Source organism: Paenibacillus sp. J31TS4 (assembly GCF_018403265.1).
In the GTDB taxonomy this organism is placed as follows: Bacteria; Bacillota; Bacilli; order Paenibacillales; family NBRC-103111; genus J31TS4.
Genome location: NZ_BOSI01000001.1, coordinates 2112485 through 2168070 on the forward strand (window position 1 = coordinate 2112485; position 55586 = coordinate 2168070).

A 55586-nucleotide genomic window follows, 5' to 3' on the forward strand; every position below is an offset into this window, starting at 1 on the left:
GCGACGCCGACCAAGACCACTTTGGATTTTTGCTGCATGGTGTCTGTCCCTCCCTAGTACTCGACATCCGACGAGAAGAATTTGAATTGAACTACCGATACGATAATGATGAAGGCCGCCAGGACGAATGATTGCGCGGAGGCCAGACCGAAGTCGTAGAAAACGAACGCCGACTCGTAAATGAGATAGGCGATTGTAGTCGTAGCAAAGTTGGGACCGCCCTGGGTCATCATATAGACGCTGATGAACACCTGGAACGAGGTGATGACGCCGGTAACGAGAAGGTAGAGCGTCGTCGGCTTGAGCAGCGGCCATGTAATCTTGGTGAACTGCGTCCAGCCGCTCGCGTGGTCAATATCCGCCGCTTCGTAGAGAGACTTCGGAATGCCGCCCATCGCGGCCAGGTAGAGAATGATCCCGCTGCCGTGAGAGCCCAAGTAGCTCATCAGGATGAGCGAGAAGAGCGCGGTCTTGGACTGGCCGAGCCAGATGACCGGATCGATGCCGAACCAGCCGAGGAAGGTGTTCAAGAGGCCCGACGACGTCGGGTCGAACATGGCCAGCCAGACGAGCGAGATTGTGACGCCGGACGCGACGCTTGGCAGATACAGCGTCGCCTTGAAGAACGTCTGCCACCGCGATTTCATCTGGAAGATGAAGAAGGCCAGAATAAACGTAATGATAATGTTGATCGGCACGGTCGCTAGGGTGAAGATCACCGTGTTCTTGATCGATTTCCAGAAGATGTCGTCCTGGAACATATAGGTGTAGTTGTCGAAGCCGATCCACTTGGACTTCATGATGTTGTACTTCTGGAAGCTCATGATGAAGGCCGAGATGACAGGATAGAGCGTGAAGACCAAGAACAGCAGAACCGGGGCGAGTATGAACAGGTAGGCCCATCCGTAGTCTCGCAAGAAGCGGCGGTAAGCCGGTGGAGTCGGTTTCGGTTTAGCGGTCGCCAGCTGCATGACGATCCTCCTTTCAGGTGCATTGCTTGCTTATGCGGGTGCGGGTCAGAGGAAAAAAGAAAAATGGGAAGCGGGTGCTGCTCCCATTTTTTCTTTCGTGCCCTGACGGATCCGCGGGGTGGAACCGAAGGCGGTCCGCCTCCGGCTCTCCTCCTGCGGTTCTGCGCTTGGATTACCTTAAGATTTGAGCGCCTTTCGTCTTGAACTCCTCGGCAACCTGCTCGGCTGTTTTCTCGCCGGCGAGGAGCGCCTGGAAGTTCGGCTTCTCGACTTGGTCCTTGAACTGCTTCAGCTGAGCCGCTTTGTCGGTGCTGATCATCAGGTCGATCGGCTGGGAAGCATATTTGGCCATCGTTTCGGAAGCGGTCTTGTTGATCGGATTCGCGAGGCCTTTGCCTTCAAACGCTTTGGCCTGCGACTTGCGGACGAACGGCAGGCACAGCTCGTTGGAGGAGTTGCCGGCTTTCGCACCGCTCAGGAATTCCATCAGCAGGAACGCATTTTTGCGGTGCTGCTCGCCCTTGTCGTTCTTCTGGTTGAACATGACGTAGCCCTGCGCGCCCATGTAAGTGACCGGCTTGGCGTCGTCCTTGTGCGGTACCGGCAGCAGAACGAAGTCGATCTTCTCGCCCTTGATCTTGCCGGCGTCGATGTCCTTCGCGCGGTTCTGGAACATAACGTCGTAGTAAGGAATCGCTTTGGAGATGATGGCGGCTTTGCCGTCATAGAACATGTCCGTCCGCTTCTGAGCGGTCAGAGCGGCGGATTCCTTCGGCATAACGCCGGTTTTTACCAGGTTCTCGATGAACTTGAGGGAATCCAGGATGCGGGCGTCGTTCCAGATAAACTTGCCGTCCTTATCAACGACTTCCGGCAGGTTGTTGTTGCGGGTAACCAGATCCATGAAGTCGAGGCTCTGTCCGTCGGTCACGAGGCCGTACTGCTGGGAGCCGTCCGGAAGCTTCTTGGTCAGCTTCTTAGCCGCTTCGTTGAACTCAGTCCAGGTCCAGCCGTTCGCCTGGATCTTCTTCCAGTCGATGCCCGCTTCCTCGAGAATCCGCTTGTTGCCGCCCCAAGCCCATTGGAACTGATAGAGAGGCAGGCTGTACTGCTTGCCGCCGATCTTGCCGCCGTCAAGCGCACCGGCTACATAGTCGTCCTTGATTTCCTGCGTCATGTACGGATCGAGCGCTACGGCGAGACCGGTGTTGACGTAGTTGCCGCTCGCGCCGCCGAAGTACAGATCCGGCGGGTCTCCCGCGTTCAGCGCGACGTCGAACTTCTTGGGGCCTTCCGCCCAGGAGAGCATCTCGTAGTCGACCTTGATATTCGGGTGGAGCTTGTTGAATTCCTCGAGGAGAGGCTTCAGCTCTTCCTCATACTTGCCGTGCACGGGATAGGTCCACAGCTTGACCGTATCCGGCTTCGCGGCGTCCGCAGAGGATGCCGGCGAAGCGGAAGAACCAGACGAATTGTCGGTTTTGCCGCCGCAGGCAGCGGTTACAAGAAGCATGCTGGAAGCAAGCACTAACATCGATTTTTTAGCCATTTTCATACCACATTAACCCCCTAAACTATTCTTCCGAGTCTTAATTGGGAAGCGACTACATGTTGGTTTCAAGCTGATGAATCGCCTGCCGGCTCTTATCCAGGTATTGCACCGAGGATTCGTAATTCCGGCTCGCGACCGCCAAGTACAGAATATCGATCACGTTGAGCTGAGTAATCCGGGACGACATCGCGCCGCTGCGGATTTCGTTCTCCGTCGACGAGATCGCCAGCGGAATGTCCGAATACTGTGCCAGCTTGCTCGCTCCGTACTTGGTGATGCTCATCGTGACGGCTCCGTTCTCCTTCGCCGCCTTGAGCGAAGCGATGACTTGTCTCGTCTCTCCCGAGTAGGAGATGCCGATCGCCAGATCGTCCGGAGTGAGCGTCACGGCGGACGTGAGCTGCACGTGAGGATCGGCGAAGGTGAAGCTCGGCTTGTTGATGCGCAGAAACTTCTGCTGGGCATCCTGGGCGATCAGGTTGGATGCACCCAAACCGTAAAAAAAGATTCGCTTGGCGCCGTAGATGGCGTCCACCGCCCGGACGACCGCGTCGGGGTCCAGAATCTTGACCGTATCCCGGATGGACTGGATGTTGTTGTTGGATACGTGTTCAATAATGGTTCCGATCGAATCGTGAGGACGGATTTCCTGGTATCCGGAGCTAACCTTGTCTTTGCGCTGCTCCTGGACATCCCCCGCTACTCTAAGCTTCAAATCCTGAAAGCCCTTGACGCCCATCGACTTACACAGCCGGACGATGGCAGCCTGGCTGCTGCTGCATTCCTCCGCCAGCTGGGCGCCGGACAGCTGGATCATCCTCTCGGGATAGACGAGGATATAGTCCGCCACCTTCCTTTCCGAGGGATTTAACTGATCCAGTACTTCCCTTAATCTGACGAGTCCCCCGTTCACACCTTTCTACCCCCAACTTTTACGCTGGACTATGCTTCAGCGGATGTTTGTTGCATGAAAGCCATGCAATCGCTTCCATCCGCCCTTATTATATCTCGTGTGAAATAAAGTTTCAATAAATATTTTTCTCCGTAAAATTTTGTTTTACAAGGATAGACCCTTCCCTTATACTTTGTGGTAATCAATCCCTTGCGGGCACTGCTCCCGCGAGGCCTTACGCGATGCTGGATTCCTGTATTCTATCACGACGAAAAGAGGTGCGGCATGCCGGTATATATTGGAATAGACGGCGGCGGAACAAAAACGGAAGCGGTTGCACTCGGGGATCGGGAGGAGCGTCTCTGCTCGTTGACGGGGCCGTCGACCAACCCGCGTGCGCTCGGGTTTCCGGTCGCGCTTCGTCAGCTGGCGGAGCTGCTCGACGATACGCTCGCCCGTCCCGAGCTCGGAGGCGCTCCGTGCGGAGGCCTCTGTCTCGGACTGGCCGGGGTCGGGCTGCCGGAGGAGCGGCAGCAGGTGCTAACGATGCTGGAGCAATTCCAGCAGGAGCGCGGTCTCTCCTTCCCCGTCTGGATTACGAACGACGCCGAGATCGGCCTCATGGGCGCGCTCGGCAAGGAGGCCGGGATGATCGCCGTCTCGGGGACCGGCTCGATCCTGTACGGGCTGACCCCGGAGGGACAGAGCTGCCGCGTCGGAGGCTGGGGCCATCTACTCGGGGACGAAGGCAGCGGATACGCGATCGGCCTCGCCTCGATCAAGGCCGTGATGCGCAGCTACGACGGCGTGCTGCCGCCCACCCGCTTGACGGGGCTCATCTGTGAGGCGTACGGCTTCGAAGACATCACCGGACTGAAGGACTACATCTATAAGGAAGACATCAAGAAGAAGGACATCGCGGCGTTCGCCCGCCTGTGCATCGAAGCGGCGGAGGCCGGCGACGAGACCGCCAGCCAGATTCTTGAGACGGCGGCGCTCGAGCTGGCCGATCAGGCCATCACGCTCGTCAACAAGAATCTCTGGTTCGTGACGGCCGACCTGGTGATGACCGGATCGATTTTCGGGCACGCCGTGCCGTTCCGCGAGACCTTCATGCGGATCGTGGGCGGAGCGTTCCCCCATCTGCAGCTGCATCTGTCGCAGCAGTCGCCCGCCTATGGCGCCGCTCTGCTCGCCAGCCGGCGCGCGGCACGCAGCTGAGCGGGAGAGGCGGGCGGGCTGCGTTTCGCTTGCCGCACGCCCCGCCCTCCCCTCCCTCGGCCGCCCCTTCCCGACAAAAAGCCCAGCCTGCCGCGTTCGGCAAGCTGGGCTTTTTTGTCGTTACGGGGAAACGGGCGGCAGCCTTCGCAGCCACGGGGAGCCTACGGAAGAAAACGCTGGCTCTGCGCCGAGTGCTGTTACTATCGCTTGGCCGGCCAACGCCCGGCCTCTCTCCACGAGGCGATGGCGCGGCCGAGCCGCTCCACCGCCTCCTGCAGCCTGTCCTCCGGCTGGACGAGCGCGATGCGCACATAACCTTCGCCCTTCGTTCCGAACGCGTCGCCCGGAATGACAGCGACACCGGCCGCCTCCAGAATTTCCCGGGAAATTTGTCGAGATGTCCAGCCGTCCGGAATAGGCGCCCACAGGAACATTGTCGCCTTCGGTGTCGGAACGTCCCACCCTGCCTCACGCAATCCGTTCACGAGCAGATCTCTGCGCGCTTCATAGAGAGCCGAGACGTTATGATCGCTCTTGCGGTCCTCCTCCATCGCTGCGATGGCCGCCTGCTGGACCGCCTCGAACACGCCGTAGTCGATATTCGACTTCAACGTCCGCAAGGCACGGATCGCGTCGCGGTTTCCGACGGCGAGCGCGATCCGGCAGCCGGCCATGTTGAAGCTTTTCGACATGGAATGGAATTCGACGGCGACCTCCTTCGCCCCATCCACCTGCAGCACGCTCGGCGGCCGAAAGCCGTCGAACGCCATCTCGCTGTAAGCGGCGTCGTGGACGAGAAGCACGCCGTTGTCGCGCGCGAAGCGGACGAGCCGCTCGAACGTGTCGAGTCCGGCTGTCGCCGCAAGCGGATTGCTTGGATAGTTGCAGAGCAGGAAGGCCGCACGGCGCGCCACATCGGCGGGGATGCCATCCAGGTCGGGCAGAAAACCGTTCTCCGCGGTGAGCGGCAGCAGATAGGGCGTCACCCCGGCGAGCTCAAGCCCCGCCTGATAGATCGGGTAGCCCGGATCGGGCACGATCGCGACGTCGCCCGGATCGGTGACCGCCATCGCCAGATGGGCGAGCCCGTCCTGGGACCCCATCAAGGCGAGCACCTCACTCTCCGGGTCCAGCATCACGCCGAACCGGTGCGCATACCAGTCCGCCACGGCGCGGCGAAAAGCCGGGGAGCCCTCCGACGACGGATATCCATAGACACCCGGATCCCGAACGGCACGCGAGAGCGCCTCCCGCACCGCCTCGGACGGCGGCTGGTCCGGACTGCCGATGCCGAGGTCGATGACGTCCCATCCGGAGCGGGCCGCCTCGGCCTTCCATTCCGCCACCTCCGCAAAAATAGCCGAGCCCATCTTCTCCAGCCGGGCCGACGGTTTCCAATTCTTCATTGTCGTTCGACTCCTTTGCCCCGCCGATCAGACCGACAGGCGAACGCCATGGGCGTTCGCCTGTTGATGCGAGCGGCTTTCTTTTACCTCGTTGATCATTAAGGAAGCAAGTCAATAATCGGGTTTATCCTTTAGGTGGCAGCGTTTCGGTCAGCCGATTCAGCAGGAGCAGCATCCAGACCAGGAATGCCGCGAGGCCGGCATAAACGGCGCCGAAGGCAAGACGGCTGCGAAACGGAACGTCATAATACGCGTCATTCTCATACGGTTCATACTCGACCGTGCAGCGAAGCACGAGGAACCGGCCGTATTCCCGGCTGCGGTAATCCACGTGGGACAGCCGTGCCCGGCGGATCAATCCCTGCCGGGGCAGAGTCAGCCTTCCCCTCAGCCCCATCTTCTCCCAGATGACGATGACTCTCTGCTTGCCGTCCAGCTCGGAGAAGGTGCTGAAGTCCAGCGGCTGCCGATGCTGCAGGCCAGGCAGCTCCACCCCTTCGGCCTCCAGCTGCTTAATCGGAATTTCGTAGGACGCGCTTGTCGTGAACAGCTTGCCCTTGCCCCGCCGGATGCGCAGTTTGCGGTACAGCTCGTAGGCGAACAGCGCCCAGAGCAAGAGCAGCAAGAACGACCGCGTATAGAGAATGAGCCCGAGTCCCGCCAGCAGGCCGAGCCCCCACAGCCAGCGGCTGACCGCAATGACAATCCGGCCGCCGTCCAGCGGGCGGATCGGGAGCAGGTTGAACAGATTGAGCAGACACCCGATATAGGCCATCGCGATGAACAGCGGGCTCTTCCACTGCAAGCCGATCCACCAGGCGGCCGCCGCTCCCGCGGAGCCCACCAGCGGCCCGCCCATGGCGATATACGCCTCGGTGGCGGCGTCCCGCGGATGCCGCCTCATGTTAATGATCGCCCCGAGGAACGGAATAAACACAGGAGCGGTCGTCGGAAGCCCCTTGACCCGCGCGGCCCAGGCATGGCCGAGCTCGTGGATGAGCAGCAGGAGGACAAGGCCGACGGCCACCTCCAGGGGGGCGATCAGCGTATAGGTCCACACCGAGAAGGCCATCGTCACCACCGCGCCGCCCAGCGTTCCGACCTTGAACAGGGGGAGGAGCGCCTTCAGCTTCGCCAGAACGAAAGCGGTCGCGGCGCCGGCCATCCACCAAGGGCTCTTTCTGCTGCCAGACTGGTTCGGCGTCATGCAAGTCCTCCCCTCCCGAGCGAATGCGCTAGGACCAGACCCGGTCGTATTCCTCTTCCTTGTAACCTACCGTCACTCGCGTGCCGTCGGTCACGACGGGCCGCTTGAGGAGCCGGCCGTTCGAGGCCAGCAGCGCGAACTGCTCGTCCTCGCTCATCTCCGGCAGCTTGTCTTTGAGCTTCAGCTCCTTGTACACTTCGCCCGACGTATTGAAAAACTTGCGGAGCGTAAGGCCGCTCCGCGCGACCAGCTCGCGCAGCACCGCCTCGGACGGAGCCTCCTCGAACACATTATGATAAGCCAGCTCGTGGCCTTTGCTTTCCAGCCATTTTTGCGCGCTGCGGCAGGTGCCGCATTTGGGATAGCCGTAAAAGGTCAGCTTCATGTTGTCTTCGTTCCCTTCTGTATCCTGGTGTTCGCGTCCATCCATTCTACTGGGAATGCCCCTCTATTTCAAGGAGAACGGCTTCCAGATCGGGCGGAAGCGGCGCGGTAAACGTCATCCGTTCGCCCGTGCCCGGATGCACGAGTCCCAGCCGGTGGGCGTGCAGAGCGTGCCGGTCCAGCGGCAAGCCGGCGAGCGGAGTCGCCCCCTTCCTCGGCTTGTACAGCTTGTCCCCGATCAGCGGATGGCCGATCGCCTGCATGTGGACGCGGATCTGGTGCGTCCGCCCGGTCTCCAGGCGTACGGCGAGCAGCGCCGCGACGCCGAATCTCCGCTCGACGCGGTAATGGGTGACCGCCGGATAGCCGGAAGGCGTCACGATGCGCAGATGCGGCTGTTCGGGATCCCGGTCGATCGGCTCGTCGATCGTGCCCGCGTCCTGGGCGGGATTGCCGTAGACGATCGCCAGGTAGTCTTTGTCCACCGTTCCGGCTTTCATCTGCTCGGAAATATGCTGATGGACATACGGGTTCTTGGCGATGGCGAGCACCCCGGACGTCTCCTGGTCGAGGCGGTGGACAGGACGGAACCGTACCTTCTCCCCCCGCTCCAGCCAGTGGTGCACGACGCCGTTGGCCAGCGTGTGGACGTAATGGCCGTGGGTCGGATGCACGACCATCCCGGCGGGCTTGTCGACGATGAGCAGCTGCTCGTCCTCATAGAGAATGGACAGCTCCATCGGCTCGGGCAGAATGTCGTCGGACTGCTCCTCCTCCATCCGGACCTCCACCAGGTCGCCGGCGGCCACCTTGATGTCGATATACCGGCGGATTCCGTTCACGGTAATGCCCTGCTCCGTCAGCTTGAGCCGGGACAGCAGCTTGCGCGAGATGCCCATCCGGGAACGCAGTACCGTGCGCAGGTAGATTCCTTCGTCTTCCGGAGGCACCCGATAAGTCAGCGGCGGATAGTACGTCATTTGCGCCGGTTGCGGAACACTTCCGCACTGCGGGCATAGGAGACGTCCGGCTGGCCGAGCCGGTGATTCGCAAGCCGGGCGACGGTGAAGAAGAAGTCCGACAGCCGGTTCAAATAGCGCCGCACCTCCGGGTTCGTCTCCTCCGTCTTGGCAAGCGTCACGACCCGCCGTTCGGCCCGGCGGCAGACCGTCCGGCAGACGTGCAGCAGCGCAGAGCCTTCCTCCCCTCCCGGCAAAATGAACCGGGTAATGTCCGGCGTCTCGGCATCGTACTTGTCGATCCACTCCTCGAGCCGCTTCGTCATCTCTTCCGTCACCTGGTACGGCCGGTCCGCCTTCGGCAGCAGCGCCAGATCGTGCCCGCAGTCGAACAGCTCGTGCTGCACCTCGAGCAGATCCCCCAGCAGATCGGCGAACGATTCCCGATGCTTCGTCAGCACCGCCATCGCCTGGCCGACGAAGCTGTTCAGTTCGTCTACCGTGCCGTACGCCTCGACGCGCATGTCATCCTTGTCGACGCGTCCTCCAATGACACCCGTCTGTCCGGCGTCTCCCGTTCTCGTATAAATGTTCATCGGGTTCCCTCCCGTCTTGTAGTCGAATCCGGCATCCGTGCGGTCTCCCGCTGGTGCACGGGTGCCAGCCCCATCATCTCATAGATGCGGCCCACGTCCAAATGCTCGCGCACATGCAGGGCGAGCCGGTCGAAAGCCGCCTCCCGGCCCTCGCGGAAGCGGAGCGTTCCCTCAGCCGCCTGCCAGCCCTTGGCCGTCCGCAGCCGGTTGAGCCAGCAGCGCCGGAACGCGTCGTTGTGCAGAACGCCGTGCAGGTAGGTCCCCCACAGCCGGCCGTCCTCTCCCAGCACGCCCTCCGGATAAAAATCGTCGCTCCATTCTCCATCCTTGCGCCGTCTCAGCAGAAACGGATGCTCGACCGGAGACAGGAACCGGGTGACGCCCATATGGATCTCATAGCCCTCGATCGGAAACGCCTGCTCGGCACCCCAGCAGTCGGCGAAGCCGACCGCCGGCTCTGTCCGCTTGTCCAGCGTAAACACCGTTTCCGTCGGAAAAAGCCCCAGTCCGTCGATTCGCTCTACGTTCGATTCGACGAAATGAGTGTCGAGAAGACGCTGCCCCATCATCTGGTAGCCGCCGCACAGCCCGACGACCGAGCCGCCCCCGCGGGCGTAGGCGACGATCCAGTCCGCAAGGCCCGACTCCTTCAGCAGCTTCAGGTCGTCCACCGTGTTCTTGCTGCCCGGCAGAATGACCGCGTCGGGCATCCCGATCTCCTCGAGCTGCGAGACAAAGCGCACCTGCACATCATCCTCCTCAAGCAGCGGATCGATGTCCGTCACGTTGGACAGGCGGGCGAACCGGATGACGGCGATATCGAGCGCCTCGGCGCTTCGAGGCGCCCGCTGCTTCAGCTTGCCGTCGAGCGAGGCGGAATCCTCATCCTCGAGCCCGATCCGGGGCAGGAACGGGATGACGCCGAGCACGGGCTTGCCCGTTTTTTGCTCCAGCCACTCGAGACCGGGGGTGAGCAGAGAGACGTCGCCCCGAAATTTGTTGATGACGAAGCCGCAGACGCGCTCCCTCTCCTCCGGCGTCAAAATTTCCATCGTGCCGACGAGGGAAGCGAACACGCCGCCGCGGTCGATATCGCCCACGAGCAATACGGGCGCGTCCGCCCAGCTAGCCGCCCGCATATTGACGATATCGCGGTCCTTGAGGTTGACCTCGGCGGGACTGCCGGCCCCCTCCATCACCACGATGTCACAGCGGGCGCGCAGGCGGGCAAGCGCTTCTTTGACGATTCCTTCCGCCTGGGGCAGATACGTCTCCCGGTAGCTCCTCGCGTCGTAATCGCGCAGCGGCCTCCCGTGCACGACGACCTGGGACGTCATCTCCCCCTTGGGCTTGAGCAGAATCGGATTCATATCGGTCGTTGCCGGAATGCGGCAGGCGTCCGCCTGCACGCCCTGGGCGCGGCCGATCTCCCGTCCGTCGGGCGTCACATACGAATTGTTGGACATGTTCTGCGATTTGAACGGCGCGACGCGCCAGCCGTCCTGCACGAAGATGCGGCAGAGCGCCGCCGTCAGCACGCTTTTGCCCACGTCGGAGGCCGTTCCCTGCAGCATGATCGTCCGTCCGCGTGCGACGGGTCGTTTGGGTTCCATGAGCGTCTCCTTCTGCGGGCGCCATGAAGCGCCGCCTGTTCTATGTATGTAAGCACTGTGGGCCGGAAGCACCGCAGACCGCCGTCCGGCTATTCACCCTGCGGGTGCCCAGGTCCGTCCGGCTGGCCCAGCACCTGCCGAAGCCCCGCGAGCAGTGCCTCGTTCTCCCTTCTTAACCGGATCGCCAGACGGCAAAACGAGTCGTCCAGCCCCGGAAAGCGGGAGGCGTCGCGGATCAGCAGGCCGAGGCGGCCGAGCTGTGCCTGGAGGCTGCGGGCGTTGTGCCCGAGAGCCGCCGGCAGCCGGACGAGCAGATAGTTCGTCGCGCTCGGAAACGGCTCGAGCCCGAGCTTCCGCAGTTCCCCCGCGAACCAGTCCCGCTCCACAGGAAGCCACTCGACAAGCTGCTTCCGATACGCAGGGTCGTCCAGCACGGCTGTGCCGATCCGCTGCGCCAGCGAATTGACGGACCAAGGTACTTGGAGCGTCCTCATTGCGGCGATCGTCTCCGGGTGCGCCACGGCATAGCCGAGGCGGATGCCGGGGATCGCATACAGCTTGGTCACGGAGCGCAGCACGATAAGCGACGGCGTTTGGGCCGCCCGGCGGAGGAACGACAGCGACTCCTCTTCCGCCGTAAAGTCGAGGAACGCCTCATCCAGGATGACGCGGCAGCCGGCCTCAAGCAGCGTCTCGACGTACGCCGGATCGAGCAGACGGCCGGTCGGGTTGTTCGGATGGCCGAGGAAAACCACTTCGCTGCCGCTGGCGGCCTCCAGATGATGCGGCTCGAGGCGAAACTCCGCCTCTGCCCGGAGCTGCAGGCCTACGAGCCGGGAGCCGGCCTTGTTCGCCGCTTCCTCGTATTCTGAGAACGACGGAAGCGCGAGCGCCGTCGTCCGGGGCTGCCAGACCCGGACCGCCAGATCGATGAGCTCGGCGGCGCCGTTGCCCGCGAGGATGGCGTCCATCGGCACGCCGTGCACGTCGGCCAGCTTGCGCCGCAGCTCCCGGCAGGCCGGGTCCGGGTAGCGCATGATCTCTTCGGCATACGCCGGAAGCAGCTCCCGCACGGCCGGAGGAGGCCCGAACGGGTTCATGTTCGAGCTGAAGTCGAGCATTCGTTCGCGCGGAAGCCCATAGGTTTCTTCTGCGGTCAGCAGATCACCGCCGTGTCCATATTGTTCAAGCATTAAGTTGTCTCTCCTTTTGCAGGCTGCCGCCCGTTATTGCCGCCCTTCAGGGCGTGGAGCGCTGAGCGCCGCAGCCGCGTACCTGCCCAAGCTTCCGGTCAGACGCCGGTCTGCAACACGAGAGCGGCCAGCAGCGTTAGCTCCAGCAGCTCGTTGACCGCGCCGTACGTATCGCCCGTCAGCCCGCCGAGCCGGCCTGCGATCCGGCGGTTGAGCAGCCAGCCGGCCGCGGCGGTCAGCCCGGCCAGGACGCAGACGGCGGCCGCTGCCCGGGCTGCGCCGAAGCCGCCCGCGAGCAGCAGCGCGAAGGTGAGCGCCGCCGCGGCCGCTCCGCTCGCCGCCGCCGACCGCAGCGTGACGCCGCGGAACAGGCCGCCCATGCCGCCCCCTTCCGCGCGGGCGTAGGGCCAGCCGGCGATAGACGCGACCATCCACCAGCGGCTCCAGACCGGCACGCACGCCAGCGGCAGAGCGGCGCCCGCCCAACCGCGGTCGAGCAGGGAGACGAGCAGCGAAGCTTTGGCCAAGAGCACAAGTACGCCCGCGATGACGCCCATGGCGCCGACGCGGCTGTCTTTCATAATCTCGAGCATCCGCTCGCGGGAGCGATGGCTGAGCAGACCGTCCGCCGTATCCATCAATCCGTCCAGATGGAGCGCTCCCGTCAGCCCCACCCAAAGTGCGAGGACGAACACGCCGGACGGAAAGGGCGGGAGCCCCCAGCCTGCCAGTGCCCCTCCACCCGCAAGGAAGAGGCCGATGACCGCGCCGACGAGCGGGTAGAACACGACGCTGCGCCGGAACACCTCTTCCGTATACGTCAGGCGGATCCGTACCGGCAGCCGGGACAGGAACTGGAAGGCGGCAACGAGTCCCGCCAGCCAGCCGCTCAGCGGATCGCGAGTAGGATGAGCCATCCGAGAATCCCCCCCATGAGCAGATGGCTCACCCGCACCAGCAGGCGGACCGTCTGCACAATATGACCGCGCTGAAGCTCCTCGAGCGGCCATCCCATCCGGGCCCGCTCGCTGACGCGGCCGCCGTAGACGTTGCGCCCGCCGAGCTCGATGCCGAGCGCCCCCGCGACCGCCGCCTCCGGGAAGCCGCTGTTCGGGCTCGGATGCAGCCGGGCGAACCGGCGGACGGAGGCCAGGGCGCGCTTCGCCGAGGCGGGCGGGGTCAGCAGGGCGGCGAGCGGCAGGAGCAGGCCCGTGAGCCGCGCGGGCACCCAGTTCAGCACATCGTCGAGCCGGGCGGATGCCCAGCCGAAGTAGAGATAGCGGTCGTTCCGGTAACCGACCATCGAATCGAGCGTATTCACCGCCCGGTACGCCATCGCAAGCGGGGCGCCGCCGAGCAGCGCGAACACGAGCGGCGAGACGACGGCATCCACCGTGTTCTCGGCGACCGTCTCGACCGTCGCCCGCGTCAGCTCGCGCTCCTCCAGCCGGGCGGTCTCCCGGCCGACGATGTAGCCCGTATAGCGGCGCGCCTCAGCCAGGTCGCCGCTTGCAAGCGGGCGGTAGACTTGCATGGCGGCATCCTTCAGCCCCTTGATCGCGATCGTGGCTGCGATGAGCCATGTGTTCACCGCATAGCCGAGACAAGGGTGAAGCCAGCGCGCCGCCCAGACGAGGAGGAAGGCGCATGCCGCCGAAGCCGTCACCGTGACGGTGGCGAGCAGCGCCCCTTTCCAGCGCAGCTGACCCGGCGAGGGCACGCCCGTGCCCGCAGCGCCGCTTCGCGCGGCATCCCGCTGCGCTGCCTGTCCCGCGGCTGACTCCCCGGCCGCTGCCTGAGTCCTTTTGGCTGCGGCCGCTTCTTGCCGCTGGGCTGCGTTGGCCCTTTGTACCTCCCCGGCTGTGTCCGCTCCTGCCTTCTCGCGCGGCTCCTTTTGCCCGGTTGCCGCAAGTCCGGCTTCTGGCTCCGCGTTATCCGCCGCCTCTCCGGCAAGGAGAGCTCCCCCTTGGGCAGCCTGCTCCCCCCGGCGCAGCAGCGCCTCTAGCCGCTTGATGAGCCGCCCCATCAAAATGACCGGATGCGTCGGCCACGGCGGGTCGCCGATGAGCCGGTCGAGCACGATGGCCGCAAGCGCCATCCATAGCGTTTCTTCCCATGTGAATAACAGCAATCCGCACGTCCCACCTTATGTATCCAACTTCCTCTTCCCGTGTCCGGGTTCTGTGGCAGCCTCCGCAAGCCGCCGCTCCGTTCGGCCCTTGTCCCGACGGGACGAACGGCTATCTACTCCCGCCCCCGGCGTCCCGGCTACAGGCGAAACTCGAGCCGCTTCAGGTCGACGGCGATGCCGGACGTCACCAGGATAACCTGGTCGCTCACCGCCGCGATTCGCTGGTTGAGCCGTCCTGCCCAATCGCGGTACCGTCTGCCGAGCGGGTAGGCCGGCACAATGCCGCTGCCGACCTCGTTGGTGACGAGCAGCAGTGTGCCGCCGAAGCCTTCGACGCTCGCCACGAGCTCGTCGATCGCCCGGCTCAGCTCCGCCTCCTGCTCCGCCGGGGACAGCGCCTCTGCGCGGAGCAGCCGGTTGCTGAGCCACAGCGTCAAGCAGTCGACGAGCCAGGCTGGCTCCTCGTCCGCCGGCGCTCCGGCCCGCTGCCTCTTCAGCCGCCGCTCCTCCGCCTCCCGGAGTAGTAGGGCCAGCTCGACCGGCTCCTCCCGCGTCGTCCAGCCGAAGCCGGACGCCTCGCGCTGCCGCTTGTGCAGCTCGACACGCTCGCGCATCTCCTCGTCGTACACCTCCGAGGTCGCCACGTAGCAGCCGGTCCGCGCCAGCTTGGCCGCGTACCGCTCGGCGAATCCGCTCTTGCCGCTGCGAGCGCCTCCGGTCACCAATACGATCATCCGCTTCTCCTCCTTCTACTGCCCCGATACGCCGGCGCTCTCGAATGTCGCCATCTCGCGCATGACCGCGACCGCCGCCTCCATGATCGGGAAGCACAGCACGGCGCCGGTTCCTTCCCCCAGCCTCATCTGGGCGTGGAGCAGCGGGGACAGATGGAGCGTCTCGAGCAGCAGACGGTGGCCCTGCTCGCCCGACAAATGGGAGGCAAGAAGGTAAGCCGCCGCCCCCGGGCACAGCTTGACCGCCACGAGCGCGGCCGCCGAGGAGATGAACCCGTCGATGACGACCGGGCAGCGATGCGCGGCTGCTCCTAGGATGACGCCGACCAGCCCGGCGATCTCGAGTCCGCCGAGCTTGGCCAGCACGTCCAGCGGGTCGTCCGCGTCCGGCCGGTTCGTCTCGATCGCGCGCCGGATGATCTCCTGCTTGTGCAGCCAGCGGGCGTCGTCGATCCCCGTGCCGCGGCCGACCGATTGGCCGAGGCCGATGCCGCCGAGCACCGTCAGCAGCGCGGCACTCGGCGTCGTGTTGCCGATGCCCATCTCGCCCGTCGCGAACAGCCGGACGCCTCTCTCCGCGAGGTCCGCCACCACTTCACAGCCGGCGAGTACGGCACGTTCGGCCTCCTCCCGCGTCATGGCCGGCCCCCGGGCGATGTTCCCGGTGCCCCTGCGGATTTTTCGCGAGACGAGCCGCGGATCGTCCAGCTCGGCGTCGACTCCGATGTCGACGCAGACGACCTCCGCTCCAGCCTGCCGCGCGAGCACATTGACCGCCGCGCCTCCGTTCAGGATGTTGCGCACCATCTGCGGCGTCACCTCGGCCGGAAAGGCGCTGACGCCTTCCTCGCAGACGCCGTGGTCGCCCGCCATGACGATCACGGCCTTGCGCTCGAAGGGTGGCTCCTCTCCCAGCAGGACGTCCATACCCGCGATTCCGGCCAGCTGGCGGCCGATCTCCTCCAGCCTCCCCAGGCTACCGGGCGGCTTGGTCAGGCTGTCCAGCCGGCGGCCGGCGGCCTCCATCTCCTTCTCCGAGAGGGGGAGGATACGATCCAGCATTTGCTGCAGCGTCTTCATTCGATGTCTCTCTCCTTTATGGAACGAAACAAGAGGCCGGCGCCCGCCGGATAGGACCGGGCGGCGCTGCCTCTTGCTTCTCTTCGTGTGATGGCCCGCGCGGGCCGCCTGCCGGGCAGTGCCGGCTCCGCCGGCGGCTCGCCCTTTTCGTTTATGTTCCGATTGTACTCCCTGCGCCTCCCCGGGGCAATGCCGGCTGCAGCAGAATTTGCGGCACGCCGGTCGCCGGGTGGGGAATGACAAGCGGCTCCGTGCCGTATACTTCGGCGATCCGCTGCGGCGTCAGCACCTCCTGCGGCGTGCCCTCGGCGACGAGCCGCCCTTCCTTCATCACCAGCAGCCGGTCGCAATACTGCGCGGCCAGGTTCAGGTCGTGCAGCACCGCCAGCACGGTCAGCCCTTCCTCGTCGCGCCACGCGCGCACGTAATCCATCATCTGCACCTGGTAGCCGATATCGAGGAACGTCGTCGGCTCGTCGAGCATGAGCAGCGCCGGCTGCTGGGCCATCGTCTTGGCCAGCGCGACCCGCTGGCGCTCTCCGCCGCTCAAGAGGCCGAGCGGCACGTCCGCGAGCGGCGCCAGGTCGAGCTTCTCCATGATGCGCCCAACGACCGCTTCCCCTTCCGGGTCGTGGCCGAGCCACGACTGGTACGGAAACCGGCCCATCTCGACGATGTCCCGGACCGGGAATCCGACGGACGGGATCGTCTCCTGCTGCAGGACGGCCACGGCCCGGGCAAGCTCCCGGCGCGTCCAGGATGCAAGCGGACGGCCGCCGAGGCGGATCGTTCCCGCATCCGGCGCCTCGAAGCCCGACAGGAGACGGAGCAGCGTCGACTTCCCGCTGCCGTTCGGCCCGAGAATGCCGACGAACTCACCCTCCCGGGCCGCCAGGGAGACGCCCTGCAGGACCGTGCGGCCGCGATACGCTTTGACCAGATTGTGTGCTTCGATCATCTCATTCCCCCCGCCCGCTTCTTCTGTTTGGCCAGCAGGTACGCAAAGAAAGGAGCCCCGATCAGCGCTGTCACGACGCCGAGCGGAAGTTCCTTCGGACTCAGCGCCATGCGGGCGATCGTGTCCGCCGCGAGCACGTAGACCGAGCCCGTCAAAAGCGACAGCGGCAGGATGAGCCGGTAATCCGGCCCGACGACCAGCCGGACCAGATGGGGCACGACGAGGCCGACGAACCCGATGACCCCCGTCACGGAGACGGCGGCCGCCGTCAGCAGCGTCGACACCGTCAGGACAATCAGCTTGGTCCGCTCGACGTGAATGCCGAGGTGCGCCGCTTGGCGCTCGCCCAGCGCGAGCAGGTTCATGGGCCGCCCGTAGCCGAGCAGAATCGCCGCTCCGGCAACCAGATAGGGGAGCAGCACCTGGGTAAACCCCCACCCTCTCATCGACAGGCTGCCCATCATCCAGAAGACGATCTCGTTGACGACGCTGTTCGACAGCGACACCATGAAGGAGACCATCGCGCCGAGGAAGGCCTGCACGACGATGCCCGCCAGAAGCAGCGTCTCGAGCCCCGCCTTGCCCTGCGTGCTGGCGAGCCGGAAGACGAAGGCAAGGGTCAGCATCCCGGTCGTAAAAGCGACGAGCGGCACCGTCCATGCGCCAAGCGCCGTCTGCAGACCGAACAGGATGAGAAAGGCGGCTCCAACGGATGCTCCGGACGCGACGCCAAGCGTATACGGATCGGCCAGCGGGTTGCGGAGCACCGCCTGGAATCCGGCCCCGGCGAGAGCAAGCGCAGCCCCCACCACCATGGCCAGAACGACGCGGGACATCCGCACCGTCAGCACGATCGCCTCCTCAGCCGGCGTCCAGTCCGGTGTAATCCATCCGCCGAGCCCCGGGACGGCATGAAGGACAATCCGCCAGACTTCTCCGGCGGGAACCCGAGCGGAGCCGTACGAGAGGCTCACGGTTGCGGTCAGCAGCAGAAGCGCCGTAACCGCGGCTCCCGAGAGGAGAAGCCTTCGTCTCATTGCTTCACCCGGTCAGGGTGAATCGCCTTGGCCATCTCCAGCAGCGCTTCGGTCATGCGGGGGCCGACGCGGCTTGTCAGGTTATCGTCGATCGGATAGGTCCGCCCCGCCTTCATTGCATCGATCTGATCAAAGCCCGGACGCTTCTTGAGCTCGGCGAGAATGTCGCCCATCCCGTTGTTATTGCCTTTGCCGTACAGGATGACTTCCGGATTGGCCTGGATGATCGCCTCCGGATCGACCTTGTACCAGCCCGGCTTGCCGGCCGCAACATTGACGCCGCCCGCGAGCGCGAGCAGCTCGTTCAAGTATTCGCCGTCGCCCACCGTCCAGCCCGGGGAAAACTCCATGTAGACCTTCTTCTTCGGCGCATCCTTAACAGCGTCCATCACCTTTTGGCGGTCCGCCTTCATCTTATCCGTTACCTTCTTCGCTTGCTCCTGCGTGTTCAAGACGAGGCCGAACGTCTCGATCTTCTCTATCGTCTGGTCGAGCGTCTTCGTATTGGAGGCATAGACTTTGATCTTCAGCTCCCGCAGCTGTTCGACGACTTTGTGCTGTAGACCGTCATGCGCGATAACGAGGTCCGGCTTCGTGGCGAGCAGCGCCTCAATGTTCGTGTTCATGTCCCCGACGCTCGGCTTGCTCTTCGCTTCTTCCGGATAATCGCTCCACTTGTCGACGCCGACGACCTTGCTTCCCGCCCCGACCGCGAACACCGTCTCGGTCTCGCTCGGCGCGATCGTCACAATGCGCTCCGGCGCCTTGTCGAAGACGAGCTCCGTGCCGGTCGCGTCCTTGACCGTGATCGGATACGCCGTCTGCTTGACAGCGGTGCCGCTGTCGCTTGGCGCCTTGGCCGGCGTCGAGAGTCCGCTAGCCGGATCGGCGGAGGGGGACGGCGTCTGTTGCCCCCCTCCGCACGCTGCGAGCGAAAGCGCCAGCGCCCCGGCCAGCAGCAGTCCTCCTGTCCGGCCTATCGCTTGTCTGAATCTGTTCTTCTTCATCATGTCCGTCTCTCCTGTCCCTGGTTGGTCTGCCCGAGCTCACGACATCGCAGCGAAGACACAGCGGTCTTGCCATAAAGAAAAACCCTCTATCCTTGGATAGAGGGTGCAGCAAACCGAGGGCGCATATCTGCATAATCCCGATCAGCCGGATCCTTTTCCGCGAAGGATGTCGTCAGCTTCTCCGTACAGGCAGGTCTCCTGACTGAGGGAGCGGGACCGGCGCCGTCCGTTCTCGAACGGCGGGCGTTCCTTGTTCCCCATCACAGTGGCGCGACCGTGCCGGATTTGCACCGGCTTCCCTTTTCACCCGGCCGCCGAGCGGCTGCGGGCACCTGTACAGGTCGTAGGCGTTTCATTCATTGATTCATTCATTGCGAATAGCGAGAAAGGATCGCTATGCCCAAATTATAAAGGAACCCCGTCCAGGTGACAAGGGTTCCTTCGCTCGCGCCGTCCCTACGGGAGGCTACATATTCACGATTGCCTGGAGCACCTTCTTGGCCTGCTCCATATTTTTGGCGCGCGGGTGAATGAACGCGTAAACCTCTTCGCCCTTGTACCCGACCTGCTGCAGCCACGCCTTCTGGGCGAGCGGGATGCCGTAGAGATGCTTCTCCAGCTTCCCCTTATCGTCCACCGGCGCCTCCAGCACGCCCCCCGGATAGTCCTCGGGGTTGAACAAATCGTCCAGCGCGACCATACCGCCCTGCTGGCCGAAGCCCTTGAACTGCCGCTCCGGAATGATCAGCACGCCGTGCTCGCCGGCCGCTACCTCCACGAGCAGGATCTGGTCGTCATAAATTGGCTTCGAATTGACCTGGACCGTCGGACTGTCGCCGAGCTTCTCCTTCAGCGACGCCTCAAGCTTCTCCGCCTGCTCCGGCAGCATCCCCTTCGGAGGCATCAAAAACACCGACACATCCGCTTTGGGTCCGCCTCCGCAGCCCGCGGCCAGCATAAGCACGAGCACCGCCGCACACGCTGTCCATCCCCATTTCCATAGCTTAGCCCGCAACGTTCTCCCCCCACAGCTTGTCTCCTGTTTTCCATGATAGCACAGAGCCGGGAGCTTCGTCCAAGCCGAAGACACGCCCCGCTTGTACATAAAAAAGACCCGCGCAATAGGCGCAGGTCGTGCAATCCGAATCATGCGGCCCGGGACCGTCCCGCCGCGTTTACCGGTTTTTGGTCCGGTTGATATATTCGTTGATCTTCTCGTCCAGCAGGCGGCTGATCTCGATGACAGCCGAGGATAATAGGGAGCCGTGCTCAAGATAGAGCTGTTCCATCTTCATCCGCAATTCCCGGATTTCTTCCTCAAGGCGATCTTCATGCGAGGGAGAAAGCTTGGACAGCCAATTCCTGTTATTCTCCCGCAACAGCAAATAGCCATTGGCAGACGGACGACGGTAAGCAAACATGACAGATTCCCCCCATAAGATGCCTAACTAGCAGCTCTTCTTCTTAATTTAGCATACTTTGGTAGAAAAGGGAATTCGCCTAGCCGCCGTTCCCTCCGTCAGCCCGCCTGCAGCTTGCGGACGAACTTGTCGATTCGGTCGAGCGCTTCGTTCAGCTGGCTGACCGACGTCGCGTACGAGCACCGGATGAAGCCTTCTCCGCCGAGTCCGAATACGTCGCCCGGAACGGCGGCGACTCGCGCCTCGCTCAGCAGGCGCTGGGCGAATTCTTCCGACGACAGCCCGGTCGAGGCGATCGACGGGAACGCGTAGAACGCCCCCTCCGGCTCGTGGCAGTCCAGGCCGATGTCCCGGAAGCCGTGCACGACGAGTCGTCTCCGCTGGTTATAGGATTCTACCATTTTGTCCTTCTCGTCCATTCCGTTGCGCAGCGCTTCGAGAGCCGCAACCTGGCCCATAACCGGGGCGCACATGACCGTGTACTGATGGATCTTCAGCATCGCCGCGATCAGATCGGGATGGCCGCATGCGTACCCGAGCCGCCAGCCAGTCATGGCGAACGCCTTGGAGAAGCCGCTGACGAGAATGGTGCGATCCTTCATGCCTGGCATGGACGCGAAGCTGACGTGCTTCTGGTTGTAGGTCAGCTCGGCGTAAATCTCGTCGGAAATGACGATCAGGTCATGCTCCTCGACGAGCTTCGCGATCGGCAGCCAGTCCTCATACGACATGATGCCGCCCGTCGGGTTGCTCGGGTAACAGAGGATGAGTACCTTGGACTTCGGCGTGATCTTCGCCCGAAGCGATTCTGCCGTCAGCTTAAAGTTGTCCTTGGCGAACGTCTCGATGCCGACCGGTATGCCCCCGCCGATGGCGGTAATCGGCGAGTAGGAGATGTAGCAGGGCTCCGGAATGAGCACCTCGTCGCCCGGCACGATCAGCGCGCGGAGCGCCAGATCGATCGCCTCGCTGCCCCCGATGGTAACGAGAATCTCCTTGTCCGGATGGTAGTCGAGATGGAACGAATGGTTCAAATACTTGGAAATCTCTTCGCGCAGCTCCAGCATCCCCGCATTCGGCGTATAGCGCGTATTGCCGCGCTCGAGCGAATAGACGCACGCCTCCCGCACATGCCACGGCGTCACAAAATCGGGCTCGCCTACGCCGAGCGAGATGATGTCCTTGCTGGCGCTGACCAAATCAAAAAACCGCCGAATCCCCGAAGGCGGGATGTCCCGCACGAGCGGCGCCAGATAATCCTGCATCGTCTTTTCTCTAAGCATCGGTTACCCTTCCTTCACGGCGAGATCAAGAGGCGGTTGTCTTCTTCGTGGTCTTCGAAGATGATGCCGTCCTGCTTGTACTTTTTGAGGATGAAATGCGTCTTCGTCGACAGCACGCGGTCGATCGAGGACAGCTTGTTGGACACGAACAGCGCAACGTCCTTAAGGCTCTTCCCTTCGATCTCTACCAGCAGATCGTAGGCGCCCGACATCAGATAGACGGACTTCACTTCCGGATATAGATAAATGCGCTCCGCAATCGCGTCGAAGCCGTGCACCCGCTCAGGGGTTATCGACACTTCGATCAGCGCCGTCACTTTGTCTTCTTCCACCTTGCTCCAATTGACAACTGTGGCGTACTTCACGATGATATGATCCGCTTCGAGTTCCGCGATGGCGGCTTCCACCGTCTCCTTTGCTTCCCCGAGCATAGTCGCGATCAAGTCCGCGCCTCTTCTCGCATCTTCTTTCAGTAAGTCGAGTATCTTCAGCTTCAGCTCACTCATCTGTCAACCTCCTGCGGCATGATAGTTCCACTATACAACGAATGCTTCCGTCCTGCAAAAGAGATTTACATAAAAAAGAAGCCCGGCACCGCCGGACTTCGCACTTCTGTTCAATCGAATGGAGCATGCTCGCTCCCTCTCTCGGCCCGCATGAGGGCGGCATCCTTCCCCAAAAAGGGAATCTAGTTACGTATCGCGATGGCGGAGTCCTGCTTCTTGTCAGCTGATCAGCTCGTGCGCGGCGCCTGCGGAGGCGTCCGCGGGCTGCAGCACTTCAATCAGCTTGCGCATATGCGACGGGATGCCGCGGAGCTCGTAGCCCGGGGAGATGATGCATGTGAAGTCGCCCGCACCCGGCTCTCCGACGCCGAAGCCTACCAGCGTGCCGCCGTCGTAGGCGGTAATGCAGCGCGCCTCGGCGGGCAAGCGCCACCCGTCCAACCCGCTGTCCGCTCCGCCGTTCCCGGCCTCCCGCAGCAGCTGCTCCAACTCTGTCCAATCCGGCATACCGGCCTGCAATGCGATCTTCAAAGCAAGAACACCTCTTCTCCCGTTGTTTGTATTTATAATTATACAGTAGTATGTATTTTTATTCAATAGGCGATAAAAAAAGTTCCGGCGGCTACACGGCTGCAGCCAACCGGTACATCAGATAGAGCGCGACGCCCCAAATCATCAGGGCCGAAGCTTTGTTGACCACCTTCATCAGCCCGCCCGTCTTGTCCAGGCTACCGAGCAGCCTGCCGGCGAGCGCGAGTCCGATAAACCAGAGCCAGGACACCGCTATGCACGTGAATGCAAATGCCCATTTCTCGGCCCCCGCATAGCTCAGCGAGCTCGTTCCGATCACCCCAACCGTGTCCAGAATCGCGTGGGGATTGAGCAGCGACACCGAAGCGGCGAACGCAGCCTGCTTACGGGCCGATACCTCCACCGCTTCTCCATCCCGCCCGGCCGGCTTGCTCCGCCAGACGGACCAGCCCATATAGAGCAGGAATAGGATGCCGACCGCGAACAGGCCGGTCTGCAGCCAAGCCGCTGACAGAATGAGAACCGAGACGCCCAGCACCGCGGCCGAGATAAGCAGCGTGTCGCACAGCGCAGCGGTCAGGACGGCTGGCAGCGCCCGGGCGAACCGGGCATGCGCCGCCCCTTGGCTGAAGATAAATACATTTTGCGCTCCCAGGGGCAGGATTAGCCCGATGGCGAGCAAAAAGCCATGCAGAATCGATGCGATCATTTGCAGTGTTCGTTCCGTTCTAAGTTAGAGTCGTTCTAGATCTAGAAAATCCCCATGCTCAGGTACCGCTCCCCGGTATCCGGCGCGATGCAGAGAACCCGCTTGCCCTGTCCCAGCTTCTTGGCGAGCTGGATCGAAGCCCAAATGGTGGCGCCGGCCGAAGGTCCGACCAGGATCCCCTCCTTGCTGCCCATGTCGCGCGTCGTCTGCAGCGCATCCTCGTCCGCTACCTGCACGATCTCATCGAACACGCTCGTGTTCAGCGTATCCGGTATGAACCCCGGGCTTGTCCCGACGAGGACGTGCGGCCCCGGCTTGCCTCCGGACAGAACGGGAGAGCCCTGTGGCTCCACGACCTGAATATACAGATTCGGAAGCTTTTCGCGCAGCGTCTCGCCCGTGCCCGTAATGGTCCCCCCGGTACCGGAGCTGGCGACGAACGCATCCAGCTTGCCGTCCATCTGCTCCAGAATTTCAAGCGCCGTCGTCTTCCGGTGAATATCCGGGTTGGCTGGATTCTCGAACTGCTGCGGGATGAAGCTGTCCGGAATCTGCTCCTTCAGCTCGGCCGCCTTACGGATCGCTCCAGGCATCCGTTCCGATGCCGGCGTGAGCACCACCTCGGCGCCGTATGCCTTGAGCAGATTGATACGTTCCTTGGTCATGTTGTCGGGCATGACGAGAATCGCCCGGTAGCCTTTGGCGGCGGCATTCATCGCGAGACCGATCCCCGTATTGCCGCTCGTGGGCTCGATAATCGTCGAGCCCGGCTTGAGCACGCCGTCCAGCTCCGCCTGGCGGATCATATTGTAAGCGGCGCGGTCCTTGACGCTACCGCTCGGATTGAAGTACTCCAGCTTGACATACACCTCGGCATCCTGCTCGCCGACCAGCCGATTGAGACGGACGACCGGCGTATCGCCGATCAGCTCGGTAATGCTGTTCACTACTCTTGCAGTCATCTCGTTCCTCTCCTCCTGCTCTCTTCTTACTCTTACGCCCGTTTTCTTATTCCTACTTATTTTATAGGTTTTGTCATGACGGCGCAAGCCGCAGAACCGGCTTCCTCCGGCTCCTCCCCGGCGCTGCCAGACTCGGTCTCCAGAGGGGCCCCCTCCGCCAGACGCGCCCCGCGATGCCGGGCACGAACGGCGGAAGTAGTTCTTTCCTCTCCTGCTTGGCCGCTCTCGGGACTCTCGTCTCCTCCCGCACCGCCCGGTCCGAGCCAGGGCCGGAGGAAGAACCAGGTCAACAGCGGCGCGCTCCCGGTCGCGAGCAGGAATACGTTGAGCCGCATCGGCGTCACCGAGCCTGCCAGCAGCACCAGGAACAGGACGGTCCCCGCGACCCGGCCGGAGCTGAGCAGCAGCTCGCGCAGCACAATGTACTCCACCCTCCGTTCGGCATTATCCTCCGAGCGCCCGATCAGGTCGAAGACGATCGACGTCGACGGCACGAGGAGGAGAGGGAGGAACAGCGAGGTGCCGATGCCGAAGAGCAGCAGCGTCGTATAGTTAATCGCGTGAAAGAACGGCAGGAGCACAAGAATCGACATGGCGATCCCGGCCAGCATGCCGAACTTCCGATACCGAGGCTTCAGCCAATGGCCGACAGCCCAAAAGCTGACGAGGGAGACGCCGGAGGTGATCAGCGAGAAGTTCCCGAGCTTCTGCTCGTTGCGCGTGGCAATGTAGACAAGCAGACCGATCAGGAACGAAAAGACGCCCTCGCGCACGCCCTGGGCCGCCATGGCCGCTCCGATCCGTCTCCACGGGTGGCGGGGCCTTGCCAGCTGGCGGAAGCCGTAGAACCAGTCGTAGCGGCCGAGCGGCGGACGTTTTTTGAGGAAGAAGCTCAGGACGACGGTGCCGAGAAAGATGGCCAGCGAGAGACTGAAAATAAGGCGATAGCCGGTTGACGCCGTCATCCGGGTAATGAGGAAGCCTGAGATCCAGGGCGCGAGCATGCCGGCCAGCGAGCCGAGGAGGCCTCCCCAGCCGTTAAACCGGTCGCGCGTATCGGGATCGGTCACTTCGAAGTAGACGACGTTAGCGGCAGCCCAAAACAGGCCCATGGCCGCCCCCTGCACTCCGCCGAGCAGCCAGACGTAATGGACGGCCTTGGGCCCGAGCAAGAGAACGCCCGCGTAGAATAGCGCCGAGACGGCGATCCCGGCCCGCAGCGTATTCATCTTGTTCGCTTCCTTGACCCATTTGCCCGCAAGCCAGAAGAAGGCCGCAAGCAGCAGCTGCGTGGCAAGGAAAAACTGGGCGATCATGCCGTAATCGTTCTTCACCTTCCATAGGTAAATGCTGACGAAAGTGCCGGACAGGGCGTTGGCGATCGTGTACAGCGTCTGCACGAGGAGGAGCAGCCGGCATTGGCCGGACAGCCGGGCGGCGGCCCGTTCCGAATGCCCGCCGGCCCCTTGAGTAGCCGCGTTCCGCATAAGGCGTTGTGCCCCCTTCCGCAAGGTTGGCGTTCTTCTTGAGTAAGATGCCCCAACAAGCGGCAGGGCATGACCGCCTTCCAGAAGGTTCCGGGCACAGCCAGCCCCTCCGCTCCCCGCTCTCTCCTGAACCAAATTCCCGCATAAAGTCTGGCCCTGCGAGCGATTCTCTTACCAGGGGGGGCTAAACGAAAAAGCAGCGCCTGCCGGAAAAAACCGGCTTACGCTGCTTTGGTTGCTAGCCCTAGAGGCCTCGGTATACTCTCGCTTTAGGCTCCGCCCTTGATCGCGCGAATGACGGCCTCGCGGTCTTCGTCTGCCAGGTAGGCGGACAGCTGGAAGCAGGACGGACAGAGGAACAGCCGCTCTCGGAACGGCGCCGCGAGGAACGGCTTCGGCAGCGCGGCCGGCGTGTCCGGCTCAAAGGCGGACTCCGCCACCGTGCGCATGCCTGCGTACAGCATCGGCTCCTTGCAGTGCGGGCATTCGGGAGCCTCGTCCTGCTGCCGCTGCAGCAGCTCGACGGTCTCGTCGTATTCGTCCCGGTACACCGGCTCGGCGCTGACGTCTTCGTCCGGGTAAGCACCGGTCTCCCCCGCTTCTGCCTCGTCTTCCTCTTCTCCGCTCAAAAAAGAAAACGAGACGGTGCGGTAATCGTCCAGCTCATTATAGCAATACGGGCACTCCTTCTCCGGCCCGATCTCCGGGTCCCAGACGATCTCCGTCTGGCACCACGGGCATACGGTCGTTTGTTGGTCGCTCATGGCCGCGGCCTCCTTTATTTGCTCTCAGTCAGTGGGTAACAAAATAATACACCCCAAGGCCGAGAAAAATCAAAGCGGCGGCAAACAAGCTTCCCCACAGATACTTCATCTGGCGTCCTACGCTCCTTCTTGTCCCCCGCTTCAGCCCCGGCAATAGAGCGGAAGCGGAGGCCTTTATGCTGCGGCTGGCGGCGTCAGGTCACGCTTGCTCCAATGACGTACGAGATCGAGACCGAGATGAGGAACGAGACAAGACCGACGGCGCGGTTGTCCTTTTTGATCTCCACCTCGATTTTGAAGTACGGAGTGAGCAGCTCGAATATGTAATAGGCGGCCAATAGCAGAACAAACCCGTAGCTGGACCAGACGATCGATTCGAGCAGCGTGTCGTTGTTCAGAATCGCGAACCGGAAGATGTTGCAGATCCCGAAGATCTTGCCGCCGGTCGCCATCGCGACGGAGACGTTCCCCTTCTTGATCTCATCCCAGTCGTTGTAATGCGTGACGAAATTAAAGATCGTCATGAAGACGATGAGCGCGAGAATCGCGACGGTAAAAAAAGTCAGCGTCTCAAAATACGGATTGGCCATCAGCCGATCCAACTGCTGCTCGTTGCTCATGGGAGCCCTCCCTGCAAGATGGTAAGGCGGCGGCAGTCCGCCGTCCCGCCCTTCGGACCAAGCGTTTCCTTACGGAGAAAGACCGGAGACATGGCTGTCCCCGGTCCCGGCTCCGCTCGAGGAGCTTATTGCTGGTCTTTCTTCGCGGCGAGCTTCGCCTTCAGCGCGGCCAGCTCGTCGTCCACTCCGTCGTTCGAACCGAGCTTGTTCAGCTCGTCGTCCAGCGTGCGGTTGGAGTCGCGCAGATCCGAGCTCGCCTGGGCTTCGGCTTCCATCTGGAGCACCTTCTCGGACATCCGGTCGAACCCGCGGGCAGCGTTGTCGGAGCCGAAGCCCGACATGGCCTGGTTGATCTGCTTCTGGGCTTTGGCAGCTTCGGCGCGCGCCACGAGCAGGTCCTTCTTGTTCTTCATCTTGCTGTACTCGTCCTTCATCTCGGACAACTGCTTGCGCAGACGGTCGGCATTGTCCTTGGCGATGACGTACTGCTTGTGCATCTCCTCGAAACGGGTCTGGTGCTGCTTCTTATCTTCAAGTGCACGGCGGGCGAGGTCCTCGTTGTTCTGCTCGAGCGCCTTCATCGCCTGAGCTTCGCGCTTCTGCACCATCTCTTCGGCTTCCTCGTACTGCTGCTTGAACTTCTTCTCAACGGCGATTTGCTTCGCTACGGCCGCTTCCGCATCCATAATGTCCTGCTCCATATCGCGCAGGAACTGGTTCAGCATCTTGACCGGGTCTTCGGCGCGGTCCAGCAGATCGTTGATCGAAGCGGCAGTGAGGTCTCTTAAACGTTTGAAAATACCCATAGTCGGAAACAGCCTCCTTGATTTATCGGAATTCGCTTGTGAACGGTTCATGAACGTCCTTACATCCTCTTTATACGGGGACGCCGACAAGGAGTTTCAGATTCTGAGTAAAAAAATGCTTATTTTAGTTCTACGACAGTGACTCCGCTGCCGCCTTCCCCGTAATTGCCGAGCCGGAAGCCGGCGACGCCCCGGTGCCGCCGCAAATAATCCTGAATGCCCTGCCGGAGAACGCCGGTCCCCTTGCCGTGAATAATGTAGACCTGGTGGAAATTCGCGAGGATCGATTCATCAAGGAACCGATCCACTTCCACGATGGACTCCTCGATGTTCAAGCCCCGCAGGTCAAGCTCGGTGCGGACGTTCTCGTCCCGCGAACGCTTGAGCCCCGTGACCGCCTTGGGCGGCTGCTGCTTGGACGTTTGGGCACCGCTCTCGCCATTGCCGACCAGCTCGATGTCGGCCTTGGCGACCTTCATTTTCATAATGCCGAGCTGCACGAGCACATCGCTGCCGCTGATCTCGACGACATGGCCCTTCTGCCCGAGACTCGGGACACGCACCTCGTCGCCGGGCTGCACCTCCCGCGCCTTCTTCGGCGTCTTGGCGGGAGCGCCCTTTTTCTTGAGCTCGGGAACAGCCTCCTCCAGCCGGCGCTTCACGTCGATGAGCTTGTGCTCCTTGATGGCGGACTGCTCCTCGAGTGCCATCCGGCGAAGATCCGCGATAATCTCGTCCGCCTCGCGGCGGGCGCGGGCAACGGCGTCGGCCGCTTCCCGCTCGGCGCGCTCGAGCATCTTCTCGCGCTGCTCGCGGAATTTGTTCTGCTCCCGCTCCAGCTCCTGCCGCAGCGCGTCCGTCTCGGCCCGCAGCTGCTCGGCGCTCTTGCGCTCCGCCTCCGCGGTCAGCCGGTTTTCCTCCAGCGACGCGATCATCGACTCGACGCGCTGGTCCTCTTCGTTGACCTCGCCGCGCGCGTGGTCGATGATCGCCTTGTCAAGGCCGAGCCGCTCCGCGATGGCAAAGGCATTGCTTCGCCCTGGCACTCCAACGAGCAGCCGGTAGGTCGGGCTAAGCGTCTGCACGTCGAACTCCATGCTGGCGTTGATGACGCCCTGCCGCTCGTACGCATAGGCCTTCAGCTCGCTGTAGTGCGTCGTCGCGACCATCCGGCAGCCCGTCCGGTGAATATGCTCGAGGATCGCGATGGCGAGCGCCGAGCCCTCGGCCGGGTCGGTGCCCGCCCCCACCTCGTCGAGCAGAATAAGGCTCTTGGGAGTCATCTCCCGCAGGATGGAAATAATATTGGTCATATGGCTCGAGAACGTACTGAGGCTCTGCTCGATGCTCTGTTCGTCCCCGATGTCCGCATAGATCGCGTCGAAGACGCACAGCTCGCTGTCGTCCTCGGTCGGAACGAACAAGCCGGACATCGCCATCAAACTGAGCAGGCCGATCGTCTTGAGCGTTACCGTCTTGCCCCCGGTATTCGGCCCTGTAATGATGAGGGACGAAAACCCGCTGCCAAGCTCCACGTCGAGCGGAACGACGACCTCCCGCGCGATGAGCGGATGGCGGCCGCGCTTCAGCCTCAGGTAGCCGCGGTCGTTCATATGCGGGAGCGTCGCGCGCATCTCGCGGGCGAGCGCCGCCTTGGCGAACAGAAAATCAAGCTGCGCAAGGATGGACAGATTCGCCAGCAAATCTCCGTTCACCTCGGCGACCTGCGCCGACAGCTTGAGCAGAATCTTCTCGACCTCCTGCTCCTCCTTGAACTTCAGCTCGCGCAGCCGGTTGTTCATCTGCACGACCGCTTCCGGCTCGATGAACAGCGTCGCCCCGGAGGCGGACTGGTCGTGGATCATGCCGCCAAAATGGCTGCGGTACTCCTGCTTGACCGGAATAACGTACCGGTCGTTGCGGATCGTAATCAGCGCTTCCTGAAGCATCTTCTGCGTCGACGAGCTGCGAAGCATCTGCTCGAGCCGCTCGCGGATGCGCGTCTCTCCCGTCCGGAGCTCGGCCCGGACACGGCCCAGCTCGGGGCTGGCCGCGTCCATGACGTACGCGTTGTCGTCAATGGCCGCCGCAATGCTCTGCTCGAGCGGACGATGCTCGACCAAGAGGCCGGACAGATCGTCCAGCAGTGGAATGGGATGGTCCTCGTGCACGCCCTGCAAGAACCTCCGCAGCCGGCGTCCGCCGGACAGCGTACCCGCAATGTCGAGCAGCTCGGACGGGTTCAGCATGCCGCCGAGGCGGGCCCGCTTCACCGACCCTTCCACGTCGCGGATGCCGCCGAACGGAGCGCCTCCCTTGAGGCGGTCGACCGCGAACGCCTCGTCCGTCGCCTGCAGACGGCGCTTCACTTCCTCGAGCGAGCTGCTCGGGCGGATCTCCTCGGCAACTCGGTCGCCGAGCGAAGTGGATGTATGATGGCGCAGCATGGCTACTATTTTATGAAATTCAAGTGTATGCAACAGTTTCTTATTCAATGGACGTTCCCTCTTTTGGTAGACTTTGCAATCTTAGTCAACATGGCTTTTATTATAACGAAAGCGCGCGGGAATAGCCAAGGAGCGGGACACTATAACGATTTTTTCCGAAGTCGGAGGCCAATTGCACAAGTGCTATATCCCTCGCTCCCGCAGCGAAATGGGAGCAGAGTTCCCTTTTCCGGTGGCCATTTCCTCGCGTAACCGCTCGAGTCGCCGCCCATACTAACCGAGTACCGGACGGCATGGCACATCCGGATCGCCTGGCAAAAGGAGGTGGACTCATGCATATTCTCGCCCACTTGATCCGCCTGGTGGTAGCCGCCATCGTGCTGATGATCGTCAGCTGGATCGTTCCCGGCTTCTCCATCGGCAGCTTCGGCTCGGCCTTTTTGTTCGCCGTCGTCATCGCCCTGGTCGGCTGGCTGGTCGAATCTCTCTTCGGCAAACGGATCAGCCCCTTCGGCAGGGGCATCGTCGGATTTCTCGTTAGTGCGCTGGTCATCTACTTCGCCCAATTCGTCGTAGGCGGCGTGCGGGCAAGCCTGATCGGCGCCATCCTGGCCGCGCTTGTCATCGGCATTATCGACCTGTTCGTGCCGGTAGCGACTCCGTTCAAACGCGGAGAAAAGCAGCAGAGCTAACACCAAGGGACAGACACAGGCCGGGGGCACCATAGTCCCCGGCCTGTCGGTCTGTCCTCAGGCGGTAACCCCCACCATTTGGAAAGTGTCACAGGTCTGTCACTGCAAAAAGATCCCCCCCGGAGTATGATAGAGAGCAGCAAAGCTCTTATTATCCGGAGGTGTATCTCCTAATGAAAAAGACCGTAACGATTGCGCTGTCCGCCGTCCTCATGCTCGCGCTGGCCGCATGCGGCGGCCAGTCGAAGGACGCGTCCCAGGCACCGGACCCGAACGCCAAGGAACTCAAGCTCGTCGCAAGCAACTACCAATTCGACAAGCAGGAATATGTGGTGAAAAAAGGCGAGCCGCTCCAACTCGTCCTGGACGACAAGAACGGCACACACGGCGTCGAGATCAAAGGCACCAACGTCAAGCTGAGCAGCAAGTCCAAAACAGCCAGCTATACCCCGGACAAGGCCGGCACGTATGACATCATCTGCAACGTGCCGTGCGGCGTCGGGCACGCCAACATGAAAGCTAAGCTGATCGTCGAGTAAGACGAGAGAAACTCCGCTTCCGCCCTAAAGGCATAGCAAAGCCCCGGCTCCTTCTGCGAGGAGGCCGGGGCTTTGTTGTGCATAAGGAGCTTGAGCTTCCCTACAGCAGGCGGTCCCGTCCGGTGTCCGCACCGAGCGAAGCTCCCGGTGCGTGCTCGGCGTCACGCTCTTCTCCTCAGACCGAAGGGGGAGAGGGAGCGAACGGCAGGATCGGCAGCTGGACGAGCTGCTCCATCACCCGGGTGACGCCGTCCATGAAGATAGGCGCGAGCCGGGATTCGGCCAGCCAATGCTGAAGCGGGTCCGACGGAAGCACCGTCAGCAGATAGAGCGCAATCCCGATCAAGACGAGGCTCTCGAGGCCGGCCAGCAGCGCCCCCGACCAGCGGTTCAACGCGTTCAGGCCAGGCGCTCGGGCCATCAGGTTGAGCACGGAGCCGATCAGCGCCAGCACCAGCTTGACCGACAAAAACAAGAGGGCGAACGCCAGCACATTGTAAAGGTAGGTTTCGAGCTTGAAGCGTGTAGTCAGAAATTCATAGCTCGAGCCCTCCGTCCACGTCCGGAGCGGAATCCACGCGGCCAGACGAGAGGCGAGCTCGCCGTACAGAAAATAAGCGGTCAGGAAAGCGATGACCAGCCCGGCCACGGAGATGAGCTGGGTGATCAGCCCTCTCCGGTAGCCGACGGCCAGCGCCAGCAGCACGACGACAACAATTCCGGCATCGACCGGGCTCCACCCGGTCCAAAACGATTCCACGGCCATCTATTCGTTCGCCGCCTTACGAACGGGGAGTCGGCTCTTCCATGACCAGCTCGATCCATTCGTTGAATTCCTTCTTCAGCTTCTCGTACTCGTCCTGCAGCGCACGGTGCTCCTCGGCGAGGCGGTCGCCTGCCGCCCCGGCTGCCGCTGCTTCTCGGGCGCCCTGCAGCTCCTCCCGCATCGCGTCCGCCTGGCTGCGGGCCTGCGCCGCCTCCCGCTCGAGCCGCTCGTTCGCCTCGCGCAGCTCGGCCAGCAGCCGCACCTGGCGCTCGCGCTCTTCCTCTAGCGAGGCGAGCCGGCGCTCGTGCGATTCGTTCGCTCCCGACAGGGAAGCGGTCGCCTGCTCGATGCGGTCCTTCTCTTCCTGCAGCTGAGCCAGCGTGCGCTCCGCTTCTTCCTTCGCCTGGCGGAGTGCGGCTTGTTCCCGCTCGCTCGCTTCCTTGGCTTCGCGCAGCATCGTCAGCTCGCGGATCTTGCCGCTGTGTTCCTGCCGGAGAGCAGTGAGCTCTTCCTTGAGGCCGTCCTTGGCCTGCCGGAGCACACCCGCCTCCTGCTCCTTGCGCTGCTTCTCGAGCCGCGCCGCCGTAAGTGCCTGCTCCAGCTGCTCCGCCTCCCGCTTGAGCCGCTCGTACCCCTTGCTCGACTCGCGCTGGCGGTTCGTCAGCTGCTCGGCCTCCGCTTTGCGCCGGCGGCCGTCCTCCTTGGCTTGCTCCAGCTCGCCGCGCAGCTGCTCGAGCTCCTGTCGGCTCTCCTTCTGCTGGCTCTCCAGCTGCTCGGCGAGCCGGGCCAGCTGAACGCCCTGCTCGTCAAGCCGCGCCTTGAGCTCGGCGTTCTCGCGCTCCGTCCGTTCTGCCGTCTCGACCTGCTTGGCGTGCTCGGCGAACAGCTCCTCGAAGTCGCGGGCCGCCTGCAGCTCCCGCTCCATCGCCTGTCCTGCGTCCTCCCGCGCTGCCTGCAGCCGCGCCTCGCTCTCCTTGCCCGCTTCGGCCAGCCGGGCCTGCAGCGCCTCAAGCTGCTCCTGCAGCCTGCGCGCTTCGGCTGCGCCCCGCTCCTGCTCCGCCTGCACGGCCTCCGCCAGCCGCGCCTCGGCCGCGCGGGACTCGGCAGCTGCCTGCTCCGCTGCCTGCGCTTCGGCGGCGCGCACCTGCTCCAGCTCGCTGCGAAGCGCTTCGGCCGTCTCAGCATGGCGCCGCTTCTCCGAAGCGAGCTGCGCCTCGGCTCCCTGCAGCCGCTCCTGCAGCTTCCTCGCTTCGGCCGCCGCGTTCGCCTCCGTCCGGCGAACCGTCTCCGCCATGCGGGCTTCGGCCGACGCAGCCGCTTCGGTCGCGCGGCTCTCCGCTTTTTTGAGGACTTCGGCAGCACGTGCCTCTGCGGCCTGCTTCTCCATGGCCGCGCGGGCCTCCACCTGCTTCGCCTCGGCACGCGCCTGCTCAAGCGCAGACGCGTTCTCCGCGGCGCGGCTCTTCTCGGCCGCGAGCTCCGCCTGCAGCGCGTTCAGCCGCTCCTGCAGCCGCCCGGCCTCCTCGCCGGCGCGGGCCTGCGCCTCGCGGATCGCCTCCGCGGCCAGCGCTTCCGCAGCGCTCGCTTCGGCCGCAGCCTTGGCCTTGGCCGCCTCTATAGCCTCCGCCGCCTGCGCCTCCGCCGTCCGCACCGCCTCGGCGGCCTGCGCCTTGGCTGCGTTCACGGCGGCCTGCGCGCGGGCTTCGGCCATCTTGATCGCTTCGGCGGCGCGGGCCTCGGCGGTATGCTTGTCCGCCGCGGCGCGCTCCAGCTCCTGCGCGGCCTGCTCCGCCGCGAGAGCCGCTTCTTCGCGTGCCGCGCGCAGTTCCTCGGCCGCCAGCTCCTGTGCGGCCTTCGCCTCCTCGGCGCTCCGGGCGAGCGCTTTGGCGGCATCGTCCGCCGTCTGCTCCGCCTGCGCCTTCACGAGGCGAATCTCCTCCTCCGCGCGCACCTCGGCGGCCTTGGCCTCGTCCGTGCTGCGGACAAGCTCCGCACGGACCTGCTCGAGCTCGCCGCGCAGCGTGCCGACGCGCTCGAGATGCCGCTGCTTCTCGCCGGCCAGCTGCGCCTCCGCCGCCTGGACGCTGTCACGCAGCGTCTTGGCCTCGGCGGCGGCGCGGGCCTGCTCGGCGCGCAGCTTCTCGGCCGCTGCGGCCTCCGCCGCGCGCAGCTGCTTCGCCGCCTCCTCCCGGGCGGCGCCAATCTCCGCCGCCGCCTTGCGCTCGGCGGCGTCCACCGCTTCTGCCGCGCGGGCTTCGGCGGCCGCGATCGCTTCCGCCGCGCGGGCCTCCGCGGCGCTCTTGTCGGCCGCCGCCTGCTCGAGGGCGGCCGCCGCTTCCTCCGCCGCGAGCTCTAACGCGGCGCGGGCTTCGTCCTCGGCCTTGATGCGGGCGGCGCGGGCCTCCTCCAGCTCGCCGCGCAGCGCCTCGGCCGTCTCCGTATGGCGGCGCTTCTCCGAGGCGAGCTGCGCCTCGGTTCCCTGAAGCCGATCCTGCAGCTTCTTGGCCTCGGCAGCCGCGCGAACCTCCATCTGGCGGACCGTCTCCGCCATGCGGGCTTCGGCCGAAGCGATCGCTTCGGAGGCACGGGTCTCTGCCTGCTTGACCGCCGCTGCGGCGCGCGCCTCCGCGGCCTTCTTCTCCTCCGCGGCGCGGGTCTCCGCCTGCTTCGCCTCCGCGCGCGCCTGCTGCAGCGCCGCCTTGGCCTGCTCGAGCTCCTTGGCCAGCGACTGGGACTGCTCGGCGTGCCGCTTCTTCTCGGCCGCCAGCTGCGCTTCCGCGCTGCCGATCCGCTCCTGCAGCTTCTTGGCCTCGGCAGCCGCCTGGGCGCGGAGCGTCTTGCTCTCCTCCGCCGCCAGGTCGAGCGCCGCCTGCGCGTCCTCGGTCGCCTTCTTGTACGCCGCTTGGGCCTGGTTCAGCTCCCCGCGCAGCGAGAGGAGCCGCTCCTCCTGCTTCTTCTTCTCCTCGGCGAACTGAGTCTGCACGCCCGTGAGACGCTCCTGCAGGCGGGCCAGATCCTGCGCCGCCTGGTCCGCCCGGCTCTTCACCGCCTCGAATTCCTTCATTTCGTCGTTCATGCGGAACGCCTCGTTCGCCATATTGACCGCGGCAAGCACCGCAATCTTCACCGAATCGAGGCGCGAATTCGCACTCGCAATCTGATGCATATGTTCATCGACGTAAGCCGCTACTTCCCGGATATACCGCGTGCTCGCCGAGCTCATTAACTTATAAGTTGCGCCATATATGTCAACCTGGACCGATGTCTTCTCTTCCATGTTCATTCGTTTCCTCCTCCCCGGGTCTTTTTTTCGCCATGAAAAAAAGAGCCGGTCTTATCGTCCATTCTAAATACTTCGATAAGACCAGCTCTATTTCCTTCTCTATTTGCGTAGTTCCGCCTCAAAAGATTGTTCCAGCGCGGCTACGACCTTGCCGTTCAGCTCCGTCACTTCCTCATCGGTCAGCGTCCGCTCGGGGTGCCGGTACACGAGAGACAGCGCGACGCTCTTCTTGCCTTCGCCGAGCCGCTCTCCCGTGTAGACGTCGAATACCTCGATCGACTCGAGCAGCGAACCGGCGGTTTCCCGCGCCGTTTGCTCCATGCTGCCGACCGCGACGCCGCTGTCCACGACAAGCGCCAGATCGCGGGTCATGGCCGGGTACCGGGGCAGCGGTGCATACTGCACGGAGAAGTCCGCGAGTCCGCAGAGTGTATCCAGCTCGAGCTCCGCCAGGTAGGTCTCCTCCAGATCGTGCGTCCGCTGAAGATCCGGATGCAGCTGGCCGATCGTTCCGAGCACAGCCTCGCCTTCTTCGGTCCGGACCACCACCTCGGCCGTGCGGCCCGGATGGTAGCCCTCCGGCTGCGCGCTCCGGTATTCGGCCGGAACGCCGAGATAGGAGGTCAGCTTCTCAACTACGCCCTTCAGGTCGTAGAAGTCGGCCTTGGCCGGCTTGCCGGACCAATGGGCGCCTTGGCGGCTGCCCGTCCACAGGATGGAAAGCAAGAGCCGCTCCTGCGGCAGCGAGCCGAGCTCCTTCTCCTGCGTCAGGAACACCTTGCCGATCTCGAACACGGCGACATCGTCGATGCTCCGGTTGCGGTTGTACTCGGCGATCTCGAGCAGGTTCGGTACGAGGCTCGTGCGCAGCGTGCTGCGCTCCTCGCTCATCGGCATGGCGAGACGAATCGGACGGGCGTCCGCATAACGGCCCCGGAACCTCTCCCGCTGCGCCTCGGGTACGAACGAGTAGCTGATCACCTCGTGCAGGCCGCTCTGGGTAAGCAGCTGCCGGACCGCCCGGCGCACCTGCTGCTCGCGGGTGAGCGAGCCGGGAGTCGTGACGCCGCTCATCAGTGTCGTCGGGATGTTGTCGTAGCCGTACAGGCGGGCCACTTCCTCCATTAGGTCGACATCGCGCGTCATATCCCCGCGGCGGGCAGGCACCCGCACCAATAATGCATCGTCCGCGCCCTGCTCGACGTCCAGATGCAGCCGCTTCACAATCTCCAGCACTTCGCTTGCCGTCAGGTCGGTGCCGAGGTAGCCGTTAATCCGTTCGAGCGTCAGCGAAATTTGGACGGGCTCGTGCCTGCGCGTCTCTACGTCCACGATGCCGGAAGCCGCTTCTCCGCCAGCGTACCGGCACATGAGCGAAGCCGCCCGGTTCAGCGCCGGCAGCACGGCCTCGGGATTCACTTCCTTCTCGAACCGGAGGCTCGCTTCGGAGCGAAGCCCCAGCTGGCGCGATGTGCGGCGGACCGAAGGCCCGGAGAATTTGGCGGACTCCAGCACGATCCGGGACGTCCCGGCGGTAACCTCGGAGTTCGCCCCGCCCATGACCCCGGCGATGCCGACGGCTTTGGTGCCGTCCGTAATAAGCAGCATGTGCGGCTCAAGCGCACGGTCGGCGTCGTCCAGCGTCACGAGATGTTCGCCCTCGCGGGCGGTCCGCACGTCGATTCGTCCGCCGTCCAGCGTATCCGCGTCGAAAGCGTGCAGCGGCTGGCCGTACTCAAGCATGACGTAGTTCGTAATGTCGACGATATTGTTGATCGGCCGGACGCCTGCGGCCATGAGCCGGTTCTGCATCCAGAGCGGAGACGGGCCGATCTGCACGCCCTCGAGATAACGGGCCGCGTAGCGGTCGCACAGCTCAGGGCTGCTTACCGTCACGCTGACCTTGGAAGAAGCGGGAGCCGCTGTCTCAACAAGCCCTTCCCGCTCGTCCGGCAGCTTCACCTCGCGCCCGAGAATCGCCGCGATCTCGTAAGCCACTCCGATCATGCTGAGGCAGTCGGACCGGTTCGGCGTCAAATCCAGCTCCAGCACCGAGTCGTCGATGCCGAGCACGTCCAGAACGCTCTCGCCCACCTGCGTGGTCTCCGGCAGAACCAGGATGCCCTCCTGGATCTCCTTCGGCAGCAGCCGGTCGTTCAGGCCCAGCTCCTTGGCAGAGCAGATCATGCCCTGCGACTCGACGCCGCGCAGCTTGGCCCGCTTGATCTTGAGGCCGTCCGGAAGGCTCGCGCCGACGAGGGCGACCGGCACCTTTTGCCCTGCGTCCACGTTCTTAGCCCCGCAGACGATCTGCAGCGTCTCGCCCTGTCCCGCGTCGACCTGGCACACGTTCAGCTTGTCGGCGTCCGGGTGCTTCTCCTTGGCGACGACATGGCCGACGACCACGTTCGTCACGCCCTTGTTCCGCTTCTCGACGATATCGACCTCGACGCCGCTTCTCGTCAGCTTCTCGGCCAGCTCTTCTGCCGTATAGCCGCTTAGGTCCACATAGTCGGACAACCATTGATAAGAGACTTTCATGCTCGTTGTTCCCCCTTCTTAGACATGCACGAACTGCTTCAGGAAGCGCAGATCGTTCGTATAGAAATGCCGGATATCGTCAATGCCGTACTTGAGCATCGCAATGCGCTCGACGCCCATACCGAAGGCGAAGCCGCTGTATTCGTTCGGATCGTAGCCGGCCATCTCCAGCACGCGCGGATGGACCATGCCCGAGCCGAGAATCTCAAGCCAGCCGGTCTGCTTACACGTACGGCAGCCGCTGCCCTTGCACATCATGCAGCTGACGTCGACCTCCGCGCTCGGCTCCGTGAACGGGAAGAAGCTCGGCCGCAGCCGGATCCGGGTGTCCTGGCCGAACATCTCCTGCACGAACTGCAGCAGCGTTCCCTTGAGATCGCTCATCCGGATGTTCCGGTCGATGACGAGTCCCTCAATCTGCGTGAACAGATGGGAGTGCGTAGCGTCGTCGTCGTCGCGGCGGTACACCTTGCCGGGGCAGATGATCTTGACCGGCACCTCGCCCTTCATCCGCTCCATCGTGCGAACCTGCACGGGGGACGTATGGGTGCGCATGAGAATGTCGTCGGTGATGTAGAACGAGTCCTGCATGTCGCGGGCCGGATGGTTCTTCGGCAGATTAAGCGCCTCGAAGTTGTAGTAGTCCTGCTCGACCTCGGGACCTTCCGCCACGGTGTAGCCCATGCCGAGGAAAATGTCCTCGATCTCCTGGATCACCTTATTCAGCGGATGCACCGCCCCCGCGTCCCGGCGGCGGCCCGGCAGCGTGACGTCGATCGTCTCCTTGCGCAGACGGGCGTTCGTCTCCTCGCGCGTGAGCTGCTCCTGCTTCGCTTCGAGCACCTGCTCGATCGCGCCGCGCACTTCGTTGGCCACCTGGCCGATGACCGGGCGCTCCTCCGCGCTGAGCGCTCCCATGCCGCGCAGGATCTCGGTGAGCGGCCCCTTCTTGCCGAGATACTTCACCCGCAGGTCGTTCAGCTGCTGGCTGTCCTGCGCCTGCTCCAGCTCGCGGAGGGCTTCCTCCTTCAATGCTTCCAATCGTTCTCTCATTGCCATTTTCCTCGCTTTCCTGCGTGTACTGGGCGTCCGTCCGCGAACGCAAAAAAGGCGTCTCTCCTCCCTCGAAAGGGACGAAGACGCCGTGGTACCACCCTAATTGAAAGCGAATGCGGCCTGCCGGCTCCCGTAGGAGAACCCGATGAGACGCACGCTTCCCGCTCTTCGATCATAACGGCTCGGAACCGGTACCCCCTACTGACCGGCGGCGCCGTGTTCAGGGGACTGCTCGGGAGCGAACTTCGGCAGCCGGCATCCATCGAAAGCCGCTCTCAATCTCCGGCGGCTTCTCCCTGTCGGGTCCTGCTGCGTACTCTTCTCCGTCAATGCATTTGCGATTTATTATATGCAAATTCCCGAGCGGATGCAAGGACGGGATCCGTTCCGTTCTCCGGGTGGCCGCATGGCCCTGGAGCATTGACTGCTGTGTGGTCATGACGGCGGACAGGACTGCCGGCCCGCCTGTCCGCATCCGGCAGACAGGCGGGTACCTCACTTCGATCGCTGCGTGGTTCAGGTGCATCCGAATAGCGGGCAGGCGCCCAATTTGGCCGAGGCACGTGCCCGCTGGGCGGGCACATGCATACAGTGAAGCAACAAGGAAGCCGGCGGCGCCGGGATCGGTGGCCGGCAGCAGGTACGGATGCGAGCTTGTGCGGCTTCGCTCTGCTCTTCGCCCCACGGCCGGCCGGACTGCCTCCTGCGCCTTCGGCTCCCGCGATCAGGAAAGGAGATTTGTTGCATGACCGAGTTGATTCAACCGGCGGACGACCAGCCGAACCTGACGATCCGCCCGTATTCTCCGCAGTCTGACGACCGTTCCTTGTTCAATCCATCAGGTGCGGGCTTTCCCCCTCCTTACGGCTTTCCGCCCACCTACGGAAGCTACTATCCCCCGTATTATTCGTCGTATGTCGTATATGACGGCATTCCCTTCCACGGCTATGGCTTCGGCGGTTATGGGGGTTACCCCTACTTCCACGGCTATCCTGGTGGCTATCACGGAGGCTTCCCGGGGGGCTATCATGGAGGCTATCATGGAGGCTTCCCCGGGAGCTATCACGGAGGCTATCATGGGGGATATCACGGGGGCTTCTCCGAAGGCATGCACGGCGCTCACCGCCCGGTGCAGGAAGCCTCGAGCGAAGCCTGACGGAACGGGGCCCCGACCGGCACCCCCAGGAATGGCCTGACTGTTCCGAAGGCGGATCGGGATTTCCCAGGGGAGCGAAGGCTCCGCTCCATACGGCGAGCGGGGTCTTCGCCCGTTTGTGCGCTCGATCCTCCCCGGTCACCTATTTTTGACAGTGCGGCAGTGGACTTGGTACAGTGAGAAAAAACGGCAGGAGGGATCGCACATGAAGTATCGCAAGCTCGGCAAGACAGGGATGAAGGTATCGGTCATCGGGGTCGGCACCTGGCAGTTCGGAGGCGAATGGGGCAAAGACTTCTCCCAGCAGGAGGCAGACGCCATTCTGGGCCGCGCCAAGGAGCTCGGCATCAATCTGATCGACACGGCCGAATGCTACGGCGAACATCTGTCGGAAACGATGATCGGCCAGTATCTCAAGCAGGACCGCCGGGAGGACTGGGTGGTCGCGACCAAGTTCGGCCATCACTTCGAAGGGCTGATGGACCGCTCCCAGCATTGGAAGCCCGAGGAGGTGCTCCAGCAGCTCGAGGCGTCTCTGCGTGCTCTGCAGACCGACTATATCGACCTGTACCAGTTCCACTCCGGGAGCGACGAAGCGTTCGACAACGACGACCTGTGGACGATGCTGGACAAGCAGGTTCAGGCCGGGAAGATCCTCCATCTCGGCACGTCGATCGGCAGCAACGACAACCTGCATCAGACCGAGCGGTCGACCGAGGTCGGCTCGAAAGCGATCCAGGTCGTGTACAACCGTCTCGACCGGAAACCCGAGGAGCGGGTCTTCCCTTCCTGCCTCGAGCAGAATCTCGGCGTGCTGGCGCGCGTCCCGCTCGCGAGCGGCTATCTGAGCGGCAAGTACAAGCCCGGCACGACGTTCGGCAAGAACGATGTCCGGCACCGGCACGATCCGGAGCAGACGGAGCAGAAGCTGCGGACCGTCGAGGAGATTCGCCAGAGCGAGGTGCCGGAGGGCGTGGATATGGCCCAATGGGCGCTGGCCTGGTGCCTCCGCCACGAGGCCGTTACCTCCGTCATTCCCGGCTGCAAGAGCCCGGAACAGGTCGAGGCGAACGCCTCAGCAGCTAACCTCGTGGAGGACGGACACCCGCAGGCTTGGGTAGATTGAGCTTGGGCGGGCCGCCCATCAGATAAGGGGATTCCCCGCGAAGCGGAGGACCCCTGCCTTTCATCGGAATGCGAGCAGAGACGGCTGATCAGCCGTCTCTTTATGCTGCAGGGAATGTTCCGACGATCCCCCTTCGTGCTAGAGAACATTAAATTCTACTTCGGTTCACCGGTATCCAGCCAAGAGGAATATCCGGCAAACAGCCGTCCACCTAGCGGCTGGTAAACCTCCTCCACGAATCGGATGACTTGTCGTCTGTCCCCCTCTTGATAATAGCTGGTTAACGCCTGAAACCATCTATCGCTTAGTCCGCTGTCGAAGCTGCGGAACGCTCTGACCAGTGTCTTCCCGCTTCCCGACCATTGGTTGTTGTAGCGGAGAAGAAAATCCATTAAGCGGACGGACATGGCATTGAGTGTGATCATGGCTTCTTCCTCGCTCCTCGCGTCCCTAAAATCATCCAGCAGATCAAACTGAAAATATCGGGAATCCCGGATTTGATCCGCGGTCAGGGAGGCAGGTCCTCGGGCGAGGAACTGAACGGCCAGCTCTTTAAGCCCAATTCCTTTTCCGTTGTCCTTCAGCAGGTTTCCTTCCGCGACCATACTTGCCAGAACAGGACGGCCCTTGGACCGCTCTATTTGAAACTGCTCCTGGCAGGAAGCTTCCGTATGAAGAAAGCTTTCGATTGGCCATCCGTTCAAAAAGAAGCTGGCTCGGTACGGGCGTAACGCATGATCCAGGATCACGATGTCCAAATCCGAATGAGGGCCCGCTTCTCCGCGCGAAGCGCTGCCGGCAAGAAAGGCAGCTTCACAAGAAGGGAATTGTTGATCAAGAAAAGCGGCAGCCGTTTCAGCTGCGGGTGCCCTCTCTCGCTGTTCCCCCGGATTGCCCTTACGACTTACCGATCGTTTAACGACCCCGGCAACGTTCCCATTAGTCCCCATTTGTTTCGATAGACCCCCGGTTTTTCTAGCCATTCCAAACCACTCCCCTCTTGTCTACATCACTCATTGGCAAGTTACCTGCGTTATCGCCCTCGGTATTGCTATATAACATAGCAAGGATAGAAGAGCACGATATCGAATAAGAAAAATTGGTCCGTGCCTTCCTGTTAGGTTCCAGTAAAGGAGACTAACAGTTATCTGCACGAAGTATTGTGTTCCTATTCATTAACTAACGAATTGAGGAATTTTTAAAATGATTAAAAAAAATGACGCACTCAACTATATGTGACTTTAACAAATCGAATGAAGGCTTCCTTGTTTCAGGGCGGATTGTCCCAAAGTATGAAAACGACAATTGGACCTATACGGAGGAGGTCATTTCCAACCCATACTTTAAGCAATATGAGAGTGAAGAGATCGACTCAAGCTATATTGAAGATACAGGAAAAGCTGTGTTTTTCTATTACGTAGATAGGATGTGCATTGGACATATTAGGCTTCGTTCTAATTGGAATGGATATGTTCTTGTCGAAGACATTGGGGTAGCCAAGAACTGGAGACAAAGAGGAATTGGAACTTTATTATTAGAAAAAGCTGTACAGTGGGCAACGGAAACTAATCATATTGGTCTTATGCTTGAAACGCAAGATGTCAATGTAGCTGCTTGCCGTTTTTATGCAAGAAATAACTTTATAATCGGTGGGGTTGATAGTATGCTCTACTCAAAATTTCCTGCCGTTAATGAAAAGGCAATCTATTGGTATTATAAGTTTTCTTTTCACCTTGATGAATGATTTGGAGGTAAACCAGGAATTCTAATCCAAATCAAAGGAGGGATTCCCGTGAGATGGAAACTGCTTGTGTTAACGTTACTCTTGACGCTTGTCATTCCCTTTGGCACAGCAAGTGCGAAAGAGCAAGATAAATGCGAAGCGTTGAGCAAAATCTTTCGTACTCCTGTCAAACAGGAAGATGGTGTATGTAAGCTGGAAATAACCCGAAAGAACCTCGAAGTAAGCCTGATGGGGCAAAAGCTATCCCCTGACATGATGGATTTAGCTTTTATGGTTGATTTCGAGAAAGTGGAGAAGGGAACGGTTGTGATTGGTGAATTTGCTCTCTTAGAGGAGGAAATTAATCCGGTCATCGATGAATTGCGGCGCGGGGGCTTAGAAATATCAGCGTTGCATAACCATAAGATTGAGGAAAGCCCAAACATCCTGTATTTGCATTTTCAAGGGATAGGGGACCTGGTCAAATCAGCCGAAAGCATAAAGAATGCCATCAATAGGACAAGCTCAAAAATTCCATAAAAAGAACTAGGACCTTATCCCCTTCTGGTAGACAGTGAAAAAACGTTTCTCATATGAGGAACGAAACACTGTAGACCGGGAGGGGTTTTTTCTGTCTGTTCCCACGGGTCCCGAGCCGCTTCCCTGTATCGCATACCATCTTGCATCTGCACACATATTACTTTGACACGCATAGAACTATGTCTTATACTACAACCGAAGAAAGAAAGGCTGGTGGCGCCGAATGAACGGGCAGCAGATAAACAGCGATTTGATTCGCGGCCTCATTGATCCGATCCTCTTGAGCGTGCTGCTGGACGGCGATCATTACGGCTATGGGCTGATCAAGGAAATCTACACCCGAAGCGGGGACGTCTTCGAGCTGAAGGAACCGACTCTCTATTCAAGCCTTCGCCGGCTTGAGGGGAGCAAGCTGGTGGAAGCGTACTGGGGAGAAGAGACGAACGGGGGCAGACGGAAGTATTACCGGATCACCGAGGCGGGCCGGGAGGCCTGCCGGGCCAGTTTCGAGGAATGGGCGGCCGTCCGGGAGCTGATCGACCGGCTGCTGAACCGAGCGAAAGGAGAGAATGCCGTATGAAGGAAAACCTGAAGCGCTATGTGGACAGGCTGTTTGCAGGACAAGAGATGACGGAGGAACTGGCGGATCGGAAGGAAGAAGTGCTGAGCAATATGGACGCCCGGCTGGAGGACTACCTGGCTCAGGGCTTGACCGGTGAGGAAGCGTTCCGGAGAACGGTCCGGCAGATCGATTCCATCGCCTTCCTCCTGCCTGGTGTGAAGCGGGTTGACCGGTACGGCTACGCGGCCGATCTGGCTCAGACGGCGCTCTTGTATGCCCTTCTCGTCTGGGTGGCGACCGTTCCGTCCCGGCTGCTCGGCGTCGGGCTCTGGCTGCATCACGCGATGCTGCTCGCGAGCGGAGCGGCGGGAGCTGCTTATCTGATCCTGCTGATGCTGGAGCGCGGCGCAAGGGACGGAAAGGGCTTCACGGTCCGCCTCTCCCTGCTTCGCGGCTGGGAAAAGAAGACCTGGATGCTCGCCGGACTGGCGCTGCTCCTCCAGTGGGGCATGCTGCTCGGCGTCCGCTTCGGCAGCAGCCTCTGGTTCGGCCGACCTTTGTCCGTCTCGGGTCCGTACCAGGCCGCGGTGCTGGGCTATTCGCTTGCCCTTCCGCTGGCCTGCCTCCTCTTGCCGCTCCTCGTGCGGAGGGCGGTCCGGCTTGCAGATCAGCATGAGGCGGTGGGAGAATGAGAAACCCTCGGAAGAACACCCGGACCACCCGGAACCTGCTGCTGGCCGTCCTCCTCGCCATCGGCCTGGCCGGCACAGTTGTCTTGGAGGGCATCGTGAAGCCCCGGCTGCAAGCGGAGGAGGAGCAATACCGGCTCAAGCAGCAAAGCCCGGCGACGCATGACTATTCGGCCGTGCTTCGCTACCATTCCAACTATATGGGGGACAGCTCCAACTTCATCAACCTTAACAACCGGCTCCCACTGGCCGGCGTTCCGAAGACGTTCCAGCTGTACCCTGACCGACTGGCCGCCGATGTCATCTACGAGATCCCGAGTGCAGAGCTGGGCGAGCAGCTCGTTCGGCAGGCGGTTCTCTACAACGCTACCGCTCAATTCGCATTGATCGACAATCTGCAGGAGCTGCGCCTGCTGTTTCCGGACGGCGCATGGCGGGTTGCCCGCGCCGACGCGGAAGCCTGGTATGGGATGGAGCTTGGCTCCCTCCGCGACGTGCAGCGTTGGCGGAATACCGTCCAAGCCAAGATAGTCGACGATTCGTTCGTGGACGGGTTCCTCGCGGCATGTGCCGCCAGGACGGAATGAAGACCAAGGCCCCGGCTGTCGTCAGCCGGGGCCTTGGCGAGCATGGCCGTGCTTCAAGAAGCTTAGCAAGTGGTGCCCAGGCTGGTTAATGACTAACAGTGTAAATCTTTAATTCCCTGTCTGTCCCGTCATTCTGCCCGCTCCTCCCTATTCGGCCAGGCGGCTTCCAACTGGATGCCGTTATTATCGAGGAAGATAAAATTGCGCAGATTGCCCTGTCTGTAAATGTCCGTCATCAAGATCCCTTGGCTTCTCAATTTCTCTCGAAGTGCCATCCCTTCTTCTTCGGATGGGAGAGCGAACGCAATATGTTGAAGCGCCCCCGGAAGGAAGCGATACAGGTCCGCCGATTGCGGATGCTTCGCTAATCTTCTCAATGCTTCGGTGCTTTGTTCAATTCGGGCAGCGGGATATTCAAAAAAAATGGATGCCCCAGGAGTCCGTAGCGCCAGGCTTCACGAAGCAATGCCTCCCGCGCGGTGGTGTGGCCGGATATACCGGCGATATTTGCATGCCAAGCACATTATCATAAAAGTGGATCGTGGCATCCAAGTCCGTCGTCACTAACGCCACATGATGAAAGCCTAGCCAGCCGAAGCTTTGAAACGCCATCGTGCCGGATTGTTCGGTCATGATTATCGTTCCTCCTTGTCACTCGAAAGGAATCCCTTCCTCCCTTGATGCCCCTAATGTTAATTAATTAGAATTCTAATTAATTGCACAAAAACCAGCCGTCATTCCTTCTTGAATAATCCGACCAGTTTCACGAGCAGCGTCTTCAGCGTTTCGAATTCGTCCGCCGTCATCCCTTCTTTCACGCGCTCTTCGATCAGGGCGGTCAAATGCTGCGTCTCCTCCGCCAAAGTCCTTCCCGCGTCCGTCAGGTAGATTTGTTTGTACCGTCCGTCCTTCGGATGCTCCTTGCGGACAATCAATCCCTTGCCCGCCAGTCCGTTCAGCAAGCTGGTAACGCTTGGCCGCTCGATCATCAGAATGGGTTCCAGCTGAGACGGCATAATCCCGGGAAAGTGGCGAATAATGCCCAAGACGCTCCATTGCGTATGGGTAAGTCCCGTCGGCACCAACAATTCCTCCACTTCTCTGCGAAGCGTAATATAGCCTGTTTTGACCAGCCGGCCGATCGGCCCTTTCTCCCACTGCCATTCCTCAAGCCCGGTTTCTTTATCCACTGCGCACCTCATTAGTTAGAATTCTAACTATAGATTAATCGATCCTTTGGAACTTGTAAAGGGACGTTCGCAGAGCTCCGTGGTGCAGACCGATCACGGAATTCCTTCCGTCTTGCATGCAAATAAGCCCGCCGGACATCTCCGGCGGGCATCCAAGCTATGCGGAAGGGGACGACTGCCTCCCTCCTTCTGTCAGTACAAAAGCATCTCCTTGCGGTAGACCGTTTCATCGTCCTCCGGGTTCATAACCCGCAGCTCGATCGTCCAGTTCCCTGCGAACGGCAGGTACGGACCCACGGCCTTGTAGCTGTACCGCTTGAAGCCCAGGAAGCCATCAAAGTCCGGGTCGTTGAACGTCTCAAGCGGGACGGTGATGGGCGCAATCTCCTTGGTCGGATCCGGAATGAGCTTGAGCTGCACCGACTTGGGCGCCCCCATCGTATCGGGGAGCCAGATCTTGGTGATGAGCGTGTTGTCCTGTCCCGGCTCCTTCGGCGTGATCATCGTCGTCATATGGATCGTCTCGCCCATCTCATGCCAGTTGAGCGGCTTGTTGGGCGGAATCGGCGTCACATAGGTGAGCACGCCGACCAGCCCGACAATGACGATCATCAAGGCAAGGTCCAGCTTGATGAGAGTACCCGTCCGCTCCTGTCCTCGGCGCTTCCAGACGAAGCGGATGCCTCCTGCAAGCAGCACCACGAGGACGACGAGTCCCGTCTTGATCAGGAGCAGCGTCCCCCACTGGCTGTACAGCAGGTATTCCAGCCCCGGCAGGAACAGAAGAGTCTGGATGATTCCCGTCAGCCCGAGCACGATCAACGTGTACAGGGCGGCAGAGGAGAACTTGGGCAGGAACCGCTCGCGCCAATCCGCCTGCTTCCAACCGGAAACGAGCATCAAGAGTCCCCCGGCCCAGATGGCCGCGCCGACGAGGTGAATGAAGTCGAGCAGCAGCGTCAAGAACTGGGGCTCGAACGCGTTGGCGTGCCCGTTCAGCGATTTGACGGCGAGCAGCGCCGTCGCCCAGGCGACGTCCAGCTTACGATTGCGCAGCAGGACGACGAAACCGAGCATAGACAGAATGAGCGACAGCAGCCAGGTGACACCGATCGTCGTGCCGGTGAACAGCTTGCCGATGTCGGATAGTCCTCCTTCGCCGAGCAAATCTCGGTAATGGAAGAAGATCAGCACGAGTAGCGACAGCAGGAAGCCTCTCTGCAGACCGACCGCCGTCATGCGGTGCGCCTCCCGCCGCTCGCCCCGCTCCGGGAAGAAGCTCATCCAGAGCACCCAGCCCGTCAGCGCGAGCAGCAGAAAATAATAGATGATGCGTGAAGCGAAGACGAGATACTCGTACAGGCCCATCGAGCCGGACAGCTCGTGCTGGTGCTCATGTCCTTGCGGCAAGGCGCCCTGGCCGCGCGGCGGGCCGACCGTCAGCACATGGCTGCCGTCCACCGGATGGCCGTCCGCCGAGACGACGTGGTACGTCACCACGTACGTCCCGTTCGACAGAGCAGGCAGCGTAAGGGACAGCTCGGTCTGATCGGCGCTTAGCTCCGCCTTTTTATCGGTGACTGGCTTGCCCAGCTCGTCCACGACCTTCAAATAAAACAACTGCTTCTCCAGACGTTCGTTGAACGTCAGCACAACCCGCTCCGGCGCCCGGTCGACCTGGCTGTTCGCCTCCGGAGACGCCTTGATCAAGGAGGCATGCCCATAGGCCGTCAGCGGCAGCAAGAAGGCGAGCAGCACGGCCAGCAGCAGCGCAACTCCTGTTTTTTTCATAGCAGACACCCGTTTCTCTATTGGTTAATCGATTGTTATTAGCGACAGGCTGGTCACCCGAGAGGCCGCCTGCCGCGAAAGCCGTCTTCCGGCCCATGGTAAAACGCCACCTCGGGCTCGCCCAGCCTCCAGCAGAGCAGCACCTCCGTGCCTTCCAGCACGGCGGGGAAATCCACGAGCCCCAGGTCGATATCCTTGAGCTCGGCCCCCTGCCGGTCGATATTCCCCATGCGCGTTCCGGCTTCCACCTGCAAAAAGTCCATCCGGCATTCCAGCTCGAAGAACGGATCTTCCCTTCTGCGGTCATCTTCCGTCATGGTCCGTTTGCGGTTTGTCAGCTCGGTGTAGACAGCGGCGAATTCTCTCTTAATCCGCCGCAGCGCCTCAAGCTCCGTCGTCAGGACGGGGAGAAGCGCATTCGCTTCTTCTACCGTAAATTGTTTTCGCAAGGAGACTCCCCCTTCGTGGTAAGAGGCGTTCAGGAGCGGCCTGCTCTCTAAAAAATGCCCCCGCGTGCGTGCCCTGAGCCGTATTAGCGTATCATAACAGAGTCGGTGAGAAAAGACAGGGCCGGCTCCTTCGCTTCCCTTTTGAAAGTAACCTATCTATAATTAGACACGGGAGAACGTCCCCAAACGATACGCAAAGGAGAGAGACGCTTGGTTCACTTAGCTACCCCTTACACACTGAAATCGCTGTCCCTGCCGAACCGGATCGTGATGGCCCCGATGTGTCAATATTCGGTCGACGCCAAGGACGGCTCTCCGAACGATTGGCATTTCGTGCATTATGTATCCCGTGCGGTCGGCGGCACCGGTCTCATCCTGATCGAGATGACGGATGTCGAGCCGGACGGACGGATTACCGATTACGACCTCGGTCTCTGGTCCGACGAGCAGGTTCCTGCATTCCGGCGCATCATCGACGAGGTCCACAAATACGGCAGCAAGGTCGGCATTCAAATCGCCCATGCCGGGCGCAAGGCGGAGGATGCGAAGCAGCCCGTAGGGCCTTCGGCCATCCCCGTGACGCCTGACTGGAAAACGCCGCGGGCACTGGAACGCACCGAGGTCGAACGAATGGTCGGGCTGTTCCGCGATGCCGCCAGACGAGCCGTGGAGGCCGGCGTGGACACGATCGAGCTGCACGGCGCTCACGGCTACCTGCTCCATCAGTTTCACTCGCCGCTCATCAACAACCGGACGGACGAGTATGGGCAGGACCTGGCCAAATTCGGCGTCGAGGTGATCCGTGCGGTGAAGGAGGTTATGCCTGCCGACATGCCGCTCCTCATGCGCGTCTCCGCGGTTGAATACATGGACGGCGGCTACGACCTCGACCACGGCATCGCCATGTGCGAGCGCTACCGGGATGCGGGCGTCGACCTGTTCCATATCAGCAGCGGAGGCGAAGGTCCCGCAGGCGCCAGGAAGCCCGGCAATTATCCGGGCTATCAGGTGCCGTTCGCGCGCGCGGTCAAGGAGGCGCTTGGCGTGCCGGTCATCGCCGTTGGCATGCTGGAGCATCCTCCGCTCGCCGAAGCGACGATCGCAAGCGGAGACGCCGAGCTCGTAGCGGTCGCCCGCGGCATGCTGCGCGACCCGTACTGGGCGCTGCATGCCATCCGCGAGCTCTCGGGCGACGCAGAGATTCCCAAGCCGTACCGCCGGGGCTACTGAGCCGAGCGAGCGGCCCACCGGCCGGACGGCTAGCCGTCCAGCAGCGCGAGCAGCTCGCTGAGCCGGCACAGCCGGGCAATCGGCTCGATGCCGCGCCGGGCGAGCTCGTCCGGCTCCGCCTGGTAGGCGGCGAACGGACTGCCCGCGTCGACGGCGCACTGGCCGTCGATCCAGGAGTCGCCGACGAAGAGCCAAGCCCCCGCCGGGATATGCGGCTCGAGCCGGTGCAGGCGGAGCAGGCCGGACGGCGAAGGCTTGAGCGCCTCCATCTGCTCGCGGCCTGCGATATGCCGGAAACGTCCGGCGATGCCCGTCTCGGCGAGGGCGGTCAACGCCGCCTCACGGGCGTTGTTCGTCAGCACCGCGAGCGGGAGGCCGCGCCTCTCCAGCTCCTCCAGCACCTCTGCCGCTTCCGGCTCCAGACCAGCGCCGTGCATGCCCTCCGTCTCGAAGCGGGCGACGAGCGCCCATAGCTCCTCGAGCTGGCGCTGGCTCATCCGGCCGGCCGTCTGCGCCGCGACGATCAGCTGCGAGGTGGTCATGCCGTCCGGCCCGATGGACGGCTCAAGCAGCCCGTCCTCGGCCAGCCGCGTATAAACCGCCATCTTCATGGCGGGGAAGTCGATTCGGGAGGACAACAGCGTATTGTCCATATCAAAAACGATTGCGCGGTATGGTCCGCTCTTCATCGCGATCCGCCACCTTCCAGCCGCTTCGGCATTTTGCCGGGGCGGCTGGTTTCTATTATACCCGACCCCTCCGCCTGAAGGCATGGCCCGAAATGACTAGCAGCCGGGGGCAAGCGCTCGCGCTTGCCCCCGGCTGCTGCCGTTCTACTGCTATCTCGTTTCTGTTCCCGGCTCCGCCGCTGCCGGCGGCCCGGATGCCCGACGGAGCAGAAGACTCAGGCGTTCCGCCGCCTCGCTTCTCTCTCTCTGCCGGCTTCGGGCTCCGCATCGAACCGTCTGCGCTCGGATCGCTCGATCTGCACGATTCGGCCGTCATGGACGACGATGTGGACGGAGCCGTACTCGATTCCTTCGAGCGCCTCTCCGATCCGGCGAAGCCACTGCTCGTTTACCTCCAGAGGTTTTGCCATCGGTTTTTGCTCCTTTCGGTTTGCCGCCGGCTGCCGTTCCCCGCCGTCCGGCTTGGCTGCTGCTTCCTTCTCTTGGGGCCCGCTGGATCCGTATAAGTGCGGCCGCTACAGATAGACCGGCATCGGGTCGGTCTTGCGCCGGTTCTCCGCCATGCGGCCGGTTCCCCCGCGGAACAAGTAGACGCGGTGAATGAGAACGTGCACCGGCTCCCCCGGCTCCAGCGGCTCTTGCTCCAAAGGACGGTGAACGGTCAGCTGAGCACCGGCCGCCTCCACTTCCACCTCCCAAAACGATCCGCGGAAAAACTGCCGCCGCACGACGCCCTCCTCGGCCGCCGATCGGACGGCAGGCGGGCGGTTCGTCTTGAAAAGCTCGACATACTCGGGCCGGATGAGGCCCTGGTGATGCTCCGCCTCCTCCTCGAAGCCGCGCAGCGAGGAAGCGTCCGGGACGATGGTCGACTCGCCGATGAAGCCCGCAACGAACGGGCTCTGCGGCTCGCGGTAGATTGCTTCCGGCGTGCCGTGCTGCTCGAGCCGCCCGCGGTGCAGGATGACGATTTCGTCCGCCACCTCCACCGCTTCCTCCTGGTCATGGGTGACGAACAGGCTCGTGATGCCGAGCCGTCCGATCGTCTCCTTCAGCCAGGCGCGGAGCTCCTTGCGGATTTTGGCGTCGATCGCCGCGAACGGCTCGTCGAGGAGCAGCAAGCCTGGCTCCGGCGCCAGCGCCCGGGCGAACGCCACACGCTGGCGCTGGCCGCCGGACAGCTGGTGAGGCAGCCGGCTGCCTAGGCCGGCGAGCCCGGTCAGCTCGAGCAGCTCCTCCACCTTGCGCCGGATGTCCGTGCGGGATTTCCGCTGCACGGCGAGCCCGAAGGCGATGTTGTCCGCCACCGTCATATGCCGGAAGAGCGCATAATTCTGAAAAACGAAGCCGATGCCCCGCTGCTGGGGACGGACGTCGTTCATCCGGCGGCCGTCGAAGTACACGTCGCCCGAGCTCGGCTGCTCAAGCCCCGCCAGCATCCGCAGAATCGTCGTCTTGCCGCTTCCGCTCGGCCCAAGCAGGCCGGCGAGCTTGCCGCTCCCGATCCGGAAAGAGACGTCTTCCACCGCGTGGAAGCCTCCGTAAGCTTTGCTTAATTGGTCAACCCTTACCTCCATGCCGCTTCCTCCCTTAATGCCCCCTGCCGCTCCCGGGCTGCCAGTGCGTCGGCATGCCGGCGGTGCCTCCATTCCACGAAGCTCTTGACGGCCAGCGTCACGAGCGCCAGCAGCACGAGCAGGGAGGCGGCGGCAAAGGCTGCCGCAAACTGATATTCGTTATACAGAATCTCGACGTGAAGCGGGAGCGTGTTCGTGCGTCCCCGGATATGGCCCGAGACGACCGAGACGGCTCCGAATTCTCCCATCGCTCTCGCGTTACACAGAATAATGCCGTAAAGCAATCCCCATTTAATGCCGGGCAGCGTCACCCGGAAAAACACCCGCCAGCCGCCGGCGCCGAGGCTGACCGCGGCTTCCTCCTCGTCCTTGCCCTGAGCCTCCATGAGGGGGATCAGCTCCCGGGCCACGAACGGAAACGTAACGAACAGCGTGCTCAAGACGATACCCGGCAGCGCAAACACGATCTTCAGATCATGCTCGGCCAGAAAAGGCCCCAGCCACCCGCGCGACCCGAATAGCAGGATGAACACGAGGCCGGCAATGACCGGCGATACCGCAAACGGAAGATCCGTCAGCGTGAGGAACAGCTGCTTGCCGCGAAACCGGAATTTGGTCACCGCCCAGGCGGCCGAGACCCCGAACAGGACGTTGAGCGGGACCGCGATCGCGGCGACGGCGAGCGTCAGGCGGATGGCGGCGAGCGCATCCTTGCTGGTCAGCGACTGCAGGTACACCGCCGCCCCTTTTTTGAACGCCTCCGCGAACACGGCCGCCAGCGGAACGAGCAGAATGAGCGTCAAAAACAGCACGGCCAGGCCGATGAGCAGCACCCGGACCCAGGCCGGTTCGTTCAGATGGGCCGGCGTCTCTCTCGATTCGGCGGCCGGACCCAGCGCGATGGAAGCCATAGCGCGTCTCCTCCTTGCGTCAAGGTAGTCAGGCTTGCCGCTGGACCCGGTTCGCCCTTCGCTGCAGCCCGTTGATGACGAACAGCAGCAGGAACGACAGCACGAGCAGGACGGCCGCGATCGCGGTCGCACCGGCGTAATCGAACTGCTCGAGCTTCGTCATGATGAGCAGCGGGGCGATCTCCGTCTTCATCGGCATATTGCCGGAGATGAACACGACGGACCCGTATTCGCCGAGGCCGCGGGCGAAGGCCAGCGCGAAGCCGGTCAGCAGCGCGGGCAGCAGCTCCGGCAGCACGACCTTCCACAGCGTACGCGTCCGGCTCGCGCCGAGGCAGGCCGATGCTTCCTCGAAGCTGTGGTCGAGCTCCTGCAGCACCGGCTGCACCGTGCGGACGACGAACGGCAGTCCGATGAAAACGAGGGCGATCGTGATCCCGATCGGCGTATACGCGAGCTTGATGCCGAGCGGGGCGAAGAGGGCGCCGATCCAGCCGCTATCGGCATACAGCGTGGTAAGGGCAATGCCCGCGACCGCCGTCGGCAGCGCGAACGGGATGTCGATGAGCCCGTCGAGGAATCGACGTCCCGGGAACCGGTAGCGGACGAGCACCCAGGCGACCAACAGACCGAACACAGCGTTCACCGCGGCGGCGCCCAGACTGGTCAGGAAGGTGAGCCGGAAGGACGCCAGCACCCGCGGGTTCAGAACCGTTTGCCAGAATTGGTCCCAGCTGAGCGTCGCCGCCTTCAGGAAGACGGCCGACAGAGGGATGAGCACGAGCAGGCTCAGATAGAGAAGCGAGAACCCCATCGTAAGCCCAAAGCCCGGAAGGAGCCGCTTGGATGTATTGCGCATGGCCCGCCCCTCCGTCACTTCGGCTTGTAGATCTGGTCGAAGACGCCGTTCTCGGCGAAATGCGTCTTCTGCGCCTTCGCCCAGCCGCCGAACACTTCGTCGATCGTGAACAGCTCAATTTTGGGGAATTGCTTGGCGAACTTATCGGCGACCGAAGCAAGCCGGGGCCGGTAATAGTTCTGCGCAGCGATCGTCTGGCCTTCCTCGGTATAGAGGTACTCCAGATAAGCCTGGGCCACCTCTCGTGTCCCCCTCTTATCGACCACCTTGTCGACGACGGCCACTGGAGGCTCCGCGAGGATGCTGACGGACGGATTAACGATCTCCAGCTTATCCGCACCGAGCTCCTTGAGCGCCAGGTACGCTTCATTCTCCCAGGCAAGCAGCACATCGCCGATGCTGCGCTCTGTGAACGTCGTCGTCGCTCCCCGCGCGCCGGAGTCGAGCACCGGCACGTTCTTGAACAGCGCCTCGATGAACTGCTTCGCCTTGGCCTCGTCGTTGCCGTTCGCCTTGAGCGCGTAACCCCAGGCGGCCAGGTAATTCCAACGGGCGCCTCCCGACGTTTTGGGATTGGGCGTGACGACCGAGACACCTGGCTTCACGAGGTCGTTCCAATCGCGGATGCCCTTCGGATTGCCTTTGCGCACCAGGAACACGATCGTCGAGGTGTACGGAGAGCTGTTGTCTTTCAGCTTGCTTTGCCAGCCCTGCGCGAGCTGTCCCGCTCCCTGAATGGCGTCGATATCATAAGCAAGTGCAAGCGTTACTACGTCGGCCTCCAGCCCATCAATCACCGAGCGGGCCTGGGTACCGGAGCCGCCATGCGACTGCTGAACGGTTACATTTTGTCCGGTCTTCTCCTTCCAATAGGAAGCGAACGCCTGGTTGTAGGCGGCATACAGCTCGCGCGTAGGATCGTACGAGACGTTGAGGAGCTCCACGGATTTCTTGGCCCCCTCCGCGGTGCCGCCTCCCGTGTCCGTGCCACAGGCTGTCAGTCCCGCGGCAAGCGCCGCCGTGAGAACGACCACTCCCGCCTTCCTGCCGATTCTTCTCCATGCTTGCCAACCGATGCTTCCTTGTCGTTCAGCCATATCTTCTGTTCCTCCCGATTTCGAAGATAAAAAAAAGACACATTCCTGCGGGT

The 55586-nt window shown here is 62.4% G+C and carries 56 protein-coding genes and 1 riboswitch (1 of these 57 cut by a window edge); of the genes, 11 read left to right on the forward strand and 45 right to left on the reverse strand.

Features of this window, described 5'->3' with window-relative positions:
• The 4 genes from KJS47_RS09930 to KJS47_RS09945 all read right to left on the reverse strand — a co-directional run.
• Positions 1-38 carry the beginning of a carbohydrate ABC transporter permease gene (locus KJS47_RS09930; protein WP_213524725.1) on the reverse strand. It extends 796 nt beyond the left edge of the window, so only the first 38 of its 834 coding nucleotides appear in the window; it begins with the start codon at positions 36-38; the stop codon falls past the left edge of the window.
• A 15-nt stretch (positions 39-53) separates the two neighbouring features.
• Positions 54-971: a carbohydrate ABC transporter permease gene (locus tag KJS47_RS09935; RefSeq protein ID WP_213524726.1), complete on the reverse strand. Its 918-nt coding sequence runs from the start codon at positions 969-971 to the stop codon at positions 54-56.
• A gap of 172 nt (positions 972-1143) precedes the next feature.
• Positions 1144-2526, reverse strand: coding sequence for an ABC transporter substrate-binding protein (locus tag KJS47_RS09940; protein WP_249716220.1), 1383 nt, complete (start codon positions 2524-2526; stop codon positions 1144-1146).
• 49 nt (positions 2527-2575) lie between these two features.
• Entirely contained in the window at positions 2576-3436 is an 861-nt protein-coding gene (locus tag KJS47_RS09945; protein ID WP_213524727.1) for a MurR/RpiR family transcriptional regulator, read from the reverse strand.
• Between the two features lie 264 nt (positions 3437-3700).
• Between KJS47_RS09945 and KJS47_RS09950 the strand changes: the two genes are divergently transcribed.
• Complete coding sequence (locus tag KJS47_RS09950) at positions 3701-4636, forward strand: BadF/BadG/BcrA/BcrD ATPase family protein (protein ID WP_213524728.1); 936 nt, start codon at positions 3701-3703, stop codon at positions 4634-4636.
• Positions 4637-4836: 200 nt separating this feature from the next.
• On the opposite strand, the gene KJS47_RS09955 is transcribed toward KJS47_RS09950, so the two are convergent.
• From KJS47_RS09955 to KJS47_RS10080, 26 genes are all read right to left on the reverse strand, one after another.
• Positions 4837-6042: an aminotransferase class I/II-fold pyridoxal phosphate-dependent enzyme gene (locus KJS47_RS09955; protein WP_213524729.1), complete on the reverse strand. Its 1206-nt coding sequence runs from the start codon at positions 6040-6042 to the stop codon at positions 4837-4839.
• 124 nt (positions 6043-6166) lie between these two features.
• On the reverse strand, positions 6167-7249 hold the full coding sequence (locus tag KJS47_RS09960) for a site-2 protease family protein (RefSeq protein WP_213524730.1): 1083 nt from the start codon (positions 7247-7249) through the stop codon (positions 6167-6169).
• A gap of 28 nt (positions 7250-7277) precedes the next feature.
• Positions 7278-7679, reverse strand: a complete 402-nt coding sequence (locus KJS47_RS09965; RefSeq protein ID WP_249716222.1) for an arsenate reductase family protein — start codon at positions 7677-7679, stop codon at positions 7278-7280.
• Between the two features lies 1 nt (position 7680).
• The gene (locus tag KJS47_RS09970) at positions 7681-8613 is read right to left on the reverse strand and encodes an RluA family pseudouridine synthase (RefSeq protein WP_213524731.1); all 933 of its coding nucleotides are present in this window, start codon (positions 8611-8613) and stop codon (positions 7681-7683) included.
• Positions 8610-9188, reverse strand: coding sequence for a cob(I)yrinic acid a,c-diamide adenosyltransferase (locus KJS47_RS09975; RefSeq protein ID WP_213524732.1), 579 nt, complete (start codon positions 9186-9188; stop codon positions 8610-8612). Before KJS47_RS09975 ends, KJS47_RS09970 begins: the two co-directional genes overlap by 4 nt.
• Positions 9185-10801, reverse strand: a complete 1617-nt coding sequence (locus KJS47_RS09980) for a cobyric acid synthase (RefSeq protein ID WP_213524733.1) — start codon at positions 10799-10801, stop codon at positions 9185-9187. Before KJS47_RS09980 ends, KJS47_RS09975 begins: the two co-directional genes overlap by 4 nt.
• Before the next feature lie 89 nt (positions 10802-10890).
• Positions 10891-11994 carry a threonine-phosphate decarboxylase CobD gene (gene cobD / locus KJS47_RS09985; protein WP_213524734.1) on the reverse strand — a complete coding sequence of 368 codons (1104 nt, stop codon included), beginning with the start codon at positions 11992-11994 and terminating at the stop codon, positions 10891-10893.
• Positions 11995-12092: 98 nt separating this feature from the next.
• Positions 12093-12911, reverse strand: a complete 819-nt coding sequence (gene cobS / locus KJS47_RS09990; RefSeq protein ID WP_213524735.1) for an adenosylcobinamide-GDP ribazoletransferase — start codon at positions 12909-12911, stop codon at positions 12093-12095.
• Entirely contained in the window at positions 12884-14125 is a 1242-nt protein-coding gene (gene cbiB / locus KJS47_RS09995; protein WP_249716224.1) for an adenosylcobinamide-phosphate synthase CbiB, read from the reverse strand. The genes cobS and cbiB overlap by 28 nt, the downstream gene beginning before the upstream one ends.
• Before the next feature lie 137 nt (positions 14126-14262).
• A complete protein-coding gene (gene cobU, locus KJS47_RS10000) occupies positions 14263-14859 on the reverse strand; it encodes a bifunctional adenosylcobinamide kinase/adenosylcobinamide-phosphate guanylyltransferase (protein WP_213524736.1) in 597 nt (198 codons plus the stop codon).
• A 15-nt stretch (positions 14860-14874) separates the two neighbouring features.
• Positions 14875-15939 carry a nicotinate-nucleotide--dimethylbenzimidazole phosphoribosyltransferase gene (gene cobT / locus KJS47_RS10005; protein ID WP_213524737.1) on the reverse strand — a complete coding sequence of 355 codons (1065 nt, stop codon included), beginning with the start codon at positions 15937-15939 and terminating at the stop codon, positions 14875-14877.
• Positions 15940-16090: 151 nt separating this feature from the next.
• Positions 16091-16897: a heme ABC transporter ATP-binding protein gene (locus KJS47_RS10010; RefSeq protein ID WP_213524738.1), complete on the reverse strand. Its 807-nt coding sequence runs from the start codon at positions 16895-16897 to the stop codon at positions 16091-16093.
• Positions 16894-17934 carry a FecCD family ABC transporter permease gene (locus tag KJS47_RS10015; RefSeq protein WP_213524739.1) on the reverse strand — a complete coding sequence of 347 codons (1041 nt, stop codon included), beginning with the start codon at positions 17932-17934 and terminating at the stop codon, positions 16894-16896. The genes KJS47_RS10010 and KJS47_RS10015 overlap by 4 nt, the downstream gene beginning before the upstream one ends.
• A complete protein-coding gene (locus KJS47_RS10020; protein ID WP_249716226.1) occupies positions 17931-18944 on the reverse strand; it encodes an ABC transporter substrate-binding protein in 1014 nt (337 codons plus the stop codon). The genes KJS47_RS10015 and KJS47_RS10020 overlap by 4 nt, the downstream gene beginning before the upstream one ends.
• Before the next feature lie 171 nt (positions 18945-19115).
• A riboswitch (cobalamin riboswitch) is annotated at positions 19116-19295 on the reverse strand.
• A 115-nt stretch (positions 19296-19410) separates the two neighbouring features.
• Positions 19411-19959, reverse strand: a complete 549-nt coding sequence (locus tag KJS47_RS10025; RefSeq protein WP_249716227.1) for a hypothetical protein — start codon at positions 19957-19959, stop codon at positions 19411-19413.
• A gap of 160 nt (positions 19960-20119) precedes the next feature.
• Complete coding sequence (locus tag KJS47_RS10030) at positions 20120-20365, reverse strand: aspartyl-phosphate phosphatase Spo0E family protein (protein WP_213524740.1); 246 nt, start codon at positions 20363-20365, stop codon at positions 20120-20122.
• Between the two features lie 98 nt (positions 20366-20463).
• The gene (locus KJS47_RS10035; protein ID WP_213524741.1) at positions 20464-21648 is read right to left on the reverse strand and encodes an aminotransferase class I/II-fold pyridoxal phosphate-dependent enzyme; all 1185 of its coding nucleotides are present in this window, start codon (positions 21646-21648) and stop codon (positions 20464-20466) included.
• A 14-nt stretch (positions 21649-21662) separates the two neighbouring features.
• Positions 21663-22154, reverse strand: coding sequence for an Lrp/AsnC family transcriptional regulator (locus KJS47_RS10040; RefSeq protein ID WP_213524742.1), 492 nt, complete (start codon positions 22152-22154; stop codon positions 21663-21665).
• A gap of 219 nt (positions 22155-22373) precedes the next feature.
• Positions 22374-22685: a hypothetical protein gene (locus KJS47_RS10045; protein ID WP_213524743.1), complete on the reverse strand. Its 312-nt coding sequence runs from the start codon at positions 22683-22685 to the stop codon at positions 22374-22376.
• A gap of 91 nt (positions 22686-22776) precedes the next feature.
• On the reverse strand, positions 22777-23394 hold the full coding sequence (locus KJS47_RS10050; protein WP_213524744.1) for a LysE/ArgO family amino acid transporter: 618 nt from the start codon (positions 23392-23394) through the stop codon (positions 22777-22779).
• A 41-nt stretch (positions 23395-23435) separates the two neighbouring features.
• Complete coding sequence (cysK, locus tag KJS47_RS10055) at positions 23436-24356, reverse strand: cysteine synthase A (RefSeq protein ID WP_213524745.1); 921 nt, start codon at positions 24354-24356, stop codon at positions 23436-23438.
• A gap of 56 nt (positions 24357-24412) precedes the next feature.
• Entirely contained in the window at positions 24413-25843 is a 1431-nt protein-coding gene (locus tag KJS47_RS10060; protein WP_213524746.1) for an MFS transporter, read from the reverse strand.
• Positions 25844-26112: 269 nt separating this feature from the next.
• Positions 26113-26607 (reverse strand): hypothetical protein, encoded by a 495-nt coding sequence (locus KJS47_RS10065; RefSeq protein ID WP_213524747.1) that lies wholly within the window; start codon positions 26605-26607, stop codon positions 26113-26115.
• A gap of 194 nt (positions 26608-26801) precedes the next feature.
• Positions 26802-27227 carry a DUF350 domain-containing protein gene (locus KJS47_RS10070; protein WP_213524748.1) on the reverse strand — a complete coding sequence of 142 codons (426 nt, stop codon included), beginning with the start codon at positions 27225-27227 and terminating at the stop codon, positions 26802-26804.
• Between the two features lie 125 nt (positions 27228-27352).
• The gene (locus KJS47_RS10075; protein WP_213524749.1) at positions 27353-28033 is read right to left on the reverse strand and encodes a PspA/IM30 family protein; all 681 of its coding nucleotides are present in this window, start codon (positions 28031-28033) and stop codon (positions 27353-27355) included.
• A 119-nt stretch (positions 28034-28152) separates the two neighbouring features.
• Positions 28153-30528 carry an endonuclease MutS2 gene (locus KJS47_RS10080; RefSeq protein ID WP_213524750.1) on the reverse strand — a complete coding sequence of 792 codons (2376 nt, stop codon included), beginning with the start codon at positions 30526-30528 and terminating at the stop codon, positions 28153-28155.
• A 284-nt stretch (positions 30529-30812) separates the two neighbouring features.
• On the opposite strand from KJS47_RS10080, the gene KJS47_RS10085 reads away from it, so the two are divergent.
• Both KJS47_RS10085 and KJS47_RS10090 read left to right on the forward strand, forming a co-directional pair.
• Complete coding sequence (locus KJS47_RS10085) at positions 30813-31172, forward strand: phage holin family protein (RefSeq protein ID WP_213524751.1); 360 nt, start codon at positions 30813-30815, stop codon at positions 31170-31172.
• A gap of 173 nt (positions 31173-31345) precedes the next feature.
• Positions 31346-31711, forward strand: coding sequence for a cupredoxin domain-containing protein (locus tag KJS47_RS10090; protein WP_213524752.1), 366 nt, complete (start codon positions 31346-31348; stop codon positions 31709-31711).
• A gap of 175 nt (positions 31712-31886) precedes the next feature.
• Here KJS47_RS10090 and KJS47_RS10095 read toward each other — a convergent pair whose 3' ends face one another.
• The 4 genes from KJS47_RS10095 to pheS form a co-directional block, all read right to left on the reverse strand.
• Positions 31887-32477 (reverse strand): CvpA family protein, encoded by a 591-nt coding sequence (locus tag KJS47_RS10095; protein ID WP_213524753.1) that lies wholly within the window; start codon positions 32475-32477, stop codon positions 31887-31889.
• Positions 32478-32493: 16 nt separating this feature from the next.
• Positions 32494-35760 carry a cell division protein ZapA gene (gene zapA, locus KJS47_RS10100; protein ID WP_213524754.1) on the reverse strand — a complete coding sequence of 1089 codons (3267 nt, stop codon included), beginning with the start codon at positions 35758-35760 and terminating at the stop codon, positions 32494-32496.
• Positions 35761-35859: 99 nt separating this feature from the next.
• A complete protein-coding gene (gene pheT / locus KJS47_RS10105) occupies positions 35860-38301 on the reverse strand; it encodes a phenylalanine--tRNA ligase subunit beta (protein ID WP_213524755.1) in 2442 nt (813 codons plus the stop codon).
• Between the two features lie 18 nt (positions 38302-38319).
• Entirely contained in the window at positions 38320-39354 is a 1035-nt protein-coding gene (pheS, locus tag KJS47_RS10110) for a phenylalanine--tRNA ligase subunit alpha (protein ID WP_213524756.1), read from the reverse strand.
• 748 nt (positions 39355-40102) lie between these two features.
• Here pheS and KJS47_RS24060 point away from each other — a divergent pair.
• Together KJS47_RS24060 and KJS47_RS10120 are read left to right on the forward strand one after the other, a co-directional pair.
• On the forward strand, positions 40103-40513 hold the full coding sequence (locus KJS47_RS24060) for a hypothetical protein (protein ID WP_249716229.1): 411 nt from the start codon (positions 40103-40105) through the stop codon (positions 40511-40513).
• Between the two features lie 205 nt (positions 40514-40718).
• Positions 40719-41639 (forward strand): aldo/keto reductase, encoded by a 921-nt coding sequence (locus tag KJS47_RS10120; protein WP_213524757.1) that lies wholly within the window; start codon positions 40719-40721, stop codon positions 41637-41639.
• Between the two features lie 155 nt (positions 41640-41794).
• On the opposite strand, the gene KJS47_RS10125 is transcribed toward KJS47_RS10120, so the two are convergent.
• Positions 41795-42622, reverse strand: coding sequence for a nucleotidyltransferase domain-containing protein (locus tag KJS47_RS10125; RefSeq protein WP_374707011.1), 828 nt, complete (start codon positions 42620-42622; stop codon positions 41795-41797).
• A gap of 233 nt (positions 42623-42855) precedes the next feature.
• Between KJS47_RS10125 and KJS47_RS10130 the strand changes: the two genes are divergently transcribed.
• The 5 genes from KJS47_RS10130 to KJS47_RS10150 all read left to right on the forward strand — a co-directional run bounded on the left by KJS47_RS10130 (position 42856) and on the right by KJS47_RS10150 (position 45740).
• On the forward strand, positions 42856-43383 hold the full coding sequence (locus KJS47_RS10130) for a GNAT family N-acetyltransferase (protein ID WP_213524759.1): 528 nt from the start codon (positions 42856-42858) through the stop codon (positions 43381-43383).
• A gap of 48 nt (positions 43384-43431) precedes the next feature.
• Complete coding sequence (locus KJS47_RS10135; protein ID WP_213524760.1) at positions 43432-43902, forward strand: DUF1259 domain-containing protein; 471 nt, start codon at positions 43432-43434, stop codon at positions 43900-43902.
• 223 nt (positions 43903-44125) lie between these two features.
• The gene (locus KJS47_RS10140) at positions 44126-44482 is read left to right on the forward strand and encodes a PadR family transcriptional regulator (RefSeq protein ID WP_213524761.1); all 357 of its coding nucleotides are present in this window, start codon (positions 44126-44128) and stop codon (positions 44480-44482) included.
• Positions 44479-45156, forward strand: coding sequence for a permease prefix domain 1-containing protein (locus tag KJS47_RS10145; protein WP_213524762.1), 678 nt, complete (start codon positions 44479-44481; stop codon positions 45154-45156). Before KJS47_RS10140 ends, KJS47_RS10145 begins: the two co-directional genes overlap by 4 nt.
• Complete coding sequence (locus KJS47_RS10150; RefSeq protein WP_213524763.1) at positions 45153-45740, forward strand: DUF4825 domain-containing protein; 588 nt, start codon at positions 45153-45155, stop codon at positions 45738-45740. The genes KJS47_RS10145 and KJS47_RS10150 overlap by 4 nt, the downstream gene beginning before the upstream one ends.
• A 414-nt stretch (positions 45741-46154) precedes the next feature.
• Here the strand turns inward: KJS47_RS10150 and KJS47_RS10155 are convergent, their stop codons facing one another.
• The 4 genes from KJS47_RS10155 to KJS47_RS10170 all read right to left on the reverse strand — a co-directional run bounded on the left by KJS47_RS10155 (position 46155) and on the right by KJS47_RS10170 (position 49170).
• Positions 46155-46373: a VOC family protein gene (locus tag KJS47_RS10155; RefSeq protein ID WP_213524764.1), complete on the reverse strand. Its 219-nt coding sequence runs from the start codon at positions 46371-46373 to the stop codon at positions 46155-46157.
• 101 nt (positions 46374-46474) lie between these two features.
• On the reverse strand, positions 46475-46930 hold the full coding sequence (locus KJS47_RS10160; protein ID WP_249716231.1) for a MarR family winged helix-turn-helix transcriptional regulator: 456 nt from the start codon (positions 46928-46930) through the stop codon (positions 46475-46477).
• Between the two features lie 192 nt (positions 46931-47122).
• Positions 47123-48721 (reverse strand): copper resistance CopC/CopD family protein, encoded by a 1599-nt coding sequence (locus tag KJS47_RS10165; protein WP_213524766.1) that lies wholly within the window; start codon positions 48719-48721, stop codon positions 47123-47125.
• 53 nt (positions 48722-48774) lie between these two features.
• A complete protein-coding gene (locus tag KJS47_RS10170) occupies positions 48775-49170 on the reverse strand; it encodes a DUF2203 domain-containing protein (protein ID WP_213524767.1) in 396 nt (131 codons plus the stop codon).
• Positions 49171-49380: 210 nt separating this feature from the next.
• Here KJS47_RS10170 and KJS47_RS10175 point away from each other — a divergent pair, with 210 nt between their 5' ends.
• Entirely contained in the window at positions 49381-50400 is a 1020-nt protein-coding gene (locus KJS47_RS10175) for an NADH:flavin oxidoreductase/NADH oxidase (protein WP_213524768.1), read from the forward strand.
• A 29-nt stretch (positions 50401-50429) separates the two neighbouring features.
• On the opposite strand, the gene KJS47_RS10180 is transcribed toward KJS47_RS10175, so the two are convergent.
• The 6 genes from KJS47_RS10180 to KJS47_RS10205 form a co-directional block, all read right to left on the reverse strand.
• A complete protein-coding gene (locus KJS47_RS10180; RefSeq protein ID WP_213524769.1) occupies positions 50430-51089 on the reverse strand; it encodes an HAD family hydrolase in 660 nt (219 codons plus the stop codon).
• Positions 51090-51304: 215 nt separating this feature from the next.
• On the reverse strand, positions 51305-51499 hold the full coding sequence (locus KJS47_RS10185) for a YezD family protein (protein ID WP_213524770.1): 195 nt from the start codon (positions 51497-51499) through the stop codon (positions 51305-51307).
• 105 nt (positions 51500-51604) lie between these two features.
• Positions 51605-52666, reverse strand: coding sequence for an ABC transporter ATP-binding protein (locus KJS47_RS10190; RefSeq protein ID WP_213524771.1), 1062 nt, complete (start codon positions 52664-52666; stop codon positions 51605-51607).
• Complete coding sequence (gene cysW / locus KJS47_RS10195) at positions 52657-53577, reverse strand: sulfate ABC transporter permease subunit CysW (RefSeq protein ID WP_213524772.1); 921 nt, start codon at positions 53575-53577, stop codon at positions 52657-52659. The genes KJS47_RS10190 and cysW overlap by 10 nt, the downstream gene beginning before the upstream one ends.
• Positions 53578-53605: 28 nt before the next feature.
• Positions 53606-54436: a sulfate ABC transporter permease subunit CysT gene (gene cysT / locus KJS47_RS10200; RefSeq protein ID WP_213524773.1), complete on the reverse strand. Its 831-nt coding sequence runs from the start codon at positions 54434-54436 to the stop codon at positions 53606-53608.
• A 14-nt stretch (positions 54437-54450) separates the two neighbouring features.
• Positions 54451-55533, reverse strand: a complete 1083-nt coding sequence (locus KJS47_RS10205) for a sulfate ABC transporter substrate-binding protein (RefSeq protein WP_213524774.1) — start codon at positions 55531-55533, stop codon at positions 54451-54453.
• Between the last annotated feature and the right edge of the window lie 53 nt (positions 55534-55586).

Bases quoted from the DNA above. Each gene is read 5' to 3' on its own strand.
- KJS47_RS09935 (WP_213524726.1), bottom strand. From the start codon at position 971: ATGCAGCTGGCGACCGCTAAACCGAAACCGACTCCACCGGCTTACCGC.
- KJS47_RS09940 (WP_249716220.1), bottom strand. From the start codon at position 2,526: ATGAAAATGGCTAAAAAATCGATGTTAGTGCTTGCTTCCAGCATGCTT.
- KJS47_RS09950 (WP_213524728.1), top strand. From the start codon at position 3,701: ATGCCGGTATATATTGGAATAGACGGCGGCGGAACAAAAACGGAAGCG.
- KJS47_RS09955 (WP_213524729.1), bottom strand. From the start codon at position 6,042: ATGAAGAATTGGAAACCGTCGGCCCGGCTGGAGAAGATGGGCTCGGCT.
- KJS47_RS09960 (WP_213524730.1), bottom strand. From the start codon at position 7,249: ATGACGCCGAACCAGTCTGGCAGCAGAAAGAGCCCTTGGTGGATGGCC.
- KJS47_RS09965 (WP_249716222.1), bottom strand. From the start codon at position 7,679: ATGGATGGACGCGAACACCAGGATACAGAAGGGAACGAAGACAACATG.
- KJS47_RS09970 (WP_213524731.1), bottom strand. From the start codon at position 8,613: ATGACGTACTATCCGCCGCTGACTTATCGGGTGCCTCCGGAAGACGAA.
- KJS47_RS09975 (WP_213524732.1), bottom strand. From the start codon at position 9,188: ATGAACATTTATACGAGAACGGGAGACGCCGGACAGACGGGTGTCATT.
- KJS47_RS09980 (WP_213524733.1), bottom strand. From the start codon at position 10,801: ATGGAACCCAAACGACCCGTCGCACGCGGACGGACGATCATGCTGCAG.
- cobD (WP_213524734.1), bottom strand. From the start codon at position 11,994: ATGCTTGAACAATATGGACACGGCGGTGATCTGCTGACCGCAGAAGAA.
- cobS (WP_213524735.1), bottom strand. From the start codon at position 12,911: ATGGCTCATCCTACTCGCGATCCGCTGAGCGGCTGGCTGGCGGGACTC.
- cobU (WP_213524736.1), bottom strand. From the start codon at position 14,859: ATGATCGTATTGGTGACCGGAGGCGCTCGCAGCGGCAAGAGCGGATTC.
- cobT (WP_213524737.1), bottom strand. From the start codon at position 15,939: ATGAAGACGCTGCAGCAAATGCTGGATCGTATCCTCCCCCTCTCGGAG.
- KJS47_RS10010 (WP_213524738.1), bottom strand. From the start codon at position 16,897: ATGATCGAAGCACACAATCTGGTCAAAGCGTATCGCGGCCGCACGGTC.
- KJS47_RS10015 (WP_213524739.1), bottom strand. From the start codon at position 17,934: ATGAGACGAAGGCTTCTCCTCTCGGGAGCCGCGGTTACGGCGCTTCTG.
- KJS47_RS10020 (WP_249716226.1), bottom strand. From the start codon at position 18,944: ATGATGAAGAAGAACAGATTCAGACAAGCGATAGGCCGGACAGGAGGA.
- KJS47_RS10030 (WP_213524740.1), bottom strand. From the start codon at position 20,365: ATGTTTGCTTACCGTCGTCCGTCTGCCAATGGCTATTTGCTGTTGCGG.
- KJS47_RS10035 (WP_213524741.1), bottom strand. From the start codon at position 21,648: ATGCTTAGAGAAAAGACGATGCAGGATTATCTGGCGCCGCTCGTGCGG.
- KJS47_RS10040 (WP_213524742.1), bottom strand. From the start codon at position 22,154: ATGAGTGAGCTGAAGCTGAAGATACTCGACTTACTGAAAGAAGATGCG.
- KJS47_RS10050 (WP_213524744.1), bottom strand. From the start codon at position 23,394: ATGATCGCATCGATTCTGCATGGCTTTTTGCTCGCCATCGGGCTAATC.
- cysK (WP_213524745.1), bottom strand. From the start codon at position 24,356: ATGACTGCAAGAGTAGTGAACAGCATTACCGAGCTGATCGGCGATACG.
- KJS47_RS10060 (WP_213524746.1), bottom strand. From the start codon at position 25,843: ATGCGGAACGCGGCTACTCAAGGGGCCGGCGGGCATTCGGAACGGGCC.
- KJS47_RS10065 (WP_213524747.1), bottom strand. From the start codon at position 26,607: ATGAGCGACCAACAAACGACCGTATGCCCGTGGTGCCAGACGGAGATC.
- KJS47_RS10070 (WP_213524748.1), bottom strand. From the start codon at position 27,227: ATGAGCAACGAGCAGCAGTTGGATCGGCTGATGGCCAATCCGTATTTT.
- KJS47_RS10075 (WP_213524749.1), bottom strand. From the start codon at position 28,033: ATGGGTATTTTCAAACGTTTAAGAGACCTCACTGCCGCTTCGATCAAC.
- KJS47_RS10085 (WP_213524751.1), top strand. From the start codon at position 30,813: ATGCATATTCTCGCCCACTTGATCCGCCTGGTGGTAGCCGCCATCGTG.
- KJS47_RS10090 (WP_213524752.1), top strand. From the start codon at position 31,346: ATGAAAAAGACCGTAACGATTGCGCTGTCCGCCGTCCTCATGCTCGCG.
- KJS47_RS10095 (WP_213524753.1), bottom strand. From the start codon at position 32,477: ATGGCCGTGGAATCGTTTTGGACCGGGTGGAGCCCGGTCGATGCCGGA.
- zapA (WP_213524754.1), bottom strand. From the start codon at position 35,760: ATGAACATGGAAGAGAAGACATCGGTCCAGGTTGACATATATGGCGCA.
- pheT (WP_213524755.1), bottom strand. From the start codon at position 38,301: ATGAAAGTCTCTTATCAATGGTTGTCCGACTATGTGGACCTAAGCGGC.
- pheS (WP_213524756.1), bottom strand. From the start codon at position 39,354: ATGAGAGAACGATTGGAAGCATTGAAGGAGGAAGCCCTCCGCGAGCTG.
- KJS47_RS24060 (WP_249716229.1), top strand. From the start codon at position 40,103: ATGACCGAGTTGATTCAACCGGCGGACGACCAGCCGAACCTGACGATC.
- KJS47_RS10120 (WP_213524757.1), top strand. From the start codon at position 40,719: ATGAAGTATCGCAAGCTCGGCAAGACAGGGATGAAGGTATCGGTCATC.
- KJS47_RS10125 (WP_374707011.1), bottom strand. From the start codon at position 42,622: ATGGCTAGAAAAACCGGGGGTCTATCGAAACAAATGGGGACTAATGGG.
- KJS47_RS10130 (WP_213524759.1), top strand. From the start codon at position 42,856: ATGACGCACTCAACTATATGTGACTTTAACAAATCGAATGAAGGCTTC.
- KJS47_RS10140 (WP_213524761.1), top strand. From the start codon at position 44,126: ATGAACGGGCAGCAGATAAACAGCGATTTGATTCGCGGCCTCATTGAT.
- KJS47_RS10145 (WP_213524762.1), top strand. From the start codon at position 44,479: ATGAAGGAAAACCTGAAGCGCTATGTGGACAGGCTGTTTGCAGGACAA.
- KJS47_RS10150 (WP_213524763.1), top strand. From the start codon at position 45,153: ATGAGAAACCCTCGGAAGAACACCCGGACCACCCGGAACCTGCTGCTG.
- KJS47_RS10155 (WP_213524764.1), bottom strand. From the start codon at position 46,373: ATGACCGAACAATCCGGCACGATGGCGTTTCAAAGCTTCGGCTGGCTA.
- KJS47_RS10165 (WP_213524766.1), bottom strand. From the start codon at position 48,721: ATGAAAAAAACAGGAGTTGCGCTGCTGCTGGCCGTGCTGCTCGCCTTC.
- KJS47_RS10180 (WP_213524769.1), bottom strand. From the start codon at position 51,089: ATGAAGAGCGGACCATACCGCGCAATCGTTTTTGATATGGACAATACG.
- KJS47_RS10185 (WP_213524770.1), bottom strand. From the start codon at position 51,499: ATGGCAAAACCTCTGGAGGTAAACGAGCAGTGGCTTCGCCGGATCGGA.
- KJS47_RS10190 (WP_213524771.1), bottom strand. From the start codon at position 52,666: ATGGAGGTAAGGGTTGACCAATTAAGCAAAGCTTACGGAGGCTTCCAC.
- cysW (WP_213524772.1), bottom strand. From the start codon at position 53,577: ATGGCTTCCATCGCGCTGGGTCCGGCCGCCGAATCGAGAGAGACGCCG.
- cysT (WP_213524773.1), bottom strand. From the start codon at position 54,436: ATGCGCAATACATCCAAGCGGCTCCTTCCGGGCTTTGGGCTTACGATG.
- KJS47_RS10205 (WP_213524774.1), bottom strand. From the start codon at position 55,533: ATGGCTGAACGACAAGGAAGCATCGGTTGGCAAGCATGGAGAAGAATC.